Below are 57,671 nucleotides of genomic sequence, written 5' to 3' on the forward strand. Positions count from 1 at the left end.
GATCAGAGCCGGCAACCTGGGCCGCGGAATCCGCACCGCTCGTGTCGAACTCGGATGGAGCCAAGCAGAATTGGGGCGACGGGTCGGAGTGAGTGCGAGCGCGATCTCGCAGATGGAGCGGGGACGGCTCGGGTTGTCCCTCGAGACCGCGATCGAGGTCGCCGACCGGTTGGGGGTCGACTTCGACGAGTTGCTCCGCGGGCCCGGCACGGACCACATCGTCGTCGAGGAACGACCGGGCATCGCAAGCGACAGATCTCCGGTCCGGAGGGAGTCGTCGGCGGATGCGGTGCCTCGCTCCCCGCTGCGGAGCACTCTCGTCGTCCCGGGCGGCACGCTCATCCCGCCGGTGTCGGCGTCTGGGCGGTTGACGCTTCTGGTGGGTGGCGGGCTCCTGTGTGTCGAGCGGGCGCCACAGCGGACGCTGGTCCGTGCCGGCGACATCGTGGGGATCGACCGGGCACTCGGCTGTGCGGCGGTGACCAACCTGGGCACCGAGCCCGCCGTCGTCTTCACCGCGTGGTGAGCAGGGTCGTTAGCACTTGAAACGGGTTCGGTTCGACTTACAAGAAGTGATGATTAATAGTCACGGAGATTGGGCCGTCAGCTTGTAAGTATCGCCTTTACGCTCCGATACTGGCCGCAGCGATGCGAGTGCCGCCGTGCGTGCACCGCCGCGTCGAGCTTCGACCATGTTCGTGAGAGAAGGTTCCTCCGTGTCCAGACCGCCCATCTACAACGCGTTCCTGCATCTGACCCCGAATCACCACAGTCACGGGTTCTGGCGCACCCCCGAGGGGCGCGTGCAATACGGGTACAAGGATCTCGATCCCTACATCGATGTGGTCCGCACCTTGGAGCGCGGTCGCATCGACACCCTGTTCATCGCCGACGTCGTCGGTGTGTACGACCTCGACTTCGGCGACGGCTCGACGACGATCCGGGCCGGCTCCCAGTTCCCCGAGAACGACCCGATCACCATCGTCTCAGCGCTCGGCCATGTCACCACCGATCTCGGAATCGCGGTGACCAGCAACATCATCCAGGATCACCCGTTCTCGTTCGCGCGTCGGTTGTCCTCGCTGGACCACTTCACGCACGGCCGGGTGGCGTGGAACATCGTGACCTCGTACCTGAGCAACGGTTTCCGCAACTACGGGTACGACACGATCGTGGGTCACGACGAGCGGTACGCCTGGGCGCAGGAATACGTCGACGTCACCTACAAGCTGTGGGAGCACTCCTGGGAGGACGGGGCTGTTCTCCACGACGCCGAGACGGGTCGATTCTTCGACCCCGATCGCATCCACACCATCGACCACGAGGGCCGTTGGTACAAGGTGCAGGGGCCCCACCTCGTCGAACCCTCGCCGCAGCGGACCCCGGTGCTGTTCCAGGCCGGGAATTCGCCTGCCGGCAGGGATTTCGCCGCACGAAACGCCGAGGTGACCTTCTTGCCGTCGATGAGCCCGGCCACGGCGCGCGACGACATCGCCATCCTCGACGACCATCTCCGTTCGGTGGGGCGGACGCCGGACGCGCTGAAGAAGATCGTGGCGCTGTCGACGGTCATCGGCTCGACCGAGGAGGAAGCGCGCCGCAAGCAGGAGTACTTCCGCGAGAACATCGATTTCGAGGCGCTGCAGGCGTTCTGGAGCGGCGGCAGCGGCATCGACCTGTCTGCCGTCGATCCCGACACCCCGCTCGCCGAGCTGGCCCGGCGCGTCCAACTCGGCGATCACGTGCAGTCGATCTTCCGTGCCGCCGCCGACGCGACGGACGACGCGTCGGCGGTGTCGTGGCGCGACTACCTGCTGTCCAACGGCCTGCTGCCGGGCAAGTTCGCCGGCACGCCGGAGCAAATCGCCGATCACGTCGCGGAGTGGGTCGCCGCCGGCGCCGACGGTTTCAACGTCGTGCCCATCACCACCCTCGGCTGGTGGGACGAGTGGGTGGACCACGTCGTCCCCGTCTTGCAGGAACGCGGCCTGGCGCAGCGCGAGTACGCGCCGGGAACCCTGCGCGACAAGATCTTCGGCAACGGCGACCGGATCGATGCCGGACATCGCGTGCATCAGGTCGGTCTCACGCCGGCGGGGGTGTGAGACGGTGACCATCACCGAGGACACCACCGTGGCACGCGGTCCGCTGGCCGGACGTTACGACAGGATTCTGACACGGATCGCCGCCGGCGCGGCCGAACGTGATGCGGAACGCGTTGTCCCGCATGAGCTCGTTCGCGAGCTCGCCGACGCGGGTTTCGGTGCGCTGCGCGTCCCCCGAGAGTTCGGTGGTGACGAGGTCGGCGTCGGCGAACTCGCGGACCTCGTCGTCGACCTGGCGACCGCGGACCCGAACTTCGTGCAGCTCCTCCGTGCGCACTTCCTCTACACCGAGTCGCTGATCCATGCGCCCGCGTCGGAGTCCCGGTCGGAATGGCTGCGGCGCAGCGGAAACGGTGAGCTGTTCGGTGGCGCATACACCGAGAAGACGGCGTCGAATCAGACCCACTTCTCGACCACGATCGAGGTCGACGACCGTGGGCGCCGGGTGGTCAACGGCGAGAAGTTCTACAGCACCGGCTCGCTGTACGCCGACTGGATCATCACCACGGGTGAGGGTCCGGACGGCATCGAGACGGTGGTACTGCCGTCCGCCGCAGACGGTCTCGAACTCGTCGACGACTGGGACGGTTTCGGTCAACGACTGACGGCGAGCGGCACCACCCGGTTCCGCGACGTCGACATCACCGACACCCCGACGCTGCCCGCCGAGGTCGTGCCGGGTAGCTACGGAACGTCGCTGGCACAGTTCTGGCACATCGCCGCGCTGACCGGCATCGCCCGCGCCCTTCATCGAGATGTCGTCGAGTATGTGCGAGGCCGCAAGCGATACTTCAGCCAGGGCAGCGGGGCGCTACCGCGCGAGGACGCGGTGGTCCAGTCCGTCGTCGGGGAGATCAGTTCGGCGAGATTCGTCGCGGACACGATCACCCGGCAGATCGCCGGTGTGCTGGCCGATCTCGATGCGGCGATCGTCGCCGATACCGTGACGGACGAGCAGTACGACGCGGTCGAGATCGATGTCTACCGCGCGCAGGTCAGTGTCATCGACACGGTCCTCACCGCTGCGACCCGGGTCTTCGACGTCGGCGGCGCGTCGGCGCTCGGCCGGGACCACGGGTGGGATCGCCACTGGCGCAACGCCCGGACACTGTCGAGTCACAACCCCACGCCGAACCGGCTGGTCAGCATCGGCGACCACGACCTCAACGGCACCTCGCCCTATCGGGCGTGGCTCAGCGGCATCGACTTGCGGGGCCGAGGATGAACCTGCTGACCTACGCCTCCCTCGGACTCTCGACGGGCGGCGCCTACGCCCTGGTGGCACTCGGGCTGGTCGCCGCCTACCGCGGAACCGGAGTCATCAACTTCGCCCAGGGCGCGCTCGGCATGTTCGGCGCCTATGTGTTCTGGAAGTCCTATCAGGACGCCGGGATTCCGCTCGGCGTGGCCATCGTGCTCGGTCTGGCGGTGAGCGCGGCCATCGCGATCGCCTTCTTCGCGCTGATCGGCCGGCGCCTGGCACACGCGCCGGCCATCACGAAGATCCTCATCACCATCGGGTTGATGCTCGTCCTGGAGGCCATCGTCCGGATCATCTGGACCAACCACCAGGAGACCGTCGAACCCTTCCTCGTCGGTGGCGGATTCGAGCTCGCCGGAGTCCGAGTTCAGTCGATCAGTCTCCTGCTCGCAGCGGTCGCGATCCTCGCCACGATCGCACTGCACCTTCTGTTCACACGAACTTCGTTCGGACACATCACCACTGCGCTGCGAGACACCGACCTCGGCGCCCAGTCGATCGGTCTCAACCCCCGGCTGTGGGGATCGGTCGCCTGGGGTCTGGCCGGCATCCTCGCCGCAACGAGCGCCATCCTGGTGCTGCCGATCACCCAGCTGTCGCCGACATCGCTGACGACCCTTCTGGTACCCGCACTGGGAGCGGCGCTCGCCGCGCGTTTCACCAGCTTCCCGGTCGCCCTGCTGGTCGGGGTCGGCGCGGGGATCCTGGAGGGTCTGGTGACCGGCCTCGTCAACGCGCAGGTCGCGCGGGCCATCCCGTTCGTGGTCACCCTGGTCGTCCTGCTGCTCATCGCACGGACCGACATGGCGCGGGGAACCCGGGAGGTCAAGGCGGTGTTCCACGTCGGCAGCGGACGTATCCGCTGGCCGTGGGTGGTGACCGGGGCTGTCGTGATCCTGGTGACGATCTTCACCGCGGCCGGAACGGTGGTCGACGCGCTCAGTCTCACCGCCATCTTCGGCCTCGTCGCCCTCGGGATCGTCGTCTCCACCGGTTACACCGGACAGGTCAACGCGCTGCCGCTCGGCGTCGCCGGGGTGACGATGATCGTCTTCGGCGCGGTCAGCCATTCCGGTGCGTCGCTGTATCTCTCGGCCCTCGCCGCGCTTGCGACGGCCGTCGTCGTCGCCTTGGCGCTGAGTGCCCTGTTCGTCAACGCCAAGGTGTACGAGGTGACGATCGGCTCGTTGGCGGTGGCCTCGATCCTGCAGACGGTCGTCTTCTCCGTCGACTGGTTCTTCAACGGCCGGACCGGCTGGACGATCGGTGACACGTCGTTGTTCGGCATCGAAATCAGCAACATCACGGACCCGCACGCCTTCGCGGTCGTCGCCTGGATCGTGCTGCTGCTGGCGCTGGTTCTCGTCGCCAATCTCCGTTCGTCGGCCACCGGCCGCTACGTGTTGTCGGTGCGGCAGGACGAGCGGCTCCCGGCGGCGCTGGGCATCGTCTCGGCCCGGTCCAAGCTGATCGGTCTGGTCGTCTCGTCGACGCTGTGGGGGCTCGCCGGAGTGCTGTTCGCCATCCAGCGGGGGTTCATCTCCAAGGGCGACATCCGTCTCGAAGGGTTCGGTTACTCCGAGTCCCTGGCCCTCATCGCGTTCGTCATCCTCGCCGGGGCAGGCCATCTGACCGGTGCCGTGCTGGCGGGAGCTTTCGCGCCGGGTGGGCTGCTGTCGAATCTGCTGTCGTTCACACCGGACATCAACGACTGGCTGTCGTTGTTCTTCGCCGCCAACATGATCTGGATACTCACCACCGAACCGGACGGGGTGGTCGGTCAGTATCTCCGCCTTCGTGACCGACTGCGGCGTCATCGTGTTCGGGACGATGTGGTCGATCCGCCCGTCCCCGGCGGCGAGCCGGGTCGAGAGAACAGGAAAGTCGATGCCACAGCTTGAAGTTCGGGACCTGTCGGTCGAGATCGGCGGGCACCGAATCCTCTCCGATGTCTCGTTGACCGTCCCGCCACGAACGGTGGTCGGTCTGCTCGGCGCGAACGGGGCGGGCAAGAGCACCACGATCGATGGGATCATCGGGTACCAGAAGACGGTCGCCGGCACGATCTCGATCGACGGTCGTGCGGTCGACCGCTTCGGTGCGGCTCGCCGGGCGCGAGCCGGGATCACCCGCACGTTTCAGGACTACCTCCTGTTCGAGGACCTGACCGTCGAAGAGAACCTGTTGTGCGCGGCCGAGATCGGTGTGCGCAAGATCCTCGCGCGCGACCTGTTCCGCTTCGGCCGGCCGTCGGCCGCCGCGCTGGAGACGGTCGAACGCGTCATCGAGACACACGGATTGGCCAGGTACCGGACGAGTCGCGTCGAACAGTTGTCCCTCGGCTGGCATGCCCGCGTCAACCTGGCCCGTGCTGCGGCGCAGAGTCCACGGGTTCTGCTGCTCGACGAGCCGGCGGCGGCGCTGAGCCTCGATGCGCGGCACGCCGTGGTCGACACGATCACGACGCTCCGCGATCACGACGGTCTGCCGATCCTCCTCGTCGAACACAACCTGGACGTGATCGGTGCCGTCTGCGACCTCGTCTACATCCTGGAGGACGGCAAGGTGGTCGCGTCCGGTCCGACAACCGAGGTGCTCGACAGCGATGAGGTCCGCGCGATCTACTTCGGCGAGCAACCGGATGATGTCGAACTCGAGACTGCGGGAGTCCCGGTATGACCGCCGCAGCGGTCGGTACGTCGACATCGGTCCGAGCCGAGGGACTGAGCGTGTCCGGCCTCACCGTGGACTACGGGAACGGCGCAGGGCTCTGGGACTTCGATCTGCATGTGCAACCCGGTGAGGTCACTTGCGTCATCGGGCGCAACGGGGCCGGGAAATCGAGTGCACTGCTGGGTATCTCCGGGTTCGTGACGCCCGACCGGGGTATCGTCGAGGTCGACGGCACCCAGCTTTCGGGTGCGCCGTATCGACGCTGCCGGGAACACGTGTCGCTGGTGGTGAAGGGCCGATCGCTGTTCGGGAGTCTCACACTCGCCGAGAATCTGGCACTCGCAAGGATCGACGCCGACGAGTTCTTCGGACTGTTTCCCCAGCTGGGGTCACGCCGGGATGTCCCGGCGGGCAGCCTCAGTGGCGGTCAGCAGCAACTGGCGGCGGTCGGCCGCGCCCTGTTGCGCGACGTCCGCGTGGTGCTCCTCGACGAACTGACCTTCGGGCTGAGCCCCGTGGTCCGCGCGCTGATCGCCCGCGTGGTGCGTGAGGAAGCAACCCGCCGTCAACTGGCCGTCGTGGTCGTCGAGCAACACGTCGAGACCGCTCTGGCCATTGCGGACCGCACGCTCGTGCTGTCCGAGGGCCGGACCGTACTCGACCTGAGCACCGACGAACTCGCCGCACAGACCAGTGACGTCGAGAACACCTACCTCCATCCCTGAACGCACTCGCCGGTGCGTCCCGTTTCGAGAAAGTAGTAGTGGCACATCCATGTTCAGAATCAAACTCCCCGTCGCCGCGGTGGCGTCCCTGGCCGTCGCCGCGGGCCTGCTGACGGCGTGCTCGTCGGAGGACACCTCCGACACGATCAATGTCGGCTTCGTCGCGCCGCTGTCGTCGTCGCCGTCGGCGTTCCAGGATCCGGCACTGGCCGCCAAGGTCGCCGAGAAGGCCGTCAACGACCAGGGCGGCATCAACGGCAAGAAGCTCAACGTCATCGTGTACGACACCAAGGGCCAGCCGGCCAATGTCGTCGCGGGCGCGCGCAAGCTGGTGAACGAGGACAAGGTCGTTGCGTTCATCGGTGGGAACAGCAATGACGGCCTCGCCGAGATCGGCAAGCGGGCCGGCGTCGTGAACTGGTTCCCGATGGGTTGCGCCGCAGCCGATGTCGCCAACGAGCTGTCCATGATCGCCGCGCTCAACTGCGCGGGCGCGGGACAGGGTACCTACCTCGGCGGTACCCGATTCAAGCCGCGTAAGGCCGTCTACGTCGCCTTCGCCGGTAATACCCCGTACATCGAGAACGCGAAACTGGGTTACCGCAACGCCGGTGTGGACGATGTCGCCATCGTGGAGGTGCCGCCGGAGACAACGGATTTCGCGCCGATCATCGCGCAGGTCAAGGCGCAGAACCCCGACGTCTGGGGTGGCATGATCTACACGCCCGAGAAGCTGACCTCGCTCATCCGGGCCGCGATCGACCAGAATCTGCGTATCCCGTTGGTACTCAGCAACAATGTGATGGAGGACGCGACCATCGAGCTGGTCTCGCAATCGGGAATCCCGAACTCCGTGGCGCTCGAGAAGGGCGAGGACGCCGAACAGTTCCCCACCTGGAAGCAGTACGAGGAGCAACTCGCGAAGTACGACCCGCAGGGTGAGATCAAGACCCCGCACGACGGCAGTGTGACCACCGACTGGCTCGCGGTCTGGACCTTCGCCCAGGAGGCACGCAAGCTCGACGTCGTCAACGCCGAGACGTTCCGCGAGCACACCACCGGGCTGACCGACTTCCAGACCGATGTCCTGCACCCCATCGACTTCACGATCACCGACGGCCCGGTGCTGACCGCGCCGCGCCAGGCCAACCTGTGGGCCTTCCCGGGGCACATCGCCGGCGGGAAGATCGTCGTGGACAGCAAGGAGCCCTACAGCGCATTCCTGAAGACGCCGGTGAGCTGAGCGCGTAACGCGTCGAGGAGAGTGCGGGATTCGTATCGGAAAGCGATTCGCATCCCGCACTCTGCCGTGAGGCCTTCCCCCGCTGTCACGCCGGGGCTCAGCTCAGCAGCAACCATCCGAATCGCAGGCAGAGCGCCGTGACACCGAGGACCGCGGTCGCGATCAGCCACCGCCGCGTGACTCGTTCGGCGCGCAGATGGTCGTCGCCCGGCCGCAGGTAGACGAACGCCGCAGCCAACGCGCACAAGGCGGCGCCGGCTCCGACGACGATCACCAACGCCAGCATCAGCACACCACCCATCATGCCGATGGCTTCGCCATCGTGCCGTCGGTGAAGCTCTCCAGCGAGGGCCGCACAGTCGACGAATTCGGCCGCACAGTCGACGGATCGGGCCGCACGGTCGACGGCGCAGGCACGAACTCGGCGCTGCGGCTTCTTCCGAAGTCGCAGCGCCGAGTCGGGATCATCGACGACGGGGGATCAGTCGACGTCCTCGCCCACCCACTTGGCGAGCAGATGGTGCATGTGCCGGATCTTGAGTTCCTGGTACGCGGCCATCGGCAGGTACTTCTGGGTGGTGGTCTTCAGGCCCCGGTGCACCTTCGGCATGTTGTATGCGTCCTGATCGAACACACGGGCCGAACTGCCGAGGACGGTGGCGTCGATCCAGGTCTGTTCGGGCGTCAGCCACTGCACCTTCGCGGCCGGCGGGCGCGGCCCGGTGAACGGCGCGAGCAGGTAGACGTCCATGATCGAGGTGTTGTGGTCGTCCCCGTTCGGCCGGAACCGGTAGACGATGCGCTGGTAGGCGCCCCAGGGGTGGAAGTTCGGGAACACCGTGTAGTAGATGCTGTCGAGCGACTCGGCATCGGACATGTTGTCTGCCTTGACATCACCGATGACGTCCCGGAGCCCCTCACGGGCGAGCAGACCGGACATCTCGCGTGCGGTGACGCCGTCGGGCAGCGTGACCATCGGGTCCTCGTCGATCCGCGCATCCACCATCGAGTCGAACATCTCCTGCTCGCTCGGGGTGAACTTGATGTGCGGGCTGGGCACGCCGTTGGCGGTGATCCCGCGATTGAAATTGCCCCAGGTGTCGTACTGACTGTTTGAATCCCCTGTTCCCACAACTCGTTGCGGATGCGTGGTGATGACGTGGAACGCCTCCGAGAACGCCTCTTGGGCGATCTTCCAGTTCGCGTCGATCACCTTCGCGACGTGCGCCTGGATGTACCGGTCCTCGAGTGGCCAGGCCTCGAAATGCTTGCCGAGGTCGCCGAGGAAGCTTGCGAGGGACTCCGACTGCGGGTCCATGTTGATGAAGACGAACCCGCCCCAGGTGTCGACCTTGACCTGTGGGAGGTTCATGGCGTCCTTGTCGACGTGCGGGAAATCCCATTCGCAAGTCATGGATTTCAGCGATCCGTCCAGGTTCCAGCAGAAACCGTGGAACGGGCAGCGCAGGTCGTGTCCGGCGGGACCGCTCTCCTCGCGGAGCGTACGTCCGCGGTGGAGGCACGAGTTGTAGAAGGCACGGATCGACATGTCCTGTCCGCGTACGACGAGGATCGACTTCTCGCAGATCTCGTAGACGTGGGTGTCGCCCGGCTCGGGGATCTCCTCTTCGCGGCACGCCATCTGCCAGACCTTGTACCACATACGATCTCGCTCGAGCTCGTGATACTCACGGCTGATGTAGCGCGAGACCGGGACGAAGTTCTGGTCTTCGAAGAGGTCGTGGGTCTCCTCACGCAGAACCTGAGGGATGGGGTGGGTGTCGGTGTCGAGTAGCCGCTGGTAGCTGGCGACGTAGTCGGCGTGCTCGTCGTCGGATGCCGCCGATCCGGCTGTACGCGTGTCGATCTCGGTCACAGTTTGCCTCCCTCGGCCAGTCGGTTGCTGCGTGCTTCCTCGGCGAGTCGGTCCGCCTGCATCTTCTCCAGGAGCTTCGCCGCACCCATGAAGCGACGGTTCTGGGTGATGGGAACCGGCTCGCGCGGTCCGAGGCCGACCCAGCGGGCCATCTCGGGGTCGACCGATTTCACTTCGCCGTGCAGGTACCGACCTTCGGGGTCGAAGGTGCCGGTCTTGCCGTCCTTGGTGGTGACGAGCACGTTGAAATCCTCGTCGAATTCGTAGATGGCTCGACTCATCGGATGCTGGATCTGACGCATCGGGATCTCCTCGGTGGGGCTGGCGCCTCTTACTTGGCAGCGTATGCACTAACTGTAGCACCGAGAGTGAGCGGCAACACATCGAACTGTATTCGATGTCAAAAAAGGGTCAGGACGAGCGGGCGGCCCAACTGAGCGAATTGGCGACCAGGGACCGGTAACCGGGGTGGGCGAGGGTCGTCGCGGTGTCTCCGGGTTGCAGGTAGACCAGCCGGGAGGCGCCGTTGGTGCGACACCAACCCACCAGCGACGACCCCTCGTCGTGCTGCCACCCCGCCCGCTCGTCCCGCTGCCCGGACATGGCCAGCGCGGTGGAGAAGTGCACGTCGTCGGTCATCGGGGCGTCCGTGCGCAGCAGCGGCGTCACCGAGTCCTCGAACACCTCGCAGAGATACGTCTCGTCGACGAGGTCGAGATGGTCCGGCAGGCCTGCGGTCACCGGGTGCGTGGCGTCCTGGACCGTGATCCGTTGGTCGACCGCATGCCGGTACCCCGAGTCCGGACGCGGCGTCCCGCGCACGGTCCCCGGGCGGTAGAGGTACCGGCCGCCGACGAATTCCGCCCAGTCGTCCCAGTTCGCCCAGCTCGCGATCGCGTGATGAAGGACGACATAGCCGTGCCCGGTCTCGCGGGCTGTCCGCAGGCACTCCCGCAGTGAGTCCGGGGGGTCGTGGGGCTCGGGCAGCGTGCCGGGCATGTCGTAGTGCAACGACACGTCGTGGTCGGCGAGGTCGTCGGGCCCGATCGCGGCATCGGGGTGCTCCCGCCAGGTGACCTCACCGGGCAGGGCGTCGAGGAGATCGGCGAAGGCGGCCCGGTCGTAGGAGTGGCCACCGGTGATCGCGAGGATGCGCATGTTCGAGTCCCACCTGCATCGAAGTAACTGTTTCTGGATTCAAGTTACTCGACAACCCGGGGGATTCGGCTCAGCGTCCTTCGATCATCTTCGTGCAGACGTCGGTGGTCGCGGTGCGCAGGCTGGGGACGGGGATGTCCGACAGTGGCCCGCCCTCGATGCGCAGGGGCTGGATGGCGATGGTCATCGCGATCATCGTCCGGACTCGCAGGGTGCGGGCCGCGTGCTGCGCGGTGGCGGCCCGCCGGCTTGGCGGGTCGTCGCCGGCCGGGAAGTAGTCGAAGGCGCGCCGGATGTGGCGTTCCTCGTATTCCTTGGTCAGCAGGCGGGTGCCCGGGGTCGCGCCGCCGGCCATCTGCAGGAACAGCATGCGGGCCGAGTTGGGGTGCTCGGCGGTCCAGTCCCAGACCGCCGCGACGACGTCCTTGAAGGAATCCGCGCTGGCGGACACATCGTCCGGGCGAGCCGACTGCGCCGCGGCCGAACTCGCATCCATCGCGTAACCGAGCGCGCTCTCGAAGAGTTCCTCTTTGCTGGCGAAGTGGTAATAGACCGCGGTCGGGACCATCCCCGCCTCGGTGGCGATCTCCTGGATGGATGCCTCGGCGAACCCCTTCCGCGAGAAGACGCGGACGGCGGCTTTCACGATGAGGTGCCGGCGGGACGGGCGGTGCGCGGTCGATCCGGGACCGGGTGCGGCCTGCTCCGGACGTTCGGCGTCGTCCTCGTGCTCTGCTGGTGCGCTGTCGGTGGGATCGGCGTCGGGAGCGGCGTCTGCTCCCGGCCCGGCACCTGCTCCCGGATCGGCGGCCGCGAGTGCGACGTCGTCGGCGGCTGGTGTGGAGTCCCAACCGAGCCAGTCGGCATCCGACTCCGACGTGCGGTCGGCCGGCCGAGCGGTCTCTCGCCTCGATCTCGCCATGCGTCCTCCTCGCCGTACTCCTCGTCGCAACCCTGTCGTGGCGGGCACCTCCCGGTTCCGACCACGGCGTGCCAATAGGATGGCACAGCCCGTGGCAGCTCCCGATGCTGTCATGATCTATCGCATGGCGGGCAAGAATCCCTCAGGACGAAGCACTTCCGGCCGACGCGGTGCCGGACGCGCCCCGGCGAGCGCTCCGAGCGGCGGCAACGGCGCGAAGCGGGCCGCGCACCGGCCGTCTCGCCGCGACGTCGTGGTCGAGGCCGCGATGCACCTCTACTCCATGCGGTCGATCGAGGACGTCACCGTCGCGGACATCGCCGCCGAGGCGCAGATGACCTCGGCGGCAGTGTATTACCACTACCCCTCGAAAGAAGAGGTGCTCCTCGGCGGTCTGCGGATCTTCGCCGAACAGATGCTGACCCAGCTGCGCACGGAGATCGACGCCGATCCCGAGGCTTCACTCGGGGACGTGATCATCTCGGTACTCGAGTGGACCGACGCCCACCGCGCGGCGTCGCTGGTGTACTTCGTGCGATCGCCCGGGTGGAGTCTGTCGATCGAGGCGCTGCGGCGGGAGGTGCGCCTGGAGATGCTCGCGATCTTCTCCGCCGAGCTGCGGGTGCGCGACCGCATCACGTCGAAGGCCAAGCAGGCCGCGGCGGCCACGGCGCTCTCCAGCCTCCTGGAAGTGTCCGCGTCGTCCTGGCTGACGGAGGACGTCGTGCTCGCCAACCTGGGCCGACGACGCTTCTCCGACGAGGTGCGCGAGCTCGCCGCAGACATCGCCAGCGTGTGAGATGACATCGATGCGCCTATAGCTTCGACGGTCTGGCGACGATCTGAACTGGCGCTTCGAAACAGTATCTTTATACCGAAATCAGTTTGTGGTTCACTGGAGCCGTGCCCAACCAGACCCGTGCGCGCTCGATCGACCTCGACAATCCGTTCGCCCCGCTGGCCGGACTGTGCGAGCTGGTGCTCATCCGCCACGGCGAGCAGGCGCTGAGCAAGGAACTCAGCGCGGCGGAGACGGTGGACCCCCCGCTGTCCGACCTCGGGCAGCGCCAGGTGCGTGCCGTGGCCGATCGGCTCTCCACCCGAACCGTCGACGCGGTCTACAGCTCACCGCTGCGGCGGGCCCTCGACACGGGCTGGGCCATCGCCGGTCACCACGGTCTTGAGCCGGTCGTCCGCGACACGCTCACCGAGTACGAGCCATGGCAGTCCTTCCCCGCCGACCAGTCGCCGTTCGAGACGCTCCCGCACGACGAGATCTCGCGGATCTTCGCCGAACACATCAGGACCCGTAGCTACGAGCCCTTTCCCTACGCCGAGGATCCGGCGGCCTTCCGGGCACGGGTACTCGGTGAGATCGGCCGGATCGTCGACGCCCACCTCGGCGAACGGGTGGTGATCACCTGTCACAGCGGAGTGATCAATGCCGTGCTCGCCGATGCGCTCGGAAGCGCATTCGACATGCCGGTTCGTGTGCACCACACGTCGGTCAACGTGTTGCGCGGCGCCGACACCCGCCGTGCGGTGCAGTCCGTCAACGACTTCACGCACGTGCTCGACTTCCAGACCGCGGTCGGCCCGATGAACCTCTAATCCGACGCGCCACTGCAAGCAGCCCGACCCGCCAGAACGACCCGAACAGAAGGACCCGACATGGATCTCGACCTCACCGGAAAGCGCGCCCTCATCAGCGGTGCGAGCAAGGGCATCGGCCTCGCCATCGCCAAGACCCTCCTTGCCGAGGGGGCGTCCGTGGGCATCTGCGCCCGTGGCGAAGCCCAACTCAAGACCGTCGCCGACGAACTGTCGGAGTCCGGCACGGTGTTCTGGAAGTCAGTCGACGTCGGCGACTCCACCGCGGTCACGTCCTTCGTCGACGACGCGGCCGAGGCGCTCGGCGGGGTCGACATCGTCATCGTGAACGCATCGGCGATGACCGGTAAGGGGCGCGAGGCCTGGGAGAACAGCTTCAACGTCGATCTGATGAGCCTGGTCGGCTTCATCGAGGCGGCGACACCGCATCTGGAGAAGAGTTCCGCGGCGTCGGTGGTCACGATCAGTACGACGTCGGCGATCGAGGCCGGCCCGATCACCACCGCGAACAGCTATGGCGCGCTCAAAGCCGCGGTGCTGCAGCACTCCTCGGCGCAGGCGCGTGTCCTGGGAGCCAAGGGGATTCGCGTCAACGCGGTGTCGCCCGGCCCGGTCTACTTCGCGGGCGGTCCGTGGGACACCATCAAAGAGCAGCGCCCGCAACTCTACGACGCGGCGCTGTCGTCGGCCGCGCTGGGCAAACTGGCCGCCGCCCAGGACGTCGCCAATGCGGTGACCTTCCTGGCATCTCCGGCGGCCGGCCACATCACCGGGACCAATCTGGTCGTCGACGGCGGCTTCACCAACCGATTCGACTTCTGAGATGAGCACGGACCCGGTCGACACCGCCGACGTCGTCATCGTGGGCGGCGGCTCGGGCGGTTACTCCTGTGCCCTGCGCGCCGCGCAGCTCGGCATGTCGGTCGTCCTGGTGGAGTCCGGCAAGCTCGGCGGCACCTGCCTACACAACGGCTGCATCCCGACGAAGGCGCTCCTGCACGCCGCGGAGATCGTTGAATCCGTCCGGTCCGCAGCCGATTTCGGGATCAAGGCCTCCCTCGACGGTGTCGACATCACCGCGGTGCACGCGTACAAGCAGAAGGTGGTCGACGGCCTGTACCGCGGACTCGAGGGACTGATCGCCTCCCGGCAGATCCGTGTGGTGCGGGGTAGTGGCCGCGTCGTCGGGGACCATACGGTCGCAGTCGATCTGGTCGATGGCGGGACGTCGAGGCACCGGGGCGAGGCCCTCGTCCTCGCCACCGGGTCGCAGTCGCGCACCCTCCCGGGGATCGAGATCGGCGGCCCGATCATGACCAGCGACCTTGCGCTGGAGCTTGACTCGATCCCGAAGTCGGCGATCGTCCTGGGCGGGGGTGTGATCGGTTGCGAGTTCGCAAGTCTCTGGGCCTCACTCGGCGTCGAGGTCACCGTCGTGGAGGCGGCGCCGCGACTACTCCCGACCGAGGACGACTGGTCGTCGAAGCAACTGACGCGGGCCTTCCGTAAGCGCGGCATCACCGTTCGTGCCGGCGTCGCGCTCTCCGCGGCACGGGTCGCCGAGGCCGGCGTCACCGTCGATCTCGCCGGCGAGTCGGGACCGTTGCACGCCGACATCCTGCTGGTAGCGGTGGGGCGTGGTCCGCGGACGGCCGGTCTCGGGCTCGAGGAGGCGGGTATCCGCATCGACCGTGGATTCGTTGTCGTCGACGACGCCCTGCAGACCAGTGTGCCGGGGATCTATGCCGTCGGCGACATCGTGCCGGGACCGCAGCTTGCCCATCGCGGGTTCGCGAACGGCATCTTCGTCGCCGAGCAGCTGGCCGGCCTCGATTGTGTGCCGGTCGCCGACAGCGGGATTCCGCGCGTCACCTACTCCCACCCCGAGGTGGCGTCGATCGGGTTGACCGAGGCCGAGGCCGTCGAGCGGCACGGCGACGTCACGACCGCCGTCTACGACCTGGGCGGTAACGGGAAGAGTCGCATCCTGCAGACGTCGGGCGGGGTGAAGGTGGTCCGGGCCGGGGCCGATGGACCCGTCGTGGGCATCCATCTCGTCGGTGATCGCGTCGGCGAGCTGATCGGTGAGGCGCAACTCATCTACAACTGGGAGGCGACCGCCGACGACGTGGCGGGCCTGGTGCATGCGCACCCGACCCAGGCCGAAGCGCTCGGCGAAGCGCACCTCGCACTGGCCGGTAAACCCCTGCACGCACACGCCTGAGATTCTCGAGGAGCGGTATGTCCGGACCCGCCGGCCGTCTCGACGCGGTCGTCATCTGCGGTGGGCAATGGCACGACTTCGACTACGCCAGACTGCATCTCCTCGTTTTGCTCGCCGATCACGAGACCGTGCGGACGAGAGTTTTCGACGACTACGAGGGTGCGTCCACCGCCATCGACGACGCGGATCTGCTCATCACCTACACGTGCAACCGAATCCCGGGCGAGGCCGCGCAGCGGTCCCTCACGGAGTTCCTCGCACGAGGTGGCCGGTGGCTTGCGTTGCACGCCACCAACTCCGCGATCGAGCCGACGCCGCCGGGGTCGCCGAGCAAGTACGTCACCCCGCGCACCATGGGCGTGTTGCCGCAGCTCGTCGGTAGTCAGTTCCTGGGGCATCCGCCGATCGCGCCCTACCGGGTCGAGTTCACCGATCCCGACCATCCGCTCGTCGCCGGGGTCGAGCCGTTCAACGCCGTCGACGAACTCTACGTCAGCGAACTGTTCGAACCGATCGAGGTGCTCGCGCACACACGGTTCGTCGGTGAGTCAACAGGTTTCGCGGAGGGACACACGACCTCCGACGACCCTCTGCCGGTCCTCTACCTCAAGAAGCACGGCGCCGGAACCGTCTGCTACTTCACTCTCGGGCACTGCCGCGGCCGGTTCGACGTCCAGGATCTGGGTATCGACGACCTCGGACGTGTCGACCGCGGGAGCTGGGAGGTGCCGGAGTATCGCACCATCCTCGGCCGCTGTGTGGAATGGGCGGTGCGCGGGACTCTTGAGTTCCGCCGAGAGCAGGGCTCCCCGGAGGCGGCCGCCCGGCCGTCGATCTCGGCAAGCGGCGCGCATCATTCGGGGAGGTTCGAGAAGAATTCGTCTCCGTGAGCAGAGTCGAAGGGCAATACGCCCTTCGATCACACTGAGGTGGACGCGTTTTCCACGTGACGACGCGGCACCCGCGCCCTGCGGGCCGAGCTTGCGGGCGTCTCTCCCCGCTCCCTAATCAGAAAGGACCACGTAATCCCTGGTCCCTGAGGTGTGAGGAGCGCAAGCGGCTCGCTTCGCTCGCACCTCAGGGAGCAAGGATTTCGGACGCTCCACGAGTGTTCTTTCGTAGTCCACGACGGACGCCAGGCCGCAGATACTGAGGAGCGAGCGTGCGGCGTCACCCTCCCCACTCCCTGAGGAGCGAGCGTGCGAGCGTCACGAAGGGTTTGCAGTCTCGGTCGCGGGACCTTTCGTGGCTCGTCGACCTCGACGCGCTCCTTCGTCGCTTGCTCGGCCCGGCGGCTCGCGGTCCTCGCACCTCAGGGATCCGGAACAGGTGTCTCGCACCTCAGGGAGCCGCTGAGTTCGGTCAGTAGGACGCGGTACCGCCGTCGACGCTGAGGATGGCGCCGGTGATGCCGGCACCCTCGTCGGAGGCGAGCAGCATCGCCATCGCGGCGACCTCTTCGACGGTGTTGGGGCGCTTGATCGACGATTCCTGTGAGAACAGGTCGACCATCTCCTCGAAGCTCATGCCCATCGCCGCCGCGGTCTGCGGGCCGTTGTTCTTGATGATGTCGGTGATGACGAGCCCCGGGCAGATCGCGTTGACGGTGATGCCCTGTGTACCCACCTCGCGTGCAATCGATTTGGTCATGCCGTTGATCGCGTGCTTGGCGGCGACGTATGCGGTGAACACCGGCTTGCCCTGCTTGCCCTCGACCGAGGAGATGTTGATGATCCGCCCATAGGAGTTGGGGATCATGTGCTGAAGTGCGCGGCGGGTGGCCCAGAAGTTCGAGTTCAGGTTCCAGTTCAGAACGAGGTTCCACTCCTCGTCGGACAGCTGCGCGGTGGGTTGCAGGTCGTTGGCTCCACCGGCGTTGTTCACCAGGATGTCGATGCGACCGAAGGTGGCCACGGTCTGCTCGACGAAGTCCTCGACATCGGCCTGCACGGTCACGTCGCCGGGGAAGAAGGCAGCCCGGTCGCCAACGCCGAGATCGGCCAGAGCTTTATCGCCCTTCTCCTTGGACCGGCCGTTGAGTGCGACCTTCGCGCCCTCCGCCAGGGCGGCCTCGGCGATCCCGCGGCCGATTCCCTGGGTCCCGCCGGTGACGGCAACAACTTTGTCCTGCAACTTCATCGAACGTCTCCTTGATTCCTGTACGAGAGACCGAGACGAGTTACTTGCCAACGCCTACAGTCTTGCAGGTAGAGTGTCACACATCACAGCTCACGTGTATACCCTGTAAAGAAACTATGGCCGCCAGCCCCGCGCGGTCCCAGCAGAGACGAGAACGACATGTCCGAACAGCGCTGGTTGGTCGACACCGAACCGAGTGCACGTCTACCCATCTACACGCGGCTCAACGCCAGCGATGTGCTGTCCGATCCCATCACGCCGCTCGGCGCCGACCTCGGGTGGATTCAGAACATCCTGCCGGGCTGGAACGCCGGCTACGCGTTCCACGGCAGCTACTCGCTGGTGGAGAAGCCGGACGTCGCCGCCTCGTCGGGGATCTTCTACGGACACCTGTACATCAACCTGTCGATGTCGCGGCTCGTGGGCATCCGCGGCGGTCTCTCGGTCGAGCTGGTCGACCAGCTGTTCTACGGCGGCGACCCGGACATCCCCGAGTACGTCGGCCACCCCGACGACGAGAATGCCGATGCCAGTGCGCGATTGGCTGCTCGCAATGCCTGGATCCTGTCGACCGAGGCGTTTCCGGAACTCGACGAGGACCGGGAGTTGGCCGATCGACTGCGCACCGAACGTCCCGATCTCGCGAGCCTGACCCCCGTCGCGCTCGTCGCCCGGGCGCGGTCGGTCATGCCTCTCGAGCGCGCCGCGTGGCGCGGTGAGGTCGCCGCGACCAATGGCGCGGCGGTCGGGCCGTCGGTGCTCGGCCAGCTCCTCGGGCCCGACAACCAGGACCTCATCGTCACCCTCGTGGGTTCGGCGGGCGACGTCGATTCGGCCCTGCCGTCGTTCGCGCTCTGGGAGCTGGGACGGATGGTGCGCGCCGACGAGCGCCTGACCGAGGCGTTCGATCAGGGAATCGACGGCATCGCGGCTCGGGTGGCCGGGGTCGATCCGAAGTTCGACGCGTCGTTCGCGGACTTCCTTGCCGAGTTCGGCTACCGGGGGCCGAACGAATGGGATCTCGGCTCGACGTCGTGGGAGACCAAACCGGAGTTGGTGCTCGGGCTCATCGACCGCCTGCGCCTGCAGGAGGATTCCGCGTCGCCGACCGCACGGCTGGCCGAGCATGCGGGCGACACCGACGCCGCCCTCGAACGTGCACGAGCGATCGTCGGCGACGACGCGGAGGCACAGGCGACGCTCGACGCGGCTCTCGCCTCGGCACGTCGCTTCGCGGCCTGGCGCGAGCGGGCGAAGACCAACTGCATCAAGGTGCTGCACGAGGCGCGAGTCCCGTTGGCCGAGCTGGGCCGACGGCTCCACGAGCAGGGTCACCTGGCCGCCGCCGACCACGTCTTCATGGCGGTCGACGAGGAACTGGACCTCCTCGCCAGCGAGCCGTCCGCGCTCACCGACACCCTCGCCGAACGGCACCGTGCCTGGAAGGGGCTGTCCGGTCTGGATCTGCCGACCTTCCTCGACACCCGTGAGCCGTTGCCACCGCTGTCGAGTCTGCGTCGCAAAGATCAGGTCGAGGTGGATCAGGTGACATCGGGTGAGGTCCTACAGGGTTCCGGGGCATCACCGGGAGTGGTGCGCGGACGGACCCGCACCATCACCTCGATGGACGACCTGGACAGCTTCGAGGTGGACGAGGTCCTGGTGGCACCGCAGACCGATCCGTCCTGGACACCGCTGTTCATGGTGTCCTGCGCGGCCATCACCGACGTCGGCGCCATGGGGTCGCACGCGATGATCGTCAGCCGGGAGCTCGGGATTCCCTGTGCTGCCGGTGTTCCGGCAGCAACCCGTCGGATCCCCGACGGCACGCTGGTCGAGGTCGACGGGTCGAAGGGCACGGTCACCATCCTCGAATTGCCGGCCACGGCGCAGAGCTCATGACCAGCGGCGTGACGACGACCACACGGGCGGTCTTCCTTCGGAAGCGTCCCGACGCCGGTGTACCGAAGCCGGAGAACTTCGAGGTCCGCGAGACCGACGTCGGCCCCGTGCGGGGCGACCAGATCCTCGTCGAGAACCGCTACATGAGCGTGGATCCGTCCATGCGGGGGCGGCTCGGCACCTCTGAGATGCACTACACCACCAGCTTTGTCGAAGACGCGCCGCTCGACGGTTCGGCGATCGGAGTGGTCGTCCGTGGCAACGACCGGATCCCGGCGGGCGCCTGCGTCCGGCATCGTCTGGGCTGGCGCGACCTCGCCGTTGTCGATGTCGACGCGGCGGCGGTCATCGAACCGCGCGGAGTGGATCTGCATCACTGGCTGGGCGTGCTCGGGCAGCCGGGGTTTACCGCCTACTGCGGTCTTCTCCGTGCCGGCGGCCTCCGGGCCGGTGATGAGGTCTTCGTGTCCGCGGCCGCGGGTGCGGTCGGCAGCGCGGCAGGGCAATTCGCGCGACTACTGGGCGCGAGTCGCGTCATCGGCAGCGCGGGAGGCCCGGCCAAGGCGGCGTTGCTGACCGAGCGACTGGGATTCGACGCGGCGATCGATTACCGCTCCGAACCGGTGGCCGACGGTTTGCGCCGGGTCTCGGACGGAATCGACCTGTACTTCGACAACGTCGGCGGCGATCACCTGATCGCAGCGCTGCACCGCCTCCGAATGAACGGGCGGGTCGCTCTGTGCGGGATGATCTCGGCCGTGGGCGACGACCGACCGCCGGTTGATCATCTGATGCAAGCCATCCTTAAACGGATCACGTTGACCGGGTTCATTGTTCGTGATCACGAGGACCTCCGAGCGGAGTTCGAGGATCGCGTCCTCGGTTGGCTGGCGGCCGGCGAGCTCGTGGCCGAGTCCACGATCCACCGCGGCATCGACAACGCGGTCGAGGCGTTCCTGGCGATGCTCGACGGCGGCAACGTCGGAAAGATGCTCGTCGAACTCAACTGATCGACGCTGATATCCAGAGAGCCCGGTACGCGATGCGTTCCGGGCTCTCTCGTCGTGCCGACCGGTCAGACGATGTCGAGGGTGTCGAGGACCCGTGCGGCATGGGTGTCGTCGCCGTGGATGCTCACGTGGTCGCGCCAGGGGGAGCGGGTTGTGCCCCAGAGGACGAAATCGGCTGCGGAGGAGGTGATCACGGTGTCGGTGCGCTCGAGACCGGAGCCGACCGAGAGCAGCGTCGCACCGGGGTGCAGCGACCATTCGCCACCTCCTGGTCCGGTGAGGCGCAGTCCGATGGTGCGGCCGTCCAGGGCGGTGTTCACCGTGGGGCACATCTGCGGCAACCCGGCGAGCATCCAACCGATCGCCGCACCCAGCAACGCTTCCTGGCTGCCGTCGACCGGGCGGGACACCGGGCCCTCCGGCGCGAGGAGGTCGACGTACATGTGACACCACATGTCGAAGGCAAACGCATCGGAGAGCTGATGTGTCTCATAGGTTCCCAGGTCGGTGAGGGTCATCGGCGTGGACGCGATCGCGGGATCCTGCATTGCCGACAACACGTCCATGGCCGGGCCCACCGTGCTGAGGAACTCATCGGCGACCTGGGTGGGGGTCCAGTCCCATCGCTCGTCGACGAGACGGTCCTGGAGTTCCTCGGCGGTCGTCGGGGGTGGGACGGACGGATCGGGTTCGGCCGGGTTCACGATCGCGGCGAAGTTCGAACCCGTGTGTGCCACCAGATTTTTGACCGACCAGCCGGCGCACCGACTCGATGCCGACCACTCGGCGGGGGTCAGACCGCGGATGATGGATGCATATTCGGCGGCGAGTGTTCGGCTCGCCTCCACGCCGGCATGGCTCATGAGGTCTCCTGGAATCGACGATCGTGATGTGTTGCACATCACTGCGATACCGGAAGAGTAACAGGTTTTTGTGTAAAGAAACCTGGAGTCAGCCAAGATGCGCTGTCTCGTTGACCGATTGCACCACGAGGCGGCCGGAGCGGGTGACCGCGATGCGTGACACCGACGTGTAGGCCGGGTTGAAGAAGAATGGCGACGGCGCCCGGAGGATGTCGCTGAGGAGAGTGTTGATGACGCCTCCGTGGGAGACCAGGACCGACAGCTCGCCGGGTGCGGCTGCCGCGGCATCGAGCACCGCCGAACGCATCCGGGCCGCGGTGGCGTCGCGGTCGTAGTCGGGGACGAAGTCGTCGTACCGGCCCTCGGCGAACGCCCGGCCGCGGTCGGTGGCGGCGATGGCCTCCGGGGTCGCGTAGACCGCGCGATCGCTGTCCCATTCACGCAATCGCTCGTCGACCCGGACATCGAGTCCGAGCGGTTCGGCGGCGTGCCGCGCCGTCTCGTGCGCGCGCATGTACGAGCTCGCGACCACTTGCACGACAGGGAGTCCGCGCAACCAGCTACCGAGTCGCCGGGCCTGGTCGACCCCCTCGGGCCCCAGGCCGGGATCCGGACCGGCCGGTCCGCCCGGCAGCCCGTGCCGTACCAGGATGATCTTGCTGGCCGCGGCCACCGTCTCGTGACCGTCGGTGGTCGCCTGTCGGAGGGACGTGGCGCCGCGGGTCTCGGCGTCGGAGGTCGTGATGCCCGTCATCGGGCGAGCTCCCCGTCGAACCCGGTGGCAGCGAGCGCGTCTCGGCCGGAGTCGAACGGAACGCCACGCAGATGCGCGGTGTCGTTGACGGAATCGACGACGAGGACCCCGGAGTCGAGCCGGCGCACCCGCGCGACGCTGGTGTAGGCGGGGTTGTGCCAGAACGTCTTCGGCATCTCCAGCACATCCGCCAGGGCGGCGTTGATGATCCCGCCGTGCGCAACGGCAACTATCCGGCCGCTGTCCCGGAGAGCGAGTATCTCCTCGAGTGCCGAACGCGCGCGTCGCCGGAAGGCTGGCAGATCGAGAGACGGCACGTACTCCTCGTACCGCCCGGAACTGACGGCGAGGAGCCTCGGGTCGTCGGCAGCCATGTCCTCGACGGCGGTGTAGTCCTCCGGCGAGATGTCGTCGTCCCACTCGCGGAGGTCCTCGAGCACCCGGTCCACGTCGCGGGAGAGTTCCGCGGCGATCACCCGGGCGGTCTGCAGCGCCCGGGAGTACGGGCTCGCGACGATCAGGTCGATCTCGTCGTGCCGCAGCCAGGTCGCCAGGCGCCGGGCATCGTCGATCCCCGCGGGTGCCAGTTCGGGATTGCGGATTCCGGAGACCGGCTGGCCGTGCCGGACGAACAGGATCTCGATCATGTGTGCCTCTCGGTGTGCTCAGCCGGTGATGGTCCGGTCGGAGTCCCAGTACGGACGCCGTAGCGCCTTCTTGTCGAGCTTGCCCATCGCGTTGCGCGCCAGATCGTGAACGACGACATAGTGTTTGGGGCATTTGTACGAGGCCATCGACTCCCTGGCGAAGGTGCGGATCGCCTCGACATCGGGTTCGGTGCCCGCGGTCGGGACGACGAGTGCGAGCAGCGCCTCGCCCAGGTCGGCGTCGGGTACCCCGATCACCGCGACCTCGGTGACGTCCGGGTGCCCGCGCAGCACCTGTTCGCTCTCCGCCGGGTACAGATTCACGCCGCCGGAGACCACCATGTCGGCCACGCGGTCGGTGATGTAGACGAAGCCGTCCTCGTCGACATGCCCGACGTCGCCGAGCGTCGCCACGCCGGGGAGAATGTAGGCCCTGGCGGTCTTCTCCGGGTCTCCGTGATAGGTGATCTCGCGACCCGCCGGCGTGCGGAAACCGAGGACGCCGGTCTCACCCGGTCCCAGGACCTCCCCGTCCGAGCCGACGACCACGACCTCGAACGGGTCGATTACGCGACCGACCGAACTCGGGTGGGCGAGCCATTCGTGAGAGTCGATCTTGCAGACGGTGCCGATCTCGCTGCCGCCGTACGACTCGATCAGAACCGGTCCGAACCAGTCGATCATCGCGCGTTTCACCTCGGCGGGGCACGCCGAACCGGTGTGCGCCACATAGCGGAGGGACCCCACGTCATACGACGACCGGGTCTCCGACGGCAGGGCGAGCAGGCGCTGGAAGTGTGTCGGGACCATCAGCGTCGACGCGACGCGGTGGGTGCCGATGAGGTCCAGGATCCTCTCGGCGTCGAAGCGGCCGAGGATGACGACCGGCTCACCCGACAACAGATGCCGGATGGAGGTGAGCGGGCCGTTGTGCTGGAGCGGGCCGACGACCAGATGCGGACCGGCGGGGTAGCCGGACCGTGCCGCCACCGCGGTCTGGAATGCGGCCGCGTCCGGCGCGGGACCGGGCAGCCAGCGGACCTCGGTGCCGCGCGCCCGGCCGGTCGTCCCGGAGGTGTACACCAGCGGCGGCCGTGCCGGACGTTCGGAAAGGTCGGTCGGCGGGTCCACCGGCGTCGCGACCAGGTTCTGCCACTCCAGGTGGGCAACCGCGGCCGGGAGCCGGACCGGATCGTCGATGCTGTGGGTGATCACTGTGGTCAGGCTCCCGGTGGCGGCGGCGCCGGCCGCCGCTTCGAACCCGGCCGGCCCGGTGATCACGGCGGCGCAACCGGCATCGGCGAACTGATCGGCCATCTCGCGCGCCGTGAGCTGGCGGGACACCGCGACGGCTCCGATGCCCGCGCCGATGGCGGCGACATGGGCGAGCAGGGTCTCCACCCGGTTCTCGCCGACGATGGCGATCCGATCGTCGGGGGAGGGGGCCACCGCGCGCAGCGCGCCGGTCAGACGTTCGAGAGATGTGGCGACGGTCTGCCAGGTCAGGGCAGCGGAGTCGTCGGACAGTGCGAGGGCATCGGGGTCGGCCGATGCCCGATCACGGATCCGGTCGAGCATCGTCTCACCACTCCTTCTGGGTGGCCGGCTCGTTGCGCTCCCGGTGCCGGCCTGAACGGGTTGTCGTGCGCACTCATCGTGGGGTTAACTGGACACCAAGTCAAGTAACGGTCCACCTAAGCCGAATCGGATCGACTAACTTGATAGTGATTCTACTAACAATCGTCTACAGTGGTGACACATACTGCAGGCGAGATCAACTAAGTCCGCGGTCGCGCGGCAACCATCAGCCGCCCCACCTGCACAGTCAGCACAGAGAGGTGTCATGGTGACCACCACCGAGACCAGCGTCGCAGCCGCGACCGACCGGCCGACCCGGCCTCCGGAGCCGATGCCCGGCCGGGACGTCGTCCTCGACCTGCACCGCCGCATGGTGCGCATCCGGCAGTTCGAGACCGAGGCCGGAAAGCTGATGGAGGGCGGCAAGCTCCCCGGCTTCCTGCACCTCTACGTCGGACAGGAAGCCGTCGCGGCCGGTGCGATGAGCAACCTGCGCGACGACGACCAGATCTCGTCGACCCATCGCGGCCACGGGCATGCCGTCGCCAAGGGCGCACAGTTCCGCCAGATGTTCGCCGAGCTCTTCGGGCGTGTGGACGGATACTGCAAGGGCCGTGGCGGATCGATGCACATCAACGACCTCTCGATCGGCATGCTCGGCGCCAACGGCATTGTCGGCGGCGGTATCCCGATCGCGGTGGGAGCCGCGTTCGCGGCCAAGTACCGCGGTGACGACTCGGTCGCGATCCCGTTCTTCGGCGACGGCGCGAGCAACATCGGCGCCTTCCACGAGGCCGCCAACCTGGCCGGCATCCTCGAACTGCCGGTCGTGTTCGTCTGCGAGAACAACGGGTACGCCGAGTTCACCGCGCTGAGAAACCACATGAAGCTCGAGAACGTGGCCGACCGCGCCGCCGCCTACGCGATGCCGAGCGAGATCTGCGATGGCATGGACGCCATCGAGGTGCGCGCGGCAGTCGGGCGGGCCGTCGAACGTGCCCGCAACGGCGGCGGACCGTCGCTGGTCGAGGCCAAGACCTACCGCTACTACGACCACCAGGGCGTGAAGGGTCTGCGCAAGACCTACCGGACCCAGGACGAGGTCGAAGCCTGGAAGGAGCGCGACGCCATCAAGCTGCTCGAAGCGCGCGCCGTCTCCGAAGGCGTGGCGACCGAGGCCGAGTTCGCCCAGATCTGGGCCGAGGTCGACGCCGACATCGTCGAATCCGTCGCGTTCGCCGAGAACAGTCCGTATCCCGATCCCGCCGACATCGCGCTCAACGTCTACAGCGTCTGACCCGGAGAAGCCGAGAACATGTCCACTGCAACAGAAACCATCGCAACAGAATCCGGCGCAACAGAATCCGGCGCAGACAACGCGGCCCCGGCAGCGCGGTCCACCACCTACGTCAAAGCCTTCAACGAGGGTGTCGCGCAGGTGATGCGCGAGAACGATGACGTCTTCGTGATCGGTGAGGACGTGGCCGCCTACGGTGGCGTCTTCCACATGTACGACGGCCTGCTCGCCGAGTTCGGCGAACGTCGCATGGTCGACACCCCGATCGCCGAGATGGGCCTGATCGGCCTGGGCGTCGGGGCCGCGGCCCGCGGTCTGCGGCCGATCGTCGACATCATGTTCATGGACTTCCTCGCCGTCGCCCTGGACCAGGTCGTGAACCAGGCGGCGAAGATGAAGTTCATGTACGGCGGCGAGGTCAAGGTGCCCATGGTCATCGCCGTTGCGTACGGCGCGGGCGTGAGCGCCGGCGCGCAGCACTCGCAGAGTCTGGAGACGTGGCTCGCGCACACTCCGGGGCTCAAGGTCGTCATGCCGTCGAATGCCCGGGATGCCAAGGGATTGCTGGTGTCCGCGGTGCGCGACGACAACCCGGTCGTGTTCATGCTCAACAAAGTCCTGCTCGGTTCGCGCGGTGAGGTTCCGGAGGAGATCTACGAGATCCCGATCGGCGAGGCGGCTGTGCCGCGCACCGGTGACGACGTCACCATCGTGGCCTTCGGCCGGATGGTGGCCGAGGCGCTGAAAGCCGCGGATACGTTGGCCGAGAACGGAATATCCGCCGAAGTCATCGACCCCCGGTCGGTGCAACCCCTCGACACCGCCACGATCGTCGAATCCGCGCGCAAGACCAACCGCATCCTGGTGGTCCACGAGGCGGTGACCTTCGGCGGGATCGGTGCCGAGGTCGCGGCGCAGATCCAGGAAGAGGCGTTCGACCATCTCGACGCGCCCGTGCTGCGCATCGGCGCGCCGTTCACGCCCGTGCCGTTCAGCACTCCGCTGGAGAAGTCCTACGTCCCCGACGCGGACCGGATCGTCGCCGGAGCCCGTCGGCTGCTGGAAAGGAACTGATCGTGGCCTTCCAGATCGTGCTGCCCAAACTCGGTCTCACCATGCAGGAGGGTGTGATCGGCGGCTGGGTGGCCACCCCGGGTCAGCGGGTCTCGCTGGGCGACACCCTGTTCCGGGTCGAGACGGACAAGGTCGACGTCGACGTCGAGGCGGAGGGCGAGGGGGTGCTGGCCACCGCGGCGGAGGCGGGTGCCGTGCTGCCTGTCGGTGCCGTCGTCGGATGGCTGCTCGCCGAGGGGGAGTCCGTGCCCGAGGACGGCGCGTCGCCCGACGGTGATGCGGGACAGGGGGCAGCCGCTTCATCCGCCGCCTCGACGCCGACACCGGCCGCCGTGCCGGTGAACGGGGTCGGCACGGCGGGCGGACGGCTCAAGGCCTCGCCGAACGCTCGACGCGTCGCCGCCGAGGCCGGCGTCGACCTGCAGACACTCACCGGTACCGGCCCCGGTGGCCGTATCGTGTCCGAGGACGTCGAGGACTTCCTCGCCCGACCGCTGCCGGGTGAGGCGCCGGCGGAGCGACCGTCGGCTGCCGTCGAGCCCGGCGCGACCGCCGGATTCGTCGGTCCGGTGGTGCGCAAGCTCGCCGCCGAACTCGGCGTCGATCTCGCGACCGTGACCGGTAGCGGAATCGGTGGACGGATCACCCGCTCCGATGTCGAACGCGCCGCGGGCGAAGGCCGTTCCACCGCAGCACGATCGGCCGCACCGTCACGCGCGGGGCGGACACCGGACGGGCCACGACCCGGCGACGTGATCCCCCTGCGCGGCATGCGAGGCGCGATCGCCCGGAACATGATGGACAGCCTGCACTCGATGGCGCAGCTCACCCACGGTTACGAGGTCGACGTCACCGAACTGGTCGCCACGCGCTCGGCACTCAAGGCCGAAGCGGCCGACACCGACCGCGGCGCGCCGAGTCTCAACGACTTCGTCGTCCGGGCCGCTGCCCTCGCGCTGCGTGACCATCCGTTGCTCAACGCGGGAATCGTCGACGATCAGATCGTCGTGGCCGATCGCATCGACGTCGGTCTCGCCGTGGCGGTCGACGGTGGGCTCGTGGTCCCGGTCGTCCGTGGTGCGGACCATCTGTCGGTGATCGCGATCGCCGAGCGGACCCGGGAGCTGGCGACCGCGGCGCGTGGTGGCACGCTCGGATTGAACGACCTCGAGGGGGCCACCTTCTCGGTCAGCACGCTCGGGGCCTACGGCGTCGACTTCTTCACCCCGGTCATCAACCCGGGCAATGTCGCGATCCTCGGCGTGGGCCGCGTGAAGGACGGATTCCGCTGGGAGGGCGACACTCCGGTGCGGACCCAGGTGCTCACGCTCAGCCTGACGTTCGATCACCGCGCGGTCGACGGGGCGCCGGCGGCCGAGTACCTGCGCACGGTGGGACAGATCCTGGGGCGACCGCTCACCCTGCTGTCCGGGAACTGACCGTGGGACCCACGACGCCACCCCTCGTCGACGAGTCGCTGTTCGCGCAGCTCGATCCGCCGGTTCTGGCCGGCTCCGACTGCGCGGACTGCGATGTCGTCGTCTTTCCCGCCGTCACCCGCTGCCCCGGCTGCGCCGGCACCGCGGTGTCACGCGTGGCTCTGCCGCGGCGAGGCACCGTGTGGACCTGGACGGAGCAGGCGTTCGCGCCGAAGCCGCCGTTCCGAGTGCCGGATTCGGGCTTCGAGCCATTCGTCGTTGCCTACGTGGACCTGGGGTCTGTGCTGGTGGAGTCGCGGGTTCTCTCCGAGGTCGCGATCGGAGACGAGGTCGAGCTGCGGCTGTGGGCGCTCGACGACTGCACCACCTTCGCGTTCGAGAAGGTCGCGGCATGAGTCGCGCAGAGGTCCACATCGTCGGCGCCGGAATGCACGCCTTCGGCCGGCACGGGGACATCAGCGGCATGGACATGGGCGAACACGCCCTGCGCGCCGCCCTCGCCGACGCCGGATTGGGCTGGGAGTCCGTCGACGCCGCGGTCGGCGGCAGCAACGTCTCCGGTAAGCCGGATTCACTGGTCAATCGCCTCGGTCTGACCGGTATCCCATTCGTGACCGTCAAGAACGGTTGTGCCACTGGCGGTGTCGCGCTCGCGACCGCCACCGACATGATTCGTTCCGGTCGCGCCGAGATCGTTGCGGTCGTGGGCTTCGACAAACACGAACGCGGGGCGTTCGGTTCCGACCCGGCCGCCTATGGGCTGGGGCCGTGGTACGCCCGTTCCGGAATGATGGTCACCACCCAGTACTTCGCGATGAAGACGCGCCGGTACTTCGCCGAACACGGTCTCGACGAATCCCTGCTGGGCGCCGTCGCCGAACGGGCCTTCGCCAACGGCGCCGTGCACCCGATGGCGTGGCGTCGAAAGCCGCTGTCCGAGGCCGAGATCCTGTCCGCAGCGCCGGTCAACAGTCCGCTCACCCAGTACATGTTCTGCTCGCCCGGCGAGGGCGGGGTGGCCCTGATCCTCGCCTCCGGCGAGCGTGCTCACGACCTGTGCGACACGCCCGTCCGGTTGGCCGCGGCGGAGGTGCGTACCCGACGCTTCGGATCGTTCGAGGTGTTCTCGCCGTGGTTGGCTCCACTGCCGGTGCACAGCCCCAGCATCGACGCGGCGGCTGCCGCGTTCGCCGTCGCCGGTGTCGGACCCGCCGACGTCGACGTCGCGCAGGTGCAGGACACCGACAGTGGTTCGGAGGTCATTCATCTCGCCGAGACCGGACTGTGTGGGCATGGCGAACAGGACGAGCTGATCCGGTCCGGCGGTACCGACGTCGACGGCCGCACGCCCGTGAACACCGACGGCGGTTGCCTCGCCAACGGCGAGCCGATCGGGGCTTCCGGATTGCGGCAGGTCCACGAGGTCGTCCGCCAGCTGCAGGGGCGTGCCGAGGGGCGACAGGTGCCGGGCAACCCGGAAGTCGGATTCACACACGTCTATGGCGCGCCGGGGCTTTCGGCGTGCACCGTTCTGACTGTTTGAGGAGGAAGCCGATGTCGGCACCGGCACAGACGACCGTCGATGCGGGCGGATCGGACCTCGATGCGTTCCGTGCGGAGGTGCGGGACTGGCTCGCCACGGTCGCCGCGCCGCGCTCGGCCACCATCCGGGGTCCGGCCGACCTGGCGGTGTTCCGGAATCTGTCCGACGAGCAGGAACAGCAACTGCTGGATGCGGCGCGGAACTATCGCCGACAGCGGTTCGACGCCGGATACGGCGCCCTCACCCTGGCGCCGGAGCATGGGGGACGCGGACTGCCCGCGTCGTACGCCGCCGAGGTGGCCCGCGCCGAACTCGAGTTCGAGGTCCCGCGGTCGACCGAACTGATCAGTGTCACAACCGGATTGGTCGGCCCCGCGGTTGCGATGTTCGGCACCAGGCGCCAGCGCGCGGACTATGCCACCCCGTTGTTGCGCACCGACCTGTTGGCCTGCCAGCTCTTCAGCGAGCCCGGCGCCGGATCCGATCTGGCGTCGCTGTCCTGCCGCGCGGTGCGTGACAGCGACGGGTGGCGCATCGACGGGCAGAAGGTCTGGTCGTCGGGAGCCCGCTTCGCCGATCTCGGCATGCTGCTGGCCCGCACCGACCCCGACCTGCCGAAGCACAAGGGCATCACAGCCTTCCTCATCCCGCTCGACGCCCCGGGTGTGGAGATCCGGCCGATCCGGCAGATGAGCGGCGGGGCCTCGTTCAACGAGGTGTTCCTCAACGATGTCCGGGTCCCCGACACCGCGCGTCTCGGTGACATCGGCCAGGGCTGGAAGATCGCCGGTGCGACACTGGCATTCGAGCGGACGGCCTCAGGGTCGGTCACCCGCAAGAAGGGCGGGTCCGTCGCCGAGCTCGTGGAGCTCGCCCAGCAGGTCGGTGTGGTTGACGATCCAGTCGTCCGTCAGCAACTCGCCGACGTGTACATCCGGGCCGAACTGCGCAAGGCCACCGCGGACCGGGTGGCACGTGCGGCGGCCGCCGGACGGTCGCCCGGCCCGGCCGCGTCCGTCGGGAAGCTCATGGCGTCGGACGTGCTCGTCCGCATCGGCGAGATCGCCGCCGACCTGCTCGGCAACGACATCACGGTGGACACCGATCCGAGCCGATTCGCCTGGACCGAACACCTCTTGGGTAGCCCCGGCTACCGTCTCGCGGGTGGGACGGATCAGATCCAGCGCACCATCATCGGCGAACGCGTGCTCGGACTTCCGCCGGAACCGCGTGTCGACAAAGATCGGCCGTTCTCCGCACGCGACCGCCGCTGAGATGGGATCCGCTCACAACGGTGTGAGGTAGGGCGGCGCCGCCACGTCCGCTGCGGTGTGAGGAACGACTGCACCACCATCCCTGCTCCCAAATCGGAAAGAAGCGCATAACCCCTGCTCCCTGACGTGCGAGGAGCGATGCCGGTGCCATTTTCCGCTCCCTGAGGTGCGAGGAGCGATAGCGACGAGCCTCGAAGGGTCCTGGTGAGATGCGTGGGAGACCCTTCGTGACGCGCCCTCCGCAGGCTCCGGGCGCTCCTCAGGGAGCGGAGATCGACGTTCGCAAGCTCGCTTCGAAGTGTCTGCGGCCTGGTGGCCGTCGTGCCTCATGAAAGAACGAACTCCGCGGGTGCGAGTGGCCGAGTTCTCTCGCTGAGGTGCGAGGAGTGATAGCGGTGCCTTCCTCCCCGCTCCCTGAGGTGCGAGGAGCGCTAGCGACGAGCCTCGAAGGGTCCTGGTGAGATGCGTGGGAGACCCTTCGTGACGCGCCCTCCGCAGGCTCCGGGCGCTCCTCAGGGAGCGGAAGGGGCGCCGCGCCACTCCGCAGGCTCCGGGCGCTCCTCAGGGAGCGGGAAGCGGCCCACGCGGAGCAGCTCACCAACCCAGGGTGACGGCGAGGCGTTCGCGGTGAAAGGTGCTCGTTCCCAACAGTTGTGCGTCGGCACGGGCGCGGCGGAAGTACAGGTGGCAGTCGTGCTCCCAGGTGAAACCGATGCCGCCGTGGAGCTGGAGGGCCTCGGCGCTGACGGTGCGATAGGCATCGCTGCACCAGGCCCGAGCCACGGACGAGGCCTCGGCGAGGTCGTCGGCATCGACGGCGCGGGTCACCGCGGACCGTGACGACTCGACGAGTACGAGGAGATCGGCCAGCGTGTGTTTGACGGCCTGGAAGCTGCCGATCACGCGATCGAACTGCCGCCGTTCCTTGACGTAGTCCACGGTGCGATCGAGTATCCGCTGGGCGCCCCCGACCTGTTCCGCGGCAAGGACGATGCATGCGACGTCGAGGGCGGGCAGGATGACGGCCTCCGGCGGGCCGACGGCATCCAGTCGGCGCACGGGCACCTCGGACAGCGTGACCGCGGCATGTGCGCGGGACAGGTCGAGTGTGGGCAACGGTGTCGTCGACACGCCGGGATGCCTGGCGTCACAGAGGAACAGCGCGGGACCGTCCGGGGTGTGTGCGGGCACGACGAACCACCTCGCGCCGGCGGCGCCGAGAGCCGAGGCGGCCACACCGCACACCGTGTCACCGGCAGTGCTCGATCCGACCTCGAACGGGATGCTGCCGGGGTCGAACCAACCATGCCGGTCGAGACCGAGGAGCGCGGCGGGGGCACCTTCGGCGATCTGCTCCAGAGCGTCGTCGGCGCCGCCGGACCGGACCAGCACCTGGGCGGCCAACGCCGTCGACAGGAACGGCACCGGCAGCAGTCCGGCGCCCAGCTCCTCCGCGACGACGACGAGCTCCGCGAGTCCGCCCAGCCCGCCGAGGGTTTCGGGGATGCCGATCGCGGCGACGCCGATCTGTTCGGCGAGCACCGACCACGCCCGCGCATCCCATCCCGGTCCGTCGGTATCGAGGTCGCGGCAGGACGCCGGTCCGCCGAGCGAGTCGACAGCCTCCCGGACAGCCAGTCGAAGGTCGTCGAGTTCGGTTGCCATGAGGGACCTTTCAGTCAGCGTTCAGCACTGCCCGGGCGGCCGCGAGGCGGGCGACCGGCACCCGGCGCGGCGAGCACGAGACATAGTGCAGACCGACGGAGTTCAAGTACTCGATCGACGACGGATCGCCGCCGTGCTCACCGCACACGCCGAGTTTGATCTCCGGCTTGGTGCTGCGCGCGAGGAGTGCGGCCCGCGAGACCAGGGCGCCGACACCGTCGGGGTCGAGGACCGCGAAGGGACTGTCGGTCAGCAGCCCGTGTTCGAGGTAATGCGTGAGCATCGTCTTCTCGACGTCGTCGCGGGAGAAGCCGTAGGTGAGCTGGGTCAGGTCATTGGTCCCGAACGAGAGGAAGTCGGCGTCGTCGGCGAGTGATCCGGCCAGCAGCGCGGCGCGTGGTGTCTCGACCATACTGCCCACCTTGTAGGGCACCGTGATTCCCGTGTCGGCGGTGACCGACGCGGCCGCCTCGTGGACCTGGGCGATGGCCCGGCTCAGCTCTCCCGGCAGCGAGACGAGGGGGATCATCACCTCGAGTTGCGGGTGCAGGCCCTCGGCGGAGACGGCGACCCAGGCACGGAACAGTGCCTCGGCCTGGGCGGGGTAGAGCCGCTTCTGGACCATCGCGAAGCGCACGCCGCGCAGGCCCAGCATCGGATTGGACTCGTGGGTGTCGGCGGCGCGTCGCGCCTCGTCCTCGGTGCGGTACTGCCCGTCGGCGGGCAAGAACTCATGCAGGGGAGCGTCGAGCAATCGGACCGTGATGGGACGGTCGCCGACGACGCGCAACAGATCGGTGAAGTCTGCCTCCTGCGCCGCGGTCAACGCGGCGATGGCCTCGATCTCCTCGGCCTCGGAGTCGGCGAGCACCAGGCGCTGCACGAGTGGTAGTTGATCGCCGAGGAACTGGTGTTCGGTGCGGCACAACCCGATTCCCTCCGCGCCGAGGCGGAACGCGGTGGCCGCGTCCTCCGCGTTGTCGGCGTTGGCGCGCACTCCGAGTCGCCGGATGTCGTCGGCCCAGCCGAGCAACCGGTCCAGTTCGGCCGACGGCTCCGCGGGACGGATCGTCACGGCACCGCGGTACACGTGCCCGGTGCGGCCGTTGAGGGAGACGATGTCACCCTCGGCCAGGGTGAGGTCGCCGTTGGTGACCGTGCCTGCGGCCCGGTCGATCCGGAGGGAGGTGGCGCCACAGACCGCCGGACGCCCGGCGCCGCGCGCGACGACGGCGGCGTGCGAGGCGAGTCCACCGTTGGAGGTCAGGACGGCGGTGGCCGCCAGCAAGGCGGGGACATCTGCGGGACTGGTTTCCGACGCAACGAGGATCACGTTGCGGCCCTGGGCCGCCCATTGCAGTGCGGTGTCGGCACTGAGCGCGATCTCACCGGTGGCGGCGCCCGGTGACGCCGGGAGTCCCCGCGCCAGTAACTGTTCCGAACCCGTCAGCTTGATCTGCGGATGCAGCAGGTCCTGCATCAGATCCGGGTCGAGCATGGCGACCGCCTCGCGACGGCCGATGGCGTGGTCGTTGACCAGATCGACGGCCAAGGTGGTGACGGCTCTCGGCCCCGGGTGTTCGACGGCTCCGGCGCTGAGCAGGGCCATCTGACGGTCGCGCACCTCGAACTCCACCTGGGCGACCCCGCGGAGATGCGGCTCGAGGGTCGCGAAGATCTGGTCGAGGATGGCGGTCCCACCCGGCATCGAACCCAGCGGCTCGCCGGGACCTGGGTCGGGGTCGGTGCGCCGGACACCGAGATGGAAGACGCCATGGGGTGCGTACCCGCCGGTCTCGAGATCCCGGCTCGTCGCCGATCCGTACCCTGATTCGTTCCACGACCCCAGGCGCAGGGCACGGAGGTGCAGGGCGATACCGAGATCCTCGGGGAGTGACAGCGACCGACGGGTTCGCTGACCACGAGGGGAGGCCCAGCGCGCGAGCATGGCCCGCGCGGCCAGCCCGAGCTGCTCGGCCGGATCGGCGGGATAGGCGACGCCCGTCGACTCTTCGATCAGCTCCAGGAGCGCGGGTACCCGAGCGCGGCTGTCGCGGTGGTCGTCGACGACGTCGTCGAGGTCGTCGGGGTCGACGTCCAGCGCGTTCTCGGCGACGAATCGGAGCGTCTCGGCCCACGAGTCGAAGATGTCGCGATCGCGGCCGATGACTTCGACGAGGGCGTCGACGTTTCGGGTGGACAGGCCGATCACCGAGATGGCGGGCGGCAGCGCCGACACCGGGACCGGTGCGCTGCACCGCAGATGCATGAGCATCGGCCGACGCTCGGTGCGCACGGCAGGCCAGATCCCGCGCACGGCGAGCTTCTCGAGGAGATCGATGGCTACGCCGGCGGTCTCGCGGTTCGCGAGCTCCTCACCGGCTCCGACCGGGATTGTCAGACCGGGGACGACGGGTAGGCCGAGACCGACGAGATTGTCCATCTCGACGCCGTGGACGCCGAGGTCGGCTGGACCGAGACCTCGTGCGCGTCCCTGCCCGTGCGGTACCGCGATCCGGGTGAGGGTGTGGACCGCACTCTCGGACAGGGTCATCCCGCCGCGCCCGCGACGAGCTCCTCTTCGAGGGCCTCGTCCTGTGCGCGGGTGACACCGAGCAGCATCAGCACGTGCTGGTGGAGCCACATCCACACGGTGTGGTAGCCGTCGGTCATCGGTGACGTCAGGGAAGCGGTGTCCCCGTCGTCGAAACGTTCGAGGGCCACCCGGAGCCGGTCCCGGTGATCGAGGAGTTCCGGGGTGGACTTGCCCGCGCGACGCAGGAGCTTGGAGACGTCGGTGTGGATGTCGTCGAGTTGATCGCGGATCCGGGCGTCGTACTGGGGATCGGAGTGATCGTTCGCCGAGCCGTCGGGGCGGCACTGCCACGCGGTGCACAGCTCGCGCAGCCGTCGGTTGACCGGCAGGAACGAGCGCAGGAAGTCCGTCAATGCCTGCTCCTGCTCGCTGCCCTCCGGGAGGCGCACCAGTCGGCCCGCTTCGGCGATGCCGGCCGGCGTCGGCATGACCATCGGTCCCTTTGCCACGGCGTGCCCGGCATCGACGACTGCCTGCAGCTCCGCGCTGACCGGTCCGCGGTACATGCCCTTCATCACGAGCCCGACCAGCTCGTCTGCTGCGGTGGTCGGCGCCGAGATGTTGATCGCTAGGTCGTTCATGATGCTCCTGCAGGCGATGGTCGGGCCCCGGATCGGGGCGGGGATGCGCTGATCGGTGGGTGACCGGTCAACCTGTCGCGCACAGCTGTGACGCTGCTCATAAGTTACCCAAATAGTAGTGCATGTCAAGAAAGTTGGCCTAACTGTGAACAGAGTTCGGTACGGCATTGACTTACTTGACAATGACTAGTCATTCGCGGCTAGGCTTGGGCTGTGACCACCGCCACTACGCGGGGCGATGGCGGAAAGGCGCGACATGACGAGGGCAACAACGGATTCGGCGTCGGTGATCACGCATGCCGACACGACGGAGGTAGCCGGGTCGCTGGATCGGGATGAGCTGTACATCGGCGGGCGGTGGGTGCCGTCGTCTTCCGACGCCCGGATCGACGTACGCGAGGCCGCGACCGGTGAGGTCCTCGCCTGCGTGCCCGACGGGGACACGGCCGACTGCGACGCCGCGGTCGAGGCCGCGTCGGCCGCCTTCGAATCCTGGTCGCAGGTGCCGGTGACCGATCGGGTCGGCGTGCTCCGGCGTTTCGCCGACGAACTCGCCGCGCGCGAGGACGAGCTGGCCACGATCATGGCGCGCGAGGTCGGTACGCCGATCAGCCGTTCCCGCAGCGTGCAGGTGGGACTCGGGGTGGCGGTCTTCCGGACGATGGCCGAGGCTCTCGAGGCCTTGCCGCTCGAGGAACGTCGCGGGAACTCGCGCATCCTTCGGGTTCCGGCGGGCGTCGTCGGAGCCATCACGCCATGGAACTACCCGCTGTACCAACTGGCGGCCAAGGTGGCGCCCGCGCTGGCGGCAGGCTGCACCGCCGTCGTGAAGCCCAGCAGCGTCGCACCGCTCGCGGCGTTCGCCGTCGCCGACATCGCCGACTCCATGGGGCTGCCGGCCGGTGTGCTCAATGTGGTGTCGGGACCGGGCCGTGAGGTCGGGCAGCGACTCGCGACCAATCCCGGCGTCGATCTGGTGAGTTTGACCGGGTCCACGTCGGCCGGTGCCACGGTTGCCGAACTGGCTGCATCAGGAATCAAGAAAGTGACCCTGGAACTCGGCGGAAAATCGGCGTTCATCCTCGCTCCGGGTGCCGATCTCGACGCGGCCGTCTCGGCCGCGGTCCGCGGGTGCTTCGTCAACAACGGCCAGACCTGCGCGGCGACCACCCGACTGCTGGTGTCGCGTGACGACCTGGGCCGAGTGGAGGCGCGGGTGGCCGAACTCGTGGGTGCCATGACCGTAGGCGATCCACTCGACCCGTCGATCGACGTCGGACCGATGGCCTCGGCGGGTCAGCGACGTGTCGTGCTCGGATTCCTCGAATCGCTGCCGGCGGCCGCGCGCGTGCTGGTCGGCGGCGCGGACCCGGTCTCGGGTCTCGAAGCACGGCTGGCCGGGGGCTACTTCGTCCGGCCCACCGTCGTGAGCGGGGTCGACAACTCGTCCCGGATCGCCCGCGAGGAAGTGTTCGGTCCGGTGCTGACCATCCTGACGTACTCCGACGTCGACGAGGCGGTGTCGATCGCGAACGACTCCGACTACGGGCTCTCCGGCGCGGTCTTCGCCGCCGGCGATGATGCCGCGGTCGCGATCGCGCGGCGGTTGCGCACGGGTCAGGTCGCGATCAACGGCGGACGCTTCAACCCCATGGCTCCGTTCGGGGGCATGAAGAAGTCGGGCATCGGGCGTGAGCTCGGGCCCGACGGCCTCGAGGAGTACTTCGAGAAGATCTCGCTGCAGATGCCGGCATGAGCGGGCAGGCCGAACGGAGAGGGCCGGGTCATGACCACTGACCACGAGGCGATCATGTCGCTGATGGCGCGCTTCGCGCGCGGGATCGACCTACGGGACTGGGAGCTCTATCGCTCGGTCTTCACCGACGAGATCGACGTCGACTACTCGAGCTACCGGCCGGGCAACGCCGGCCGGTTCCGCGCCGAGGAGTGGGTACAGCGCGGGCGCATGCTCTTCCCGGGGCTCGCCGCGTCCCAGCACTTCCTGTCGAACTACGACATCACGGTCGATTCGACCGCCGGCACCGGTCGCGTGATCACGTATGTCCGGGCCGAGCACGTGCTGCCGAATGCGGGGGGCGACGCGATGTTCACGATCGGCGGCTACTATTCCGACGACCTGACCCGGGTCGACGGGGAGTGGCGCATCTGCGCGAAACGTCTCACGGTGCTGTGGAATTCGGGGAATCCGCTGGTACTGGCACTCGCGCGCGAACGAGCCGCCGAACTCCTCGCAGCGACGGCTTAGAACTCGCGGACAGGCCGGCGTCCGTCCCATCCGTCGGCGGCCGCGGCGACCTTCGCATACAGCGCGAGGATCGACGGCGCGGGTTCATAGATCTCGATCAGATGGCCGGCGTCGGATCGGGTGTCATGGAATGCGAACGCATGTCCGCTCGAGGTCGTCGCGGTGAGCAGTGCCGGACATCCGAGCGCCTCGAGTCGCGCCTGCTCGGCGGAGAAGGACGGCACGAAGGTCGCGACATGATGGATCCGGCCGCGGCGCGCGGTGGTCGCCGCGAAGGCCGCCGGTGCGGCCGAGTGGACTTCGATGAGTTCGACCTGCAGTGCGCCCCACTGGCCGTACGCGGACGAGTGATCGAATTCGCCGGCCTCCGCGCCGCCGCCGTGGGCACGGTCGATCACGGTGCGGCGCAGGAAGAAGGGCCCTGCTCCGGTCGTCGCGGCAAACCGCCGCGCGGCGGTCGCGACGTCGTCGACGACGTAGGCGAGCTGGGCGATCGTGCCGAGAGTGGGATGCACGTGGACTCCTCGTCGGAACTGGACAGCAGATGAGGGAGGACTACTATGATCGATGTAACACTAGTCAGAATAAAGTAACTAGACGAGAGGGTGGGACCATGACGTCGACACGCCTCGTCTCGCTCGCGTCGTTGTCCGCCCTGGCGGTGCCGCCGCCGCGGTTCATCGAATACGCGGCGGCCGGGGGATTCGACGCGGTCGGGGTACGCGTGTCCGATCGGCCCGGCGAACGCGGACACCAACTCGCCGAGGGGTCGCGTCTGCTCGCCGACACCCTGCTCGCACTGGACGATCACGGGCTGGCCGTACTCGACGTCGAGGTCGTGAAGATCCACCCGGGTTCGTCGCGATCCGATTGGGAGTCAGTGCTGTTCGCCGGCGCCGCCCTGGGTGCCCGCCATCTGATCGCCACCGTTCTCGACGACGATCGGCGGCGCGCCGGGGACAATCTCGCCGCACTGACCGAGGCGGCCGCCCAGTACGGACTGCAGTGCTGTCTCGAACCTATGGTGTTCACCGCCGTCCGCGACCTCAGGGCGGGCCGCATGCTGCTCGACGAGTCGGAAGCAATCGAAGCCGGACTCCTCCTCGACGCACTGCACTGGTCGCGTGCGGGCGGAACCGTCGACGGACTCGATGCCGAGGTCGCACGTGGACGAATCCCGTACTGGCAGTTGTGTGACGCCCGAATGACCGGTCCGGCGCGCGACGACACGGCCGCCATGACCGAGGCTCGCGGCAACCGGCTGCCACCGGGCGCGGGCGTCCTGCCGTTGCGTCGACTGGCGGATGCACTCGGGCTGTCCGCGTCCGTCAGCGTCGAGGTCCCGTCGGCCCGTGGTGCCGCCGATCCGCGCCGGTGGGCGATCGAACTCGGCACGGCCACCCGCAGGCTGCTGGCCCGCGTTCCGGTCCCGCCCGACGAATACGCCGATTCCCGCCGGTATCCGGCTCCTGGCCAACACGATTCGAAAGTTCCGTCATGACCTCACACCCCAAGCGTCCGTTCCGTTTCGCCGCGCAGGTGTACCGATCCGAGACCGGCGCGCAGTGGCGAGACACCGCTCGCATGGTCGAAGACCTCGGCTACTCGGCCCTGCACGTGTCCGACCACTACATCGGACCCGGCCCCGCGCTGGACCCCACCGCGCACCGACCGGTCACCCTTGCCCCGATCGCGAGCATGGCCGTCGCCGCCGAGGTCACCGACGAACTGGTGATCGGGTGCCGGATGTTCTGCACCAGTTACCATGAGCCCGTGGCGCTCGCGAAAGAGGCTGCGACACTGGCGATGTTCGCACCCGGGCGTATCGAGGTCGGGCTGGGTGCCGGCTGGCTGGGAGCTGAGTACGAGGCGATGGGCGTGCCGTTTCCGCCTGCGCGTGAACGTATCGACCGTCTGGCTGCGACCGTGGAGTTGTGTCAGCAGCAGTTCGCCGGGTCGCCGATCGACGTCGACCGCGGCGGCGTGCGTGCCTCGGGATTCGCGCCGCTTCCCGTGCCGGAGAAGTCACCGCCCATCATGATCGGAGGCGGCGCGCGGCGTGTGCTCACCCTCGCCGGTGCCACCGCCGACATCGTCAGCATCAACTTCAACAACCGGTCGGGCAAACTCGGTTCCGACAGCGTGGCGACCTCGACGGTGGCCGAAACCCACAAGAAGCTCGACTGGGTCCGCGCCGGCGCGGGCGGCCGGATGGCCGACATCGAACTCGAGACGGGCGCCTACTTCATCGCCATCGACGGAGCCACCGACGTCACCGAGGAATCGCTGTGCGAACGAACCGGTTTCACCTCCGCCGAGCTACGAGCGTTCCCGCATGCCCTCGTCGGATCCGTCGACGACATCTGTGAACAGCTCGAACAGCGGCGCGAGGAGTTCGGGTTCTCCTACTTCACCATCGGCGACCGGGCTCTGGAACAGTTTGCTCCGGTCGTCGCCCGCATGACAGGGAAATGAGGAACCGATGAGCACGACGACTGCACCCCGCTATGTCCGGGTGGCCGAGCCGGGAGTGATCGAGACGAACGACGATTCCGATACGACACCCGGACCCGGCGAGGTGATCGTCGACATCGGATACTGCGGTATCTGTGCGACCGACACCCACGGTTACCAGTCGGCCGGGCTGCCTCCCGCGGTGTTCGGGCACGAGTGGATGGGCACCGTGTCCGCAGTCGGCGAGGGGGTCTCGCACGTGACGATCGGGCAGCGTGTCGTAGCCGGTGTCGGACCGGCGTGCGGCGTGTGCGCCCAGTGCCGGGCCGGTCACGCCGACCACTGTGATCTCGCGTTCGCCGAGGCCAATGGCATCTCTCCCGGTGCGGCCGCCCACGGAGGTTTCGCCGACCGGCTGCGGGTCTCCGCGCGTCGCGCGATCCCGGTCCCCGACGCCCTGTCCGATATCGAAGCGGCGCTGATGGAGCCCGCCACCGTCACCTACCACGCGGTGCGTCGGGCACGAATCCCGTTGGGTGCCAACGTGGTGATCCAGGGTGCGGGTCCGATCGGTCTCCTCACCGCGCAGCACGCGCGGGCCGCGGGCGCCGGGCGCATCCTCGTCTCCGAGCCGTCACAGGCACGTCGGGACGCTGCGACGGCACTCGGTTTCACCGATGTGGTCGATCCGTCCGCGCTCGAGCAGCGCCTCGACGAGGTGACATCCGGGCTCGGCGCCGACGTCGTGTTCGAATGCTCGGGTGTGGCCTCGTTGTTCCAGCCCAGTGCCGAACTCGTCCGCCGCGGTGGGACATTGGCCCTGCTCGGATATCCCGACACCGATTCGTCGGTGAGCTACGGGGACTGGCAGAGCCGTGAGCTGACGGTCATCGGTTCACTCGCGTACACACACTCCGACTTCCTCGGCGCGATGACGCTGGTCGCCGAGGGGCGCATCGACGTCGCATCGATGCACAGCGGGACCATCGGCCTCGGCGAGCTGGAATCGATGTTCGCCGAACTCGATTCGGGCCGTAGCTCGCACACCAAGGTGCTCGTCGACCCACGGCGGTGATTCACGCCCAGCACCCTGAGGGGGCGAGCGTCGCCCCCGCTCCCTCATCCGAAAGAGCCACAAACCCACTGGTCCCTGAGGTGCGAGGAGCGATAGCGACGAGCCTCGAAGGGCCTGGTGAGACACCGTGCGAGACCCTTCGTGGCTCGCTTCGCTCGCACCTCAGGGAGCAGAGGGGGCCGCGGCGATGCAGTTCTGTCGTGGACCGCGAACGACCTGTTTCAAGGCTGCGAGCCGCACCAGTGTGCGCCGCCTCATCTCCCGGCAGGGAAAGCTGTACCCGCACGCGCGGATGGAGCTCAGCCAGCGCGGTTGTCTCGCGCGCACACCCGTGGTGACCAACAGACTTCAACTCGACTCCTAGACTTCGATCGAAGTCCATCGGTCGAGTTGAAGTCTGCCGGTCACCTGCCCGACCGGCGCACCCTCGGGGAGCAGGACGCTCACCGAACAGCGTTGTCCACCAGGGCACCCGGGGGTACCGTCTGGCCGCTGCCGCAGGTGGCGCCGCCGTCGACGGGGATGGTCGCGCCGGTGACGAACGAGGCCAGTGGCGAGGCGAGGAACGCGATCACCTCGGCCACCTCACCGGCGGTGCCCCAGCGTTGCAGGGGAACCATCCGGCGCAACGATTCGTAACGCTCCGGTGTGTGGACGGCGATGCGTTGCGTCATCCCGGTCTCGATCGGCCCGGGGCAGACGGAGTTGACTCGGATCCGGTCGACGGCGAGGTCGATGGCCAGTGATCTGGCGAGATTGACGACGCCGGCCTTGGCGGCGGCATACGGCCAGCGGTGGGGTTCGCCGCCCAGCGCCGTCGCCGACGCCGTCACCACCACCGCGCCACCGCCGGACCGCCGGAACGCCGGGATCGCTTCGCGTACACCGAGAACCACCGATCGGAGATTTACGTCGAGGGAGCGGTCGAAGACGTCGAGGTCCAGGGTCTCGATGGACCCGGAGGCGGGGACGCCGGCGTTGAGGACCAGCGCGTCGAGACGGCCGAAACGCTGCTCCGCCGTCTCCACCGCGTGCCGGTTGTCGTCGGCCGACGTCACGTCTCCCACGAGCGGGACGATCCGCGGCCGGTCCGCGAAGGCGTCGAGAATCGTAGACGAGTTGTCCATGGCGACAACCGAACCGCCGCGTTCGACCAGGAGCTCGGTCACCGCACGGCCGATACCCGAGCCGGCACCGGTCACGATGGCGACGGTGCCGGACGCGGGCTCGGTCATTCGGAGTCCATCTCGATGATCGCCCGGCCGACGATCTCGCCGCGGGCGAGGGCCTGGTAGGCCTCGTCGACGTCGTCGAGCCGGTAGCGGCGGGTGATCACTCGTTCCGGCTCCACGATCCCACCGGCCACCATGCGCAGCAGTGCGGGCATGTCCCGCCGGGCCTTGGCGCCGTAGGAACCGCGGATCTGCAGGCTGCGCCGGACGAGGCGGGCCAGGTCGAGCTCGCCGGGGGTGCCGGCCGGCGCGATTCCCACCACCACGGCGCGGCCCCCGTCGTCGAGGATGTCCAGTGCGGTGGCAAAGGTGCTCGGATGTCCGAGGGCCTCGAAGGCGACGTCGACGCCGTGGCCGTCGGTCAGCGCCCGTACCTCGGCGACGACATCGGTGTCGCGCGAGTTCACGGTATGAGTCGCACCGAGTTCCGACACTGCCTTGAGCTTGTCGTCGTTCACGTCGATCGCGATGATCTGGGCGACCCCGGCTGCCGCGGCGAACTGGACGATCGACGATCCGACCCCGCCGGCGGCCACGACGGCGACACGGTCGGCGAGCCGCAGTTCGGCGTTGGTCACCGCACCGAGCGCGGTGAACGAACTGCAGCCGAGGATGGAGACCTCGCCCAACCCGACTCCCTCGGGGACGACGAACGCATCCGAGGCGGGAACCACACAGTATTCGGCGAGGCCGCCCATCGAGTACATCGCGAGCGGACTGCCGTCGGCGCGGGCCAACCGGGTCTCGCCGTCGTAGAGCGTGCCCTTGAGCCGGTTGTGGGCGAAGAACTTCTCGCACAGGTCGTCCAGTCCACGCGCGCAGTGGCGACAGTCGCCGCACGGCATGATGAAGCTGCACACCACGCGGTCGCCGACGGCGAGGGTGTCGACGCCCTCGCCGAGTTCCTCGATCACGCCGGAGACCTCGTGGCCGAGAACAGCGGGCGCGGGGAAGTTCACCTCGGACTTCAGCACGTGCAGGTCGGTGTGGCAGACCCCGCACGCCGTGACCTTGAGCAGGATCTCGCCGCGACGGGGCGTCGGCCGCGGAATGTCCTCGACTGCGAGCTTCGGTGTACCGCCATCCCAGACAGCAGCTTTCATGATGCGTTCTCCTTCTGGGGCCGGGCGGTGCCCGTCCCGGACGAGTCGGGCTCCGCGGAGCTGTCCTCGCGCGCGAGCTGGATCAGCGGCGCCAGCCGCTCGGGCATCCTGGCCCAGTCCTCCGGCGACCGGATGTCGTCGGAGAAATTGCATTCGATGATGAAGTGTTCCGCACCGACCGCCTTCGCGGTGCCGATATCGACGGCCACGCCGTCGAGTCCCTGTCCGCCGGAGCCCACCGGGTCGGTGGGGCGCTGGAGGTAGGACCGCAGGAAGAGGCGTACGGGCGCGCGGCCGGCGGGGCGCTGGGCAGCCATGCTGTCGAGCTGGGCGGCCAAGGCGTCGACGGTCCCGCTGCTGGGATTCCAGATGTCGAACAGTGCCGCGGTGCGGGTGAGACCACGTTCCGACCGCAACCCCGACAGCAGCGGAGGATGCGGTGTCTGCACCGGTTTCGGCCGAACGGTCGACGTCGGGATGGTGAAGAAGTCACCGTCGAACTCGACGGGGTCGGGACCCCAGCACGCCTGGACTGCCCGGACGAGTTCGTCCATCCGACGCCCACGGGTGCGGGGGTCGACGTCCATGAGCCGGTGTTCCTCGTCGGACCAGCCGACGCCCAGGCCGGCGACGAGACGTCCGCCGGAGAGCACGTCGAGAGTCGCCAGGCGCTGCGCGAGTTCGACCGGGCGGTGGTAGCCGGCGACGAGGATGCTGCTCCCGATCAGGGCCCGCCGGGTGCACGACGCGACGAACGCCATGAGCTCGGTCGCCCCGAGGACCGAACGGTAGGCGGGGTGCACCGCGGTGGTGTGCCGGCCGCCGTAGACGGACGAATTCTGTTCGGAGTAGAAGAGATGCTCTTGCGCCCAGAGTCCGGTGAAACCGAGTTCCTCGGCGGACACCGCGAAGTCGCGGACCGCCGCGGCATCGACATGCTCGCCCAGTTGGGGAAGCGCGAGTCCGATCGTCGGGCCACCGGACCCGTCAGTCACTGCCATCAGAGGATCGTCACCGACCCGGTGTTGCCGTCGACCTCGATCATCGCACCGTCCGGGATACGGGCGGTCGCATCCTGAACCGAGACAGCACAGGGGATTCCGAGCTCGCGACACACGATCGAGGAGTGGGTGATCGTCGCGCCGACGTTCACGACGACGCCGCCGGCGAAGACGAACAACGGGGTCCAGGCCGGGTCGGTCTGCGGCGCGACCAGGATGTCGCCTTCCTCCAGCTGCTCGGCCTCGTACGGATCGTGCAGGATCCGTGCGCGTCCCCGGGCGATTCCCGGGGCGCCGCCGACTCCGGAGAGGACATCACCGGGCACCGCGGGGTCCACCCGCTGCCCGGTGCGGCGGGGCCACTGCGAAAGGGGCAGGGGTTCGAACAGGAAGAACGGCGGTTGCAGATCGAACAGCGCGAGGTACTGCTCGCGTCGGCCCTTGATGGTGGCCGTGAACGACTCCGGTTCGGCGACGAAGCGATCGAGCTCGTCGTCGACCAGCATGGTGATGTCGTGGTGGTCGTCCATGATTCCGCGCTCGACCATCCGGCGTCCGAGTTCGTAGAGAGCGGCCCGCATCTCACCCATGATCTTGACGCACGCGGTCTTCGTGCGCTCCCGCCACGGCATGAATTTGGTGATCGACTTCGCCGCGTTGCGGAAAGCGGTCGCCGACTCGGCGTCGGGCATCTTGGCGGCGAGCTCGTCGGTGAGTGCGACTCTCTTGTCCTGATTGCGACGCAGGATCAGCTCGGGGTCCGCGTCCGCCGGGCTGTTCCGCATCCCGTTGATCGCCATCAGCGCCAGTACGGGTCTGGTCTCCCAGCTGTCCGAGCGGATGTCCCACTCGTTCGGTGCGCGCGAGCCGTAGCGATAGAGGAAGTCGTCGAACTCCTCACGGAACTTCGCGGCGTCGGCGGAGTCGCTCGCGGTGATCGTCTCGAGGGCCGTGGCGAGCCCGTTGTCGAAGATCTCGGTCAACTCGGGGGAGCCGGCGACGAGACGTCCCAGCTTCCACATCGCATACGACGGCGCGGCCGAGTCCACCCCGCCCAGTCCGCTGAGCAGGTCGCCGAGTTCGTCTGCTGCTCCGATGCTTTCGAGAAGCTGGCCGGCGACGGCCGGTCCCATCGTCGACAGCGTCGTGGTGACCGGGTGATAGGCGTAGCAGTAGATCAGGTCGGGGAGCAGTGAGCGCGCGTGCTCGACGAGTTCGGCATCGCTCATCGTGGTCAGATCGGGACGCTGGTCGCGTGCATGGTCGGCGCGGCGCTTGGCCTCTTCGGCTTCCGGGAACTCATCGGTCGTGAGAGCCCAGGCGGTCTTCTCGGCGAGACCGGCTGTCAGCTCGGCGTTCTCGTCGCCCGGCTTGGGTACGTACTCGGGGATGTCGGGATGATCGCCCACCCACAGGCTGTTCCACACCGGCACCGTCAATCCCGGGAGCCGGGCACCGTTGAGCTCGGTCATCGAGAAATTCGTGTAGTGGTAACCGCCGAAGTTGCCGATGATCTGGGGCATCACCTCGTCGATCTCCTCGGCGAGATGCGTACCCAGGTGTTCGACGTAGCCTTCGCGCCATCCGATGTTGAGGCCCTTGTTCCAGACCATCGTGACGTTCAGCGGACTCGACGGGTCGGGCAGCACCTCGCCGGCATTGGCGCGTGTGTACACCGGATATCGGCTGCTGAACTCCCAATCGGTGATCCATCGATCGATGTCGGCCGCCCCCGCGGACTGCTCGTCACTCATGTGTTCCTCCTCATCGCAGTGACAGGCTGTATGTCAAGTCACACTATAGAAACCGCCGCCTGATGGAAACATGTACAGAGATATTTCTCAGCAGATTGGGCGCAAAGATGTCGTCAGCGGCTACGGGAAGTAACTTTATTCCGAATAGAGTAACCTGACCGCAGACCCGGAGATGTGGGTCACATCCCGCCCGCGCCCGCCCGCTTCTCACGCGGCTTCTTCCGGCGCATCCGCTGACGAAAGGAAACCCATGTTCGAGAAGGTGCTGGTCGCGAACAGAGGCGAGATCGCGGTCCGGGCATTTCGTGCCGCGGTCGAGCTCGGCGCGAGTACGGTCGCCGTCTACCCCCACGAGGACCGCAACTCCGTCCACCGGGCCAAGGCATTCGAATCCTATGAGATCGGCGAACGGGGGCATCCGGTCCGCGCGTACCTCTCGGTCGACGAGATCGTCCGCGTCGCGGTGACGTCCGGAGCCGACGCGGTGTACCCCGGTTACGGCTTCCTCTCCGAGAATGCCGAGCTGGCCCGCGCGTGTGCGGCCCGGCAGATCACCTTCGTCGGCCCGTCCGCCGAGGTGCTCGAACTCGCCGGCGACAAGTCCCGGGCCGTTGCGGCCGCGGCCGCGGCCGGTTTGCCGGTATTGACCTCGTCGACACCGTCGAGTGATGTCGACGAGCTGCTGGACGCGGCCGACGACGTCGGTTTCCCTCTGTTCGTCAAGGCGGTCGCCGGTGGTGGTGGACGGGGCATGCGTCGCGTCGACGAACCGTCGCGGCTGCGCGGGGCGATAGAGGCGGCCTCGCGCGAGGCCACCACGGCTTTCGGTGACGGCACGGTCTTCCTGGAGCGGGCGGTGGTCGACGCCCGCCACATCGAGGTGCAGATCCTCGCCGATGCGACCGGCGAGGTCATCCACCTGTACGAGCGCGACTGTTCGTTGCAGCGTCGTCACCAGAAGGTCGTCGAGGTGGCTCCCGCGCCCGCGCTCGACCCGGTGATCCGTGATCGAATCTGTTCGGATGCAGTGGCTTTCGCCCGGCATATCGGTTACACCTGTGCCGGGACGGTGGAGTTCCTGCTCGGTTCCGACGGGGGTCATGTGTTCATCGAGATGAACCCTCGCATCCAGGTGGAACACACGATCACCGAGGAGATCACCGACGTCGACCTCGTCGCGACCCAGATGCAGATCGCATCGGGTGTCACGCTGGAGGAGCTGGGGCTGACCCAGGATTCGATCGAGATCCGCGGTGCGGCAGTGCAATGCCGGATCACGACCGAGGACGTGACCGACGGCTTCCGGCCCGACACCGGGCGGATCACCGCCTACCGCACGCCCGGTGGCTCCGGCGTCCGTCTGGACGGGAGCGTCGGGCTGGGGTCCGAGATCGGTTCCCACTTCGACTCGATGCTGGTGAAGCTGACCTGCCGCGGCCGCGACCTGGAGACCGCGCGGGCGCGCGCACGCCGTGCGATCGCCGAGTTCCGCGTGCGCGGCGTCGCCACCAACATCCCGTTCCTGCAAGCGGTTCTCGCCGATGACGACTTCGGCGCGTGGCGCGTCACGACCTCGTTCATCGAGTCGCGACCGGACCTGCTCGAGCAGCATGCCTCCGCCGACCGCGGTACGCGCATCCTGCGATACCTCGCCGACATCACCGTGAACCGGCCGCACGGCGAGCGGCCGTCGGCGGTGTATCCGGTCGACAAACTGCCGGATGTCGACCTCACGTCGCTGCCGCCCGACGGATCCCGTGACCGGCTGCACGAGCTGGGCCCTGACGGTTTCGCCGCCGAGCTTCGCGCGTCGACGGCACTCGCGCTGACCGACACCACCTTCCGCGACGCACATCAGTCGCTGCTGGCCACCCGCGTGCGCAGCCGGGATCTGGTGACCGTGGCACCGCACGTGGCGCGAATGACCCCGCAGCTGTGGTCGGTCGAGGCCTGGGGCGGCGCGACGTACGACGTCGCGCTGCGGTTCCTCAAGGAGGATCCGTGGGAGCGTCTCGCGGCCCTGCGCACGGCGATGCCCAACGTCTGCCTGCAGATGTTGCTGCGCGGCAAGAACACCGTCGGCTACACGCCGTACCCGGCTGAGGTGAGTGACGCATTCGTTCGCGAGGCGGCGTCAACGGGGGTCGACATCTTCCGAATCTTCGACGCGCTGAACAACATCGACGCGATGCGACCGGCCATCGACGCGGTGCGGGAGACCGGGACGGCGGTGGCGGAGGTGGCCATGTCCTACACCGGCGACCTGTCCGATCCCGGCGAGACCCTGTACACCCTGGACTACTACCTGAGGCTGGCCGAACGGATCGTCGAGGCAGGCGCGCACGTGCTGGCGATCAAGGACATGGCGGGCCTGCTGCGCCCGGCCGCGGCGTCGACTCTGGTACGCGCTCTGCGATCGCGATTCGACCTCCCCGTGCACCTGCACACCCACGACACCGCCGGCGGGCAGCTGGCGACCTACCTCGCCGCCTGGGAGGCCGGGGTGGACGCGGTGGACGGGGCGAGCGCGCCGCTGGCCGGCACGACCAGTCAGCCGCCGTTGTCGGCCATCGTCGCCGCGACGGCGAACACCGACCGCGACACCGGGATCGACCTCGCGGCCTGCTGCGCACTCGAGCCCTACTGGGAGGCGGTGCGGGCGGCGTACGCACCGTTCGACACGGGTCTGCCGGCGCCCACCGGCCGCGTCTACGCGCACGAGATCCCGGGCGGCCAGCTGTCCAACCTGCGGCAGCAGGCCCTGTCACTGGGATTGGCGGACCGGTTCGAGGACATCGAGGCGGCGTACGCGGGCGCCGACACCGTGCTCGGCCGGCTGATCAAGGTGACGCCGTCGTCGAAGGTCGTCGGCGACCTGGCACTGGCGCTCGTCGGGGCCGGTGCGAGCGCCACCGACTTCGCCGACGATCCGACCGCCTACGACATCCCCGACTCGGTGGTGGACTTCCTGCACGGCGACCTGGGCGAGCCGGCGGGCGGCTGGCCGGAGCCGCTCCGCACGCGCGCCCTCGAGGGCCGCACCGACCCCCGCCCGGTCGCGGCCCTGACCGAGAGTGACCGCGCGGCGCTCGCCGGCACGTCGTCGGAGCGCCGAGACGCGCTCAACCGGCTGCTCTTCCCCGGACCCGACCGCGAGTTCCGCGACCACCGCGAGACCTACGGCGACACGTCGCGGCTGTCCACCAACCAGTTCTTCTACGGTCTGCGGCAGGACGAAGAGCATCGCGTGGAACTGGAGAAGGGGGTCGAGCTGCTCATCGGCCTCGAGGCGATCTCCGATCCCGACGACTCCGGGATGCGCAACGTGCTGTGCATCCTGAATGGTCAGTTGCGGCCGGTTCGGGTGCGCGATCGCTCGGTCGAGTCGACGACACGCACAGCGGAGAAGGCCGACCCCGCGGCGCCGGGACAACTCGCCGCACCCTTCTCCGGTGTGGTGACGCTGTCGGTGAAGGAGGGCGACGAACTACGACGGGGTGAACCGGTCGGCACGATCGAGGCGATGAAGATGGAGGCCACGATCTCCGCGCCGCTCTCCGGGACCGTGCAGCGGGTGGCGGTGTCGGGGTCGACCGAAGTCGATGGTGGGGATCTCCTGCTCACCATCGCGATGGACTGACGCGGTTGGTCGGGTCCGCGCCCGAGTGGCGCGGACCCGACCGCGTCACCTGCGCGCGAGGTCGGCGACCTGCGCCTCGACGGCGGTCTTGGAATCGGGGTGTTCGGACAACCGCACGGTGAAGGACTGCTCGAGCTCGTAACCACGGCGGATGTCGAGATCCTCGCAGCCGTTGAGGGATTGCTTGGCGAGCACGATGGCGTGCCTGCTCTTCTCCGCGATCGAGCGTGCGCGCGCGGTGGCGATCTCCAGGAGGTCGTCATGCGCGACGACCTCGATCGGCGCTCCCCACCGTTCCAGGGTCGAGGCGTCGACGGGCTCGGCGGTGAGGAACATGCGCCGCATCGCCTGCTGGGGCAGCATCCGGGCGGTGAAGCGACCACCGCCGAGGACCCCGACGTTCATCTCCGGGAGCCCGAAGGTGGCGCGCTCGGACGCGACCACGAGGTCGGAGAGCGCGACTAGTCCGAATCCGCTCCCGAGGGCGGGTCCGTTGACCGCGGACACGACGGGGAGGTGACAGTCCCGCACGCTGAACAGCGCTCGTCGGGCCCGTCGCATCGCGATGTCTCCACTGACGGTGGACATGGTGCGGAACTCGTTGATGTCGTTGCCCGCGCTGAAGATGCGGCCGCGGCCGGTCAGCACGATCACCCGCACGTCCTGGTCGTCGGACAGCGCCTCGAACGTCGCGGCGATGTCCTCGTACATCTGCCCGTCGATGGCGTTGACCTTGCCCCGCGACAGTTCCACGAGTGCGACGCCCGGCTGGTGCATGCTGACCGAGAGGCTCCCGGACGCAGGGGACGTGGTCGTCATGGCTGCCTAACTGTCGTGGACTGCGCCGTGCGGCCGAGGCGGGCGCGGCGCGTGGGAACCGAACTGGTCTCACGGTAATCGAGCTCGATAAATATGTACAGAGTTATGGCGGGTGGGTCGCGGGCGTCTCGCACCAGCCCGTTCGCCGACGACGCTTGCGGCCCCGATCGGAGTTCGACGGCAGGTCCGGGCGGGTAAGGTGTCGGCACCGACCGATCAGCCGAACACGGGAGCCGCATGACCGTCGCCGACGAGCCCGCCACCCGGCAGCCGCGCGGGCAGAAGATGTCCGCGCGGGTGGCCAACATGGTCGCCGACCAGATCCTCGGCGGTGGCATCGTCGAGGGCCAGCGCCTGCCGACGGAGAAGGAGATGGTCAGCGAGTTCGGCGTGGCTCGCACGACCGTCCGCGAGGCGCTGCGACTCCTCGAGAGTCGCGACCTCGTGACGATCAAGGCGGGGATCGGCGGCGGGCCCATAGCCAAACGGCCCGAGCTCGATTCGCTCGGCAACATCATGAAGTTGTTCCTGCAGATCAACGGCGCGAACATCAGCGATGTCATCGACGTCCGGCTGATGCTCGAGCCGATGGTCGCGCGGGCCGCCGCGCAGAACGTCACCGACGAACAGATCGAGTCGATGCAGGCGGCCCTCGACCGGATGCGCGATCACCCCGAGGACCACGCCAACTTCCAGGAGAACAACGCCGCGTTCCAGCGTGGGGTGTACGAGGCGGCGGGCAATCCCGCGCTGCGGGTGGTGATGGAGACGCTCTGGCTGCTCGTCCGTGACGCCGAACCCGTGGAACATCCCATCGCGACCCGGCTTGCGGCCTTCGAACTCCAGCAGGACATCCTCGACGCCATGCGCGCCCGGGATGTCGAGGCGACCGCGGCCGCGATGGACGTCTTCAACCAGGAGTCCGCGCGGTACTACCGGCGCCGGCTCCGCGACATCATCTCCCGACCCGTGCGGTGGCAGATCTGAGGGTCGGTCACACCACCCGCCGCAGAACTCCCGGCTCCACCTCGTCGTCGGCGGCCAACGCGAGCACCTCGCCGAAACCGGCAACGAGGCAGTCCGCGAACAATTCGAGATCGGTGACCGCGGCACCGTCGGAATTGATTCCGAGACAGGCCGTTCCGTTATGGGTGATCATCGTCGCCATCATTGCGCAACCGGGCAGCGGACCGAAGGGGAACATCCGCTCGACCTTGGCGCCGGCCACATAGGTGTCCCACGGGATGCCCGGCACGTTGCTGGCCTGGAGGTCGTTCTGGCTGGTCGTTCCACTGAACTGCATGAGGACCGAGCCGGGGAGCCAGGCCATCACCGACCCGAGGGTGTTGAAGATGTCGACCGCCGGCTCGTGCCGGGCGACGCGGACCTGCTCGCGGATGGTGAGCACCCGCTCGAACGGGTCGGCGATCCCGACCGGCCCGGCCAGCCGCCCGACTGCGATGCGGTTTCCGCCGGCCGGGTCCTCCGGCCGGCGCACCGAGATGGGGATGGCCACGGGCATCGTCTCGATCGGGGTGCCCATCTTCTCGTGATAGAGGCGGAAGCCGCCGATGAGCCCGGCGAGGTAGACGTCGTTGATCGACGCACGGGTCGCCGTTGCGGCCGCCTTGAGGTCGGTGAACGGGACCTCGAACGCGCTGAAACGCCACGACAGACTCCGGTGTGCCAGCAGCGGAGAACCCGGCGGGCTGACCAGTCCGGCCACACGGGGCACCGAACGCCCATATCGCAGAACAGAACTCAGCGCAGTCCGGGGATGTACCAGGGCGCGCACACCGCGGAAGGTTGTGTCCAGACGGTGGGGGATCCGCCGGATCTCCTCACCCACCTGTCGGCGGAGCAGGTCGACGGGAGTGATGTTCACCGGGTCGGGGCTCGGCGGCTGGGGTTTACCCGGATTGTGTTCGCGGGTGGGCGAATGCAGTTGTGCGAGTCCGATGATCGCCCCCATGCCATCGGTGAGCGCGTGGTGGGCCTTGAGGAAATACGCCGCCTTCCCGTCGGGGAGTCCTTCGATCAGCGTGCCCTCCCACGGCGGCCGCGCGGCGTCGAGGGCGGTCATCGCGAGCTGTTCACAGGTGACGAGCAGCTCGCGCATGCTCCCGTTGCCGCCCAATCGGATTCGACGCAGATGATAGTGCAGGTCGAAGTCCGGGTCGACGGCCCAGCTGGGCGTTCCGGTGCCGAACGGCGAGTCGACGACGCGCTGCCGGAACCGCGGCGCCATCCGGCTCCCCCATTCGTGCGCGGCCACGAGCCGGTCCCAGTCCGGGGCGCAGTCGTACACCTCGAGCATGCAGATGGTCCCGCGCATCCGCCGGTCGGTGTCGCCGCGCCACATGATGGTGTCCACCGAGCTCATGTGTGGCTCGTTCGCCCAGTCCAGCGGGCGGTCGACGCCGTCGGTCAGGCCCGTCTCGTCGCTCACAGTTGTCTCTCCTCGGGGACCTCGGCCGGTGGCCGGGCGTCGTCGTCGGCGAAGAAGTCCAGCGGCCAGTCGGCCAGGGCGCTGACGTACATCTGCCGCACTTCGTCGGCGCGGTCGCCGATCTCCTCGGGCGACCAGTCGCTGGTGTCCACCGGCGGCAGGACCATCACCTCGACGGTGCCCGGTCGGATGAGTTGCGCACCGCGCCACATCAACTCGCCGGTGTTGCGCAGAACCACCGGGACGATCGGCACACCTGCCTGCATGGCGATGTGGAAGGGGCCCTTCTTGAACCGGCCCACCCGTGGGGTGGGGGACCGGGTGCCCTCGGGGGCCACCACCAGCGACATCCCCTCGTCCCGGAGTGCTCGCACCGCCGGCGCCAGTTGCTCGATGGCGCGGCCCGGGTCGGCGCGATCGATGAACACCAGGCCCGCCTGCTGCAGGATCGGTCCGACGACCGGCACCCGCTGCACTTCCTTCTTGGCCACGCCGGTCGCCTCGGACCGGACGAGGTTGATCATCACCGGCAGATCGAGTTTCGACTGGTGGTTGAAGAGGAACACGCACGGACGAGCCGACGTGAGGTACTCGCCGCCTTCGAGGACCTGCACGTGGATGCCGGCCAGAGACAGCCCGACGTCGGTGCCGGTCGGCAGGGCCTCGACGAGTGCGGAGGGGTCGCGCCGGACCAGGCCCGTCGTGACGCCCACCGCGGCGGATGCCAGGAACGAACTGTAGAAGGCGCCGGTCCTGGCGAGCATCCCAAGCCGGTTGTACGTGGGGTTCTTCAGGTCGATGATCGGCCATCCGCGGGTTTCGGCCTCCGCCCGCAGGATTCGGCGTGGTGAGACGGCTGCGGGGTTGCCCACCGATTCGAGGTAGGGGATGTCCTCGTTGCCGTCGCTGTAGGCGAACGAGGCGGCGAGGTCGATGCCGTGCTCACGGGCAAGGGTGCGCACCGCGGCGGCCTTTCCCGGTCCCCACAGCGGCCGCCCCCGAATGTTGCCGGTGACCACCCCGTCGACGACCTCGACGTCGGTGGCGAGCGCGAAGTCGGCTTCGATCTCCCGCGCGATGGGCTCGATCTGGAAGCGGGTGGCCGACGAGGCGATGACGATGGTGTGCCCCATCTCCCGGTGCGCGCGCAGGATCTGCCACATCTGCGGCCGCAGCTTGGCCGCCGTCTCGTACTTGAAGAGGTGTTCGCCGAACTCGATCAGTTCGGCATATGTCTTGCCGGCAAAGGTCGGACGGGTGGCGTCGAGGACTTCCGCGTAGTCCTGTTCGGAGACGACGCCGCGTAACCCGATCAGCAGGAAGTCGGCGAGTTCGCCGAAGCCGAATTCCAGGCTGCGCAACCGTGCTCGCATGATGGCGGCTGCGGAGAACCCCTCGATCAGGGTCCCGTCGTAGTCGAAGAGCGCGGCGACCTTCTTGCCGGTGGGTGCCGACCGGATGGCCCGCATGCGGTCGGTGAAGGCACTCACGGCGCGGCCTCCGACCACACCGCGGGTTGGATGTCCTCGATCGAGGCGATCCGTGCCAGCCGCTCACGCATCGATTCGACCTCGTCGAGCCAGTCCTGTCGCGCGGCCGCGAGGTCGGCGATGTCCTCGCCGTGGATCAGGTGCCGGTTGTCGGCGAGTTGGTGGCAACCGTCATAGAGGTCCTTGGACACCGAGTCCTTGCTGCGCACAACACCTTGCAACGACAGTTGCCGGCCGAGACCCAGACAGTCGGTGATCAGGTCGTCCTTGTCGCGGGACGTGGTGCCGAGTTCCACGAGCTTGGTCGCGAAGACCAGCTGGGCGTCGAAGAAGGGCTGCAGGGTGCGGCGGGCCAGCAGGCCGCCGGTGTGTCCGTGCAAGACCTCGTAGGTCCACTCCTGGGTCGGGGTGACCGCACGCCAGCCGGGGGCGAGCAGGTCGAGTTCGAGGCCGAGGCGGTGCAGGAACTCGACTTTCGGCGGGAAGAAGAACTCGAACTTCAGGAGGTCGCGGATCCGCAGGGCCTCACGTTGCGACGCGGCGAGCAGTCCCTCGTCGGCGATCGGCCCGTCGGCCGTCTCGTCGTATCCGATCGGGGTCTCGTCGGGCGGGACGTCGTCGGCCCGGACCTCTCCGTCGGCCACGGCGAGCATGGCGACCTCGACGATCGCCCGGTCGACGAAATGGTGCAGTGCGCCGTTGCGGTAGTAGGCGGCGACCGCATGGTTGTCGGGCACGATGGACCACACCGGCTCGGACCCGCCCTCGAAGCAGGTCACCACGCCGTTGCCGGCGAGGACCCGCAGGGTCTGGGTCAGCCCGACCCCGCGACACAGCGCGGGATCCGGCCCCGGCAGTTCGCGCCTGCGGATGTAGTCGAGCAGCGGCGCCAGGATGTTCTCGATCTCCGCGAGGGTATAGGCCCGGTCCTGTGCGCCGAGGAGGGCGAAACCGGCCAGCGAGGTGGCCGAGATCGGGGTGGCGGAATTGATCTCGTCCATCACCCGGAACGCGACCTTCTCCAGTCGTGAGCGTCCTTCGCCGGCCTCGTCGAGGGCGGTCCGCAGTGAGATCGGCGTGCCGAATCGCACCCGCGCCTCGCCCAGGTAGGCGCGCTGCGCCTTCGCATAGCGCAACAACCACCCGATCCCCTCGGGTTTCTTTGCGCCACCGGCATCCTCGGCCGCCATCGCGCCGATCTCCTGGAGCTGGTCGTACACGATCGACGTCGGCACGATCGTCACGTCGGCCTCGTCGAGCTGCGCCACGGCATCGACGACGTAGGTGAGCAGACCGAGTTTCGGCTTCCGCAGCTTGCCGGTCCGGCTGCGACCACCTTCGATGTACCACTCCAGGTTGAAGCGCTTCTCGACGATGTAGGCGAGGTAGGAACGCATCGCGAACTTGTAGACCGGGTCCGCGCCGAACTTGCGCCGGATGAAGATCATCCCGGCCCGGCGGGCGACCGGGCCGACCGGCCAGAACGACAGATTGTTCCCACCCAGCACGAGGTTCGGCGGAAAATCGTTGGTGCGCAACACCTTGGCGAGGACGAGTGGATCGACGTAGGACCGGTGGGATGGCAGGAAGATCAGGCCCGTGGACTTGTTCAGGGTGCGCAGGGTGTTGAGGTTCTCGACGTCGACCGTGACGTTCCAGGCCCGCTCGTGCAATCGGTTGAAGGTCGCCGAGAACACGTCGTCCATGAGGCGGCTCTGCGTGGCGACGAAGGTCGAGAGTTTGTCGGTGGCCTCGGCGACGACCGCGTCGGTGGGCCGGCCCAGTTCGGCGGCGAGTTTGGCCGCGGACGTCTGGAATCGGGACGAGCTGCTGATCTGTTCGGCGACGAGCCGGGGGACCTTGTAGCGGTCGCCGACGATCTGACGTTCGGCTCGTTCGGCCGAAACCGATGCCTGGAACAGGACGAACTGGGCGAACGGTTCACCGTGTGCCTGGTGATGGGCATGTCGGGTGCGCAGTTCCTCGATCGTCGCGGGTGCACCGGCGACGACGCGGAGGCTGTCCGGACGTCTCTTCCGGATGAGGGGTTGAACCGCGCCCAGTGGGCGTCGCGGATTCGACAGCACCAGCACGTCTCCGAGCGTGACCCGCCGCTCACCCTGCCGGACTGCCGGCAGCCACACGGCCCGGACCGGTACGAGGAGTGTCTCGGGTGCCATCGTGTCGAAATCGATGTCCGCCGATCGGGAGATCGTCGCGTCGGGGTA

The 57,671-nt window shown here is 68.1% G+C and carries 49 protein-coding genes (2 of these 49 running past the window's edge); 27 read left to right on the top strand and 22 right to left on the bottom strand.

Annotated elements, in window-relative coordinates; translation table 11 throughout:
• The 7 genes from CA982_RS14820 to CA982_RS14850 all read left to right on the top strand — a co-directional run.
• Positions 1–526, top strand: the 3' portion of a protein-coding gene (locus CA982_RS14820; protein ID WP_208617959.1) for a helix-turn-helix domain-containing protein. 506 nt of this gene lie to the left of the window's left edge; the window shows 526 of its 1,032 coding nt (coding positions 507–1,032); its start codon lies off the left edge, out of view; it ends in the stop codon at positions 524–526.
• Between the two features lie 190 nt (positions 527–716).
• Positions 717–2,105, top strand: coding sequence for an NtaA/DmoA family FMN-dependent monooxygenase (locus CA982_RS14825; RefSeq protein WP_086536051.1), 1,389 nt, complete (start codon positions 717–719; stop codon positions 2,103–2,105).
• Positions 2,106–2,109: 4 nt separating this feature from the next.
• Positions 2,110–3,330, top strand: coding sequence for an acyl-CoA dehydrogenase family protein (locus tag CA982_RS14830; RefSeq protein ID WP_086536116.1), 1,221 nt, complete (start codon positions 2,110–2,112; stop codon positions 3,328–3,330).
• Complete coding sequence (locus CA982_RS14835) at positions 3,327–5,267, top strand: ABC transporter permease (RefSeq protein WP_086536052.1); 1,941 nt, start codon at positions 3,327–3,329, stop codon at positions 5,265–5,267. The genes CA982_RS14830 and CA982_RS14835 overlap by 4 nt, the downstream gene beginning before the upstream one ends.
• Positions 5,254–6,045, top strand: a complete 792-nt coding sequence (locus CA982_RS14840; protein ID WP_086536053.1) for an ABC transporter ATP-binding protein — start codon at positions 5,254–5,256, stop codon at positions 6,043–6,045. The genes CA982_RS14835 and CA982_RS14840 overlap by 14 nt, the downstream gene beginning before the upstream one ends.
• Complete coding sequence (locus CA982_RS14845; RefSeq protein WP_086536054.1) at positions 6,042–6,764, top strand: ABC transporter ATP-binding protein; 723 nt, start codon at positions 6,042–6,044, stop codon at positions 6,762–6,764. Before CA982_RS14840 ends, CA982_RS14845 begins: the two co-directional genes overlap by 4 nt.
• Before the next feature lie 49 nt (positions 6,765–6,813).
• A complete protein-coding gene (locus CA982_RS14850) occupies positions 6,814–8,007 on the top strand; it encodes an ABC transporter substrate-binding protein (RefSeq protein ID WP_086536055.1) in 1,194 nt (397 codons plus the stop codon).
• A 97-nt stretch (positions 8,008–8,104) separates the two neighbouring features.
• Here the strand turns inward: CA982_RS14850 and CA982_RS14855 are convergent, their stop codons facing one another.
• The 5 genes from CA982_RS14855 to CA982_RS14875 form a co-directional block, all read right to left on the bottom strand.
• Positions 8,105–8,293 (bottom strand): hypothetical protein, encoded by a 189-nt coding sequence (locus tag CA982_RS14855; protein WP_244176283.1) that lies wholly within the window; start codon positions 8,291–8,293, stop codon positions 8,105–8,107.
• Between the two features lie 195 nt (positions 8,294–8,488).
• Entirely contained in the window at positions 8,489–9,883 is a 1,395-nt protein-coding gene (locus CA982_RS14860; protein ID WP_086536057.1) for an aromatic ring-hydroxylating oxygenase subunit alpha, read from the bottom strand.
• Complete coding sequence (locus CA982_RS14865) at positions 9,880–10,185, bottom strand: hypothetical protein (protein WP_086536058.1); 306 nt, start codon at positions 10,183–10,185, stop codon at positions 9,880–9,882. The genes CA982_RS14860 and CA982_RS14865 overlap by 4 nt, the downstream gene beginning before the upstream one ends.
• 109 nt (positions 10,186–10,294) lie before the next feature.
• The gene (locus CA982_RS14870) at positions 10,295–11,041 is read right to left on the bottom strand and encodes a ThuA domain-containing protein (protein WP_086536059.1); all 747 of its coding nucleotides are present in this window, start codon (positions 11,039–11,041) and stop codon (positions 10,295–10,297) included.
• A gap of 70 nt (positions 11,042–11,111) precedes the next feature.
• Entirely contained in the window at positions 11,112–11,963 is an 852-nt protein-coding gene (locus tag CA982_RS14875) for a TetR/AcrR family transcriptional regulator (RefSeq protein WP_086536060.1), read from the bottom strand.
• A 91-nt stretch (positions 11,964–12,054) separates the two neighbouring features.
• Here CA982_RS14875 and CA982_RS14880 point away from each other — a divergent pair, with 91 nt between their 5' ends.
• From CA982_RS14880 to CA982_RS14900, 5 genes are all read left to right on the top strand, one after another.
• On the top strand, positions 12,055–12,762 hold the full coding sequence (locus tag CA982_RS14880) for a TetR/AcrR family transcriptional regulator (protein ID WP_244176285.1): 708 nt from the start codon (positions 12,055–12,057) through the stop codon (positions 12,760–12,762).
• Between the two features lie 104 nt (positions 12,763–12,866).
• On the top strand, positions 12,867–13,574 hold the full coding sequence (locus CA982_RS14885; protein ID WP_086536062.1) for a histidine phosphatase family protein: 708 nt from the start codon (positions 12,867–12,869) through the stop codon (positions 13,572–13,574).
• A 60-nt stretch (positions 13,575–13,634) separates the two neighbouring features.
• Positions 13,635–14,396, top strand: coding sequence for an SDR family NAD(P)-dependent oxidoreductase (locus tag CA982_RS14890; protein ID WP_086536063.1), 762 nt, complete (start codon positions 13,635–13,637; stop codon positions 14,394–14,396).
• Position 14,397: 1 nt separating this feature from the next.
• Entirely contained in the window at positions 14,398–15,798 is a 1,401-nt protein-coding gene (gene lpdA, locus CA982_RS14895) for a dihydrolipoyl dehydrogenase (RefSeq protein ID WP_086536064.1), read from the top strand.
• A 17-nt stretch (positions 15,799–15,815) separates the two neighbouring features.
• Positions 15,816–16,688 (top strand): ThuA domain-containing protein, encoded by an 873-nt coding sequence (locus CA982_RS14900; RefSeq protein WP_086536065.1) that lies wholly within the window; start codon positions 15,816–15,818, stop codon positions 16,686–16,688.
• Positions 16,689–17,160: 472 nt separating this feature from the next.
• Here CA982_RS14900 and CA982_RS14905 read toward each other — a convergent pair whose 3' ends face one another.
• The gene (locus CA982_RS14905) at positions 17,161–17,937 is read right to left on the bottom strand and encodes an SDR family NAD(P)-dependent oxidoreductase (RefSeq protein WP_086536066.1); all 777 of its coding nucleotides are present in this window, start codon (positions 17,935–17,937) and stop codon (positions 17,161–17,163) included.
• Between the two features lie 159 nt (positions 17,938–18,096).
• Between CA982_RS14905 and CA982_RS14910 the strand changes: the two genes are divergently transcribed.
• The gene (locus CA982_RS14910; protein ID WP_086536067.1) at positions 18,097–19,839 is read left to right on the top strand and encodes a PEP-utilizing enzyme; all 1,743 of its coding nucleotides are present in this window, start codon (positions 18,097–18,099) and stop codon (positions 19,837–19,839) included.
• 8 nt (positions 19,840–19,847) lie between these two features.
• Positions 19,848–20,849, top strand: a complete 1,002-nt coding sequence (locus tag CA982_RS14915; protein WP_244176286.1) for an MDR family NADP-dependent oxidoreductase — start codon at positions 19,848–19,850, stop codon at positions 20,847–20,849.
• A gap of 65 nt (positions 20,850–20,914) precedes the next feature.
• Here the strand turns inward: CA982_RS14915 and CA982_RS14920 are convergent, their stop codons facing one another.
• The 4 genes from CA982_RS14920 to CA982_RS14935 form a co-directional block, all read right to left on the bottom strand.
• Positions 20,915–21,712 (bottom strand): maleylpyruvate isomerase family mycothiol-dependent enzyme, encoded by a 798-nt coding sequence (locus tag CA982_RS14920; protein ID WP_086536069.1) that lies wholly within the window; start codon positions 21,710–21,712, stop codon positions 20,915–20,917.
• 88 nt (positions 21,713–21,800) lie between these two features.
• Positions 21,801–22,466, bottom strand: coding sequence for a histidine phosphatase family protein (locus tag CA982_RS14925; RefSeq protein WP_086536070.1), 666 nt, complete (start codon positions 22,464–22,466; stop codon positions 21,801–21,803).
• On the bottom strand, positions 22,463–23,113 hold the full coding sequence (locus tag CA982_RS14930) for a histidine phosphatase family protein (RefSeq protein ID WP_086536071.1): 651 nt from the start codon (positions 23,111–23,113) through the stop codon (positions 22,463–22,465). The genes CA982_RS14925 and CA982_RS14930 overlap by 4 nt, the downstream gene beginning before the upstream one ends.
• Positions 23,114–23,131: 18 nt before the next feature.
• Positions 23,132–24,691, bottom strand: coding sequence for an AMP-binding protein (locus CA982_RS14935; protein WP_086536072.1), 1,560 nt, complete (start codon positions 24,689–24,691; stop codon positions 23,132–23,134).
• A gap of 265 nt (positions 24,692–24,956) precedes the next feature.
• Here CA982_RS14935 and CA982_RS14940 point away from each other — a divergent pair, with 265 nt between their 5' ends.
• Genes CA982_RS14940 through CA982_RS14965 form a run of 6 tightly spaced genes read left to right on the top strand, consistent with a single transcriptional unit; the run spans position 24,957 to position 31,318 of the window.
• Positions 24,957–25,988 (top strand): thiamine pyrophosphate-dependent dehydrogenase E1 component subunit alpha, encoded by a 1,032-nt coding sequence (locus CA982_RS14940; protein ID WP_244176288.1) that lies wholly within the window; start codon positions 24,957–24,959, stop codon positions 25,986–25,988.
• An 18-nt stretch (positions 25,989–26,006) separates the two neighbouring features.
• Complete coding sequence (locus CA982_RS14945) at positions 26,007–27,062, top strand: alpha-ketoacid dehydrogenase subunit beta (protein ID WP_208617960.1); 1,056 nt, start codon at positions 26,007–26,009, stop codon at positions 27,060–27,062.
• Positions 27,063–27,064: 2 nt separating this feature from the next.
• Positions 27,065–28,501: a dihydrolipoamide acetyltransferase family protein gene (locus tag CA982_RS14950; protein ID WP_086536073.1), complete on the top strand. Its 1,437-nt coding sequence runs from the start codon at positions 27,065–27,067 to the stop codon at positions 28,499–28,501.
• A 2-nt stretch (positions 28,502–28,503) separates the two neighbouring features.
• A complete protein-coding gene (locus CA982_RS14955) occupies positions 28,504–28,896 on the top strand; it encodes a Zn-ribbon domain-containing OB-fold protein (protein WP_086536074.1) in 393 nt (130 codons plus the stop codon).
• Complete coding sequence (locus CA982_RS14960; protein ID WP_086536075.1) at positions 28,893–30,044, top strand: thiolase family protein; 1,152 nt, start codon at positions 28,893–28,895, stop codon at positions 30,042–30,044. The genes CA982_RS14955 and CA982_RS14960 overlap by 4 nt, the downstream gene beginning before the upstream one ends.
• Before the next feature lie 11 nt (positions 30,045–30,055).
• Positions 30,056–31,318, top strand: coding sequence for an acyl-CoA dehydrogenase family protein (locus CA982_RS14965; RefSeq protein ID WP_086536076.1), 1,263 nt, complete (start codon positions 30,056–30,058; stop codon positions 31,316–31,318).
• A gap of 594 nt (positions 31,319–31,912) precedes the next feature.
• On the opposite strand, the gene CA982_RS14970 is transcribed toward CA982_RS14965, so the two are convergent.
• The 3 genes from CA982_RS14970 to CA982_RS14980 are packed head-to-tail and all read right to left on the bottom strand — an operon-like array spanning position 31,913 to position 36,160.
• The gene (locus tag CA982_RS14970) at positions 31,913–32,983 is read right to left on the bottom strand and encodes an acyl-CoA dehydrogenase family protein (protein WP_086536077.1); all 1,071 of its coding nucleotides are present in this window, start codon (positions 32,981–32,983) and stop codon (positions 31,913–31,915) included.
• 10 nt (positions 32,984–32,993) lie between these two features.
• Positions 32,994–35,537 carry a putative PEP-binding protein gene (locus tag CA982_RS14975; protein ID WP_086536078.1) on the bottom strand — a complete coding sequence of 848 codons (2,544 nt, stop codon included), beginning with the start codon at positions 35,535–35,537 and terminating at the stop codon, positions 32,994–32,996.
• Positions 35,534–36,160 (bottom strand): hypothetical protein, encoded by a 627-nt coding sequence (locus CA982_RS14980; protein ID WP_086536079.1) that lies wholly within the window; start codon positions 36,158–36,160, stop codon positions 35,534–35,536. Before CA982_RS14980 ends, CA982_RS14975 begins: the two co-directional genes overlap by 4 nt.
• A gap of 256 nt (positions 36,161–36,416) precedes the next feature.
• On the opposite strand from CA982_RS14980, the gene CA982_RS14985 reads away from it, so the two are divergent.
• Together CA982_RS14985 and CA982_RS14990 are read left to right on the top strand one after the other, a co-directional pair.
• Positions 36,417–37,916 (top strand): aldehyde dehydrogenase family protein, encoded by a 1,500-nt coding sequence (locus CA982_RS14985; protein WP_086536080.1) that lies wholly within the window; start codon positions 36,417–36,419, stop codon positions 37,914–37,916.
• Positions 37,917–37,946: 30 nt separating this feature from the next.
• The gene (locus CA982_RS14990) at positions 37,947–38,426 is read left to right on the top strand and encodes a nuclear transport factor 2 family protein (protein ID WP_086536081.1); all 480 of its coding nucleotides are present in this window, start codon (positions 37,947–37,949) and stop codon (positions 38,424–38,426) included.
• Here the strand turns inward: CA982_RS14990 and CA982_RS14995 are convergent.
• Complete coding sequence (locus CA982_RS14995; protein ID WP_086536082.1) at positions 38,423–38,941, bottom strand: VOC family protein; 519 nt, start codon at positions 38,939–38,941, stop codon at positions 38,423–38,425. The genes CA982_RS14990 and CA982_RS14995 overlap by 4 nt on opposite strands.
• Positions 38,942–39,039: 98 nt before the next feature.
• On the opposite strand from CA982_RS14995, the gene CA982_RS15000 reads away from it, so the two are divergent.
• From CA982_RS15000 to CA982_RS15010, 3 genes are read left to right on the top strand one after another with little or no spacing between them, the layout of a single operon-like run.
• Positions 39,040–39,927, top strand: coding sequence for a sugar phosphate isomerase/epimerase family protein (locus tag CA982_RS15000; protein ID WP_086536083.1), 888 nt, complete (start codon positions 39,040–39,042; stop codon positions 39,925–39,927).
• Entirely contained in the window at positions 39,924–40,901 is a 978-nt protein-coding gene (locus CA982_RS15005) for a TIGR03621 family F420-dependent LLM class oxidoreductase (RefSeq protein ID WP_086536084.1), read from the top strand. Before CA982_RS15000 ends, CA982_RS15005 begins: the two co-directional genes overlap by 4 nt.
• Positions 40,902–40,908: 7 nt before the next feature.
• Complete coding sequence (locus tag CA982_RS15010) at positions 40,909–41,955, top strand: zinc-dependent alcohol dehydrogenase (protein WP_086536085.1); 1,047 nt, start codon at positions 40,909–40,911, stop codon at positions 41,953–41,955.
• A gap of 443 nt (positions 41,956–42,398) precedes the next feature.
• Here CA982_RS15010 and CA982_RS15015 read toward each other — a convergent pair whose 3' ends face one another.
• From CA982_RS15015 to CA982_RS15030, 4 genes are read right to left on the bottom strand one after another with little or no spacing between them, the layout of a single operon-like run.
• Positions 42,399–43,190 carry an SDR family NAD(P)-dependent oxidoreductase gene (locus tag CA982_RS15015; RefSeq protein WP_086536086.1) on the bottom strand — a complete coding sequence of 264 codons (792 nt, stop codon included), beginning with the start codon at positions 43,188–43,190 and terminating at the stop codon, positions 42,399–42,401.
• Positions 43,187–44,290: a zinc-binding dehydrogenase gene (locus CA982_RS15020; RefSeq protein ID WP_086536087.1), complete on the bottom strand. Its 1,104-nt coding sequence runs from the start codon at positions 44,288–44,290 to the stop codon at positions 43,187–43,189. Before CA982_RS15020 ends, CA982_RS15015 begins: the two co-directional genes overlap by 4 nt.
• Positions 44,287–45,291, bottom strand: coding sequence for a TIGR03619 family F420-dependent LLM class oxidoreductase (locus CA982_RS15025; RefSeq protein WP_086536088.1), 1,005 nt, complete (start codon positions 45,289–45,291; stop codon positions 44,287–44,289). Before CA982_RS15025 ends, CA982_RS15020 begins: the two co-directional genes overlap by 4 nt.
• A complete protein-coding gene (locus tag CA982_RS15030) occupies positions 45,291–47,045 on the bottom strand; it encodes a PEP-utilizing enzyme (protein WP_086536089.1) in 1,755 nt (584 codons plus the stop codon). Before CA982_RS15030 ends, CA982_RS15025 begins: the two co-directional genes overlap by 1 nt.
• Positions 47,046–47,295: 250 nt before the next feature.
• On the opposite strand from CA982_RS15030, the gene CA982_RS15035 reads away from it, so the two are divergent.
• Positions 47,296–50,685, top strand: a complete 3,390-nt coding sequence (locus CA982_RS15035; RefSeq protein WP_086536090.1) for a pyruvate carboxylase — start codon at positions 47,296–47,298, stop codon at positions 50,683–50,685.
• A 45-nt stretch (positions 50,686–50,730) separates the two neighbouring features.
• Here CA982_RS15035 and CA982_RS15040 read toward each other — a convergent pair whose 3' ends face one another.
• Positions 50,731–51,504: an enoyl-CoA hydratase-related protein gene (locus CA982_RS15040; RefSeq protein ID WP_086536091.1), complete on the bottom strand. Its 774-nt coding sequence runs from the start codon at positions 51,502–51,504 to the stop codon at positions 50,731–50,733.
• Between the two features lie 237 nt (positions 51,505–51,741).
• Here CA982_RS15040 and CA982_RS15045 point away from each other — a divergent pair, with 237 nt between their 5' ends.
• Positions 51,742–52,491, top strand: coding sequence for a FadR/GntR family transcriptional regulator (locus CA982_RS15045; protein ID WP_086536092.1), 750 nt, complete (start codon positions 51,742–51,744; stop codon positions 52,489–52,491).
• Between the two features lie 7 nt (positions 52,492–52,498).
• On the opposite strand, the gene CA982_RS15050 is transcribed toward CA982_RS15045, so the two are convergent.
• The 3 genes in view from CA982_RS15050 to CA982_RS15060 are tightly spaced (each overlapping or abutting the next) and all read right to left on the bottom strand, a layout consistent with a single transcriptional unit that may run on beyond the window.
• On the bottom strand, positions 52,499–53,953 hold the full coding sequence (locus tag CA982_RS15050; RefSeq protein ID WP_086536093.1) for a wax ester/triacylglycerol synthase domain-containing protein: 1,455 nt from the start codon (positions 53,951–53,953) through the stop codon (positions 52,499–52,501).
• A complete protein-coding gene (locus CA982_RS15055) occupies positions 53,950–55,443 on the bottom strand; it encodes an HAD-IB family hydrolase (RefSeq protein ID WP_086536119.1) in 1,494 nt (497 codons plus the stop codon). The genes CA982_RS15050 and CA982_RS15055 overlap by 4 nt, the downstream gene beginning before the upstream one ends.
• Positions 55,440–57,671, bottom strand: partial view of a glycerol-3-phosphate 1-O-acyltransferase gene (locus CA982_RS15060; RefSeq protein ID WP_086536094.1) — the 3' portion only. Its footprint extends 87 nt past the window's final position; only the last 2,232 of its 2,319 coding nucleotides appear in the window; the start codon falls outside the window, past its right edge — the gene reads right to left on this strand; it ends in the stop codon at positions 55,440–55,442. Before CA982_RS15060 ends, CA982_RS15055 begins: the two co-directional genes overlap by 4 nt.

The organism is Gordonia lacunae, assembly GCF_002149015.1.
Lineage (GTDB): Bacteria > Actinomycetota > Actinomycetes > Mycobacteriales > Mycobacteriaceae > Gordonia > Gordonia lacunae.

Bases quoted from the DNA above. Each gene is read 5' to 3' on its own strand.
- CA982_RS14840 (WP_086536053.1), top strand. From the start codon at position 5,254: ATGCCACAGCTTGAAGTTCGGGACCTGTCGGTCGAGATCGGCGGGCAC.
- CA982_RS14930 (WP_086536071.1), bottom strand. From the start codon at position 23,113: ATGATCGAGATCCTGTTCGTCCGGCACGGCCAGCCGGTCTCCGGAATC.
- CA982_RS15030 (WP_086536089.1), bottom strand. From the start codon at position 47,045: ATGAGTGACGAGCAGTCCGCGGGGGCGGCCGACATCGATCGATGGATC.
- CA982_RS15040 (WP_086536091.1), bottom strand. From the start codon at position 51,504: ATGACGACCACGTCCCCTGCGTCCGGGAGCCTCTCGGTCAGCATGCAC.
- CA982_RS15025 (WP_086536088.1), bottom strand. From the start codon at position 45,291: ATGGCAGTGACTGACGGGTCCGGTGGCCCGACGATCGGACTCGCGCTT.
- CA982_RS15015 (WP_086536086.1), bottom strand. From the start codon at position 43,190: ATGACCGAGCCCGCGTCCGGCACCGTCGCCATCGTGACCGGTGCCGGC.
- CA982_RS14905 (WP_086536066.1), bottom strand. From the start codon at position 17,937: ATGAAGTTGCAGGACAAAGTTGTTGCCGTCACCGGCGGGACCCAGGGA.
- CA982_RS14960 (WP_086536075.1), top strand. From the start codon at position 28,893: ATGAGTCGCGCAGAGGTCCACATCGTCGGCGCCGGAATGCACGCCTTC.
- CA982_RS14900 (WP_086536065.1), top strand. From the start codon at position 15,816: ATGTCCGGACCCGCCGGCCGTCTCGACGCGGTCGTCATCTGCGGTGGG.
- CA982_RS15035 (WP_086536090.1), top strand. From the start codon at position 47,296: ATGTTCGAGAAGGTGCTGGTCGCGAACAGAGGCGAGATCGCGGTCCGG.
- CA982_RS14990 (WP_086536081.1), top strand. From the start codon at position 37,947: ATGACCACTGACCACGAGGCGATCATGTCGCTGATGGCGCGCTTCGCG.
- CA982_RS15005 (WP_086536084.1), top strand. From the start codon at position 39,924: ATGACCTCACACCCCAAGCGTCCGTTCCGTTTCGCCGCGCAGGTGTAC.
- CA982_RS14875 (WP_086536060.1), bottom strand. From the start codon at position 11,963: ATGGCGAGATCGAGGCGAGAGACCGCTCGGCCGGCCGACCGCACGTCG.
- CA982_RS15000 (WP_086536083.1), top strand. From the start codon at position 39,040: ATGACGTCGACACGCCTCGTCTCGCTCGCGTCGTTGTCCGCCCTGGCG.
- CA982_RS14835 (WP_086536052.1), top strand. From the start codon at position 3,327: ATGAACCTGCTGACCTACGCCTCCCTCGGACTCTCGACGGGCGGCGCC.
- CA982_RS14865 (WP_086536058.1), bottom strand. From the start codon at position 10,185: ATGCGTCAGATCCAGCATCCGATGAGTCGAGCCATCTACGAATTCGAC.
- CA982_RS14970 (WP_086536077.1), bottom strand. From the start codon at position 32,983: ATGGCAACCGAACTCGACGACCTTCGACTGGCTGTCCGGGAGGCTGTC.
- CA982_RS14985 (WP_086536080.1), top strand. From the start codon at position 36,417: ATGACGAGGGCAACAACGGATTCGGCGTCGGTGATCACGCATGCCGAC.
- CA982_RS14965 (WP_086536076.1), top strand. From the start codon at position 30,056: ATGTCGGCACCGGCACAGACGACCGTCGATGCGGGCGGATCGGACCTC.
- CA982_RS14935 (WP_086536072.1), bottom strand. From the start codon at position 24,691: ATGCTCGACCGGATCCGTGATCGGGCATCGGCCGACCCCGATGCCCTC.
- CA982_RS14890 (WP_086536063.1), top strand. From the start codon at position 13,635: ATGGATCTCGACCTCACCGGAAAGCGCGCCCTCATCAGCGGTGCGAGC.
- CA982_RS14975 (WP_086536078.1), bottom strand. From the start codon at position 35,537: ATGACCCTGTCCGAGAGTGCGGTCCACACCCTCACCCGGATCGCGGTA.
- CA982_RS14845 (WP_086536054.1), top strand. From the start codon at position 6,042: ATGACCGCCGCAGCGGTCGGTACGTCGACATCGGTCCGAGCCGAGGGA.
- CA982_RS14945 (WP_208617960.1), top strand. From the start codon at position 26,007: ATGTCCACTGCAACAGAAACCATCGCAACAGAATCCGGCGCAACAGAA.
- CA982_RS15020 (WP_086536087.1), bottom strand. From the start codon at position 44,290: ATGAAAGCTGCTGTCTGGGATGGCGGTACACCGAAGCTCGCAGTCGAG.
- CA982_RS14910 (WP_086536067.1), top strand. From the start codon at position 18,097: ATGTCCGAACAGCGCTGGTTGGTCGACACCGAACCGAGTGCACGTCTA.
- CA982_RS14855 (WP_244176283.1), bottom strand. From the start codon at position 8,293: ATGCTGGCGTTGGTGATCGTCGTCGGAGCCGGCGCCGCCTTGTGCGCG.
- CA982_RS15045 (WP_086536092.1), top strand. From the start codon at position 51,742: ATGACCGTCGCCGACGAGCCCGCCACCCGGCAGCCGCGCGGGCAGAAG.
- CA982_RS14870 (WP_086536059.1), bottom strand. From the start codon at position 11,041: ATGCGCATCCTCGCGATCACCGGTGGCCACTCCTACGACCGGGCCGCC.
- CA982_RS14980 (WP_086536079.1), bottom strand. From the start codon at position 36,160: ATGAACGACCTAGCGATCAACATCTCGGCGCCGACCACCGCAGCAGAC.
- CA982_RS14940 (WP_244176288.1), top strand. From the start codon at position 24,957: ATGGTGACCACCACCGAGACCAGCGTCGCAGCCGCGACCGACCGGCCG.
- lpdA (WP_086536064.1), top strand. From the start codon at position 14,398: ATGAGCACGGACCCGGTCGACACCGCCGACGTCGTCATCGTGGGCGGC.
- CA982_RS14925 (WP_086536070.1), bottom strand. From the start codon at position 22,466: ATGACGGGCATCACGACCTCCGACGCCGAGACCCGCGGCGCCACGTCC.
- CA982_RS14920 (WP_086536069.1), bottom strand. From the start codon at position 21,712: ATGAGCCATGCCGGCGTGGAGGCGAGCCGAACACTCGCCGCCGAATAT.
- CA982_RS14850 (WP_086536055.1), top strand. From the start codon at position 6,814: ATGTTCAGAATCAAACTCCCCGTCGCCGCGGTGGCGTCCCTGGCCGTC.
- CA982_RS15010 (WP_086536085.1), top strand. From the start codon at position 40,909: ATGAGCACGACGACTGCACCCCGCTATGTCCGGGTGGCCGAGCCGGGA.